Source organism: Mariniphaga sp., assembly GCF_041687215.1.
Lineage (GTDB): Bacteria > Bacteroidota > Bacteroidia > Bacteroidales > Prolixibacteraceae > Mariniphaga.
This window is the reverse complement of sequence record NZ_JAWLCI010000001.1, coordinates 55,835-113,505: the sequence shown is the minus strand read 5'-3', so window position 1 is coordinate 113,505 and position 57,671 is coordinate 55,835. Positions and strand designations below refer to the sequence as shown.

Genomic DNA, 57,671 nt, shown 5'->3' with positions numbered 1-57,671 from the left:
AGGAACAGGAGGGGCTTCCCTGTAAATTTCTTTCCCGTAATAAAGTAAAACACCAAAGGAAATAACCATTACGGCAATAAATCCTAACCACAATTTTTTTGTCTTCATAAAGTTTGATTTTTATTTTTTGATGCTGCAAATATAAAATCTTTTTACTGATAGACAAAAAGGTCTTTTAATCATTGTAACTTTTTTGTACTTTTGTTTTTTATAAAAAAAGACCGTGTTTAAAAAAGAGACTGAATATGCATTAAGAGGTTTGGTTTACATACAGATGCAAAACCAAATTGGTAAAAGGCCCGGAATTCTTGAAATTGCTTCGGAAATTGATACTCCGCCCTCATTTACCGCCAAAATTTTACAACGTTTGGTACGTATTGGGTTTATTGAATCGGCCAAAGGGAAAAACGGTGGGTATTATTTTGATTCAGACAAAAAAGAACTTTCGTTGAAAAGTATAATTGTAGCCATTGAAGGAGAAAAAATTTTTACCGGCTGCGGATTCGGCCTGAAGCATTGCGATGAAAAAAATCCATGTCCGTTGCATGATGCCTATGCACCAATTAGGGATGCACTAAATCAGTTACTTTCAACTGAGACTATTCAAAACCTGGCTAAAAAAGACAATCCGGAACGAGTTTTGAGCAGATTGAACGGCGATTAGTTTTTTAATCAGAAATTACAATTTCTTCCTGTTTTTCTTTTTTGTCTGAAACAAAAGCAACCATCACAAGCAGCAACACCAATACAATGGCCACATAAACTCCTGTCGGAATGGGTGCAGGCTCGCCTTGTGCATACGAATGCAAACCGGAAAGGTAGTAGTTCACCCCAAAATATGTCATCAGAACCGAACCGAAACCTACCAGCGAAGCGGCACTAACGGCATAATTGCCTTTGAATCCGGGAATTTTGTGCATGTGCACAATAAACGTGTAAACCAAAATGGTAACCATAGCCCAGGTTTCTTTTGGGTCCCAGCCCCAGTAGCGGCCCCAGCTTTCGTTGGCCCAAACACCGCCAATAAACGAACCGGCTGCCAGCATCAAAAGGCCAAGAATTAATGAAATGTGTATGATGACAACCAACTCTTTTATTGTGTGGTTTACCCGGATTTTGTTTTTGTTGTTTCTGAAAATTATCAAAATAAGATTTAGGAATCCCAGCATGGCGCCAATGCCCAGAAATCCGTAACTGGCCATAATGATGGCCACATGCACGATGAGCCAGTACGATTTCAATACCGGCACCAGATTGGTAATTTCGGGGCTCATCCAGCTAAAACCGGCTACCAAAAGCGTTATTCCGGCAAGTAGCGTTGTTAACGACAACGTAATTTCCGACCGGCCTACGAATATTAATCCTGTGAGTAAAGTTGCCCAGCTCACAAATATCATCGACTCGTAACCGTTGCTCCAGGGCGCGTGGCCCGAAATATACCAACGGATTATAAGTCCTGCTGTTTGTGCCGCAAACAATATTAAAATGAGAAAAAAGGCAATTTGTTTTAATGTAACCAGTTTCATTTTTGGGTTGAAAATGGTGTAAAGTTGCAGCAAGAGCAAAACCAGCCCAACTGTCAGCAATATTTTTGATAGTTTTCCAAAAATATCCCATTTGTGGTATAAAATTTCAAGTTTGATTTTCGTTTTTGGTGGAATAATTTGTTCTCCTTCTTTTTGCTGATAGCTTTTAATCTGGTTCAGAATCTGGGTTGCTGTTCCCCAGTCTGATGTAGCTACAGCATTCAAATAATTTTGAGTGGCTTGTTGTGCAAAAGTTTCACCTTCGGCGCCCAGTGTGCTTGCATCGGTTGCCGTAATCCATTTTTGGTTTTCGTGGCCGGGAACGGGAAAAACGGTAAGGAAATTTCCGGAAAAAACATTAAAAAGAATGTTCACCCGTTCGTCCACGTTAATTATTTCTTTGTCAAGTTTGTTGCGCTCGCTGCTTTTTTTGGCGAATGCTTCCGAAACTGCAGCATTAAGCCGGTAGCCGCCCATTTCGCGCGGTTGCACTATGGTGTTGAAGGTTGCATAATCGGTGGAAATTCCCAACATTTTCCGAAGTTCCGGATTAGCCACTTTTATCATGGGTACATTTTTCCATTGTTCAGGTTTGGCCTGCATGGAAAGAAAAACTTCGGAGGCATTCATTCCCTGCCATTTATTCTTTTTGGCCACTTTGCGCAATATTTCCGAAGCAAGCGTTGCAGTTGGTTCCGTTCGGCCTTTGGTGCTTTGCAGGAGCAACTCTTCAAATTCAGCAACATGGTTTTTATTCAGGGACTGGATATTTTGTGGCTGGGCATTCAACATTGAAAAGAAAATTCCGAAAACAAGAACAGCAAACAGTTTTTTTCGTTCCTCGCGCAACCTTGCTGAAGCTTTTATCAGTTTCATAAATCGGCTGTTTCTATTGAAAAGCGTTAAAACAAATCCAATGGCCATAATCAAATAGCCGAAATAGGTGATTGAAGTTCCCCAGGCGTCGCTGTTCACTGAAAGGATTGTACCTTTTTCATCTGTGTCGTAAGACGATTGAAAGAACCGGTAGCCCTGGTATTTTAAAATGTTATTCATAAAAATGCGGAACGGTTTTTCTGTGGCGCCATCTTTTAAAATTACTTCGCTTGCATAAGACGAAGGGCTGTTGGACCCCGGGTAGCGTTCAAGCTGAAAATCTGTTAGATAAATGGAAAAAGGAAGTTCAATTTTTTTGGAACCAAACGAGACTGAAACTTCTGTACCGTCAATTATGGTGGTGAATGGTTCTGCAATTATTCCTTTCATGCCGTAAACCACTAAATTTTTCGACTGATTTCCTATGGTAATTTCTGTTTGCAATGCATCGCGGTTTGAACCACCTTGTTGCGGAGGAGCATAAACCAATTGGGTTTTGCCGTTTTGGAAAAACTGCCTCACTGCAAAATGAATATTTCCGCTTGAGTAAACTGTTTGGGTATTCATCCGGTATCGCTCGCCGGGAGTAATTTCTTCTGCTCTATTTCCGCTCATATCCAGCACAAAAACTGAATCTGTGGAAATGAAATACAAATTTCCCTGGTCTATTTGCAGATTGATGTCTGAGTTTTCATTTTGTGCATTAAAAGCAATGGTGCTTCCTTCAACTGTTTTTCGTTCGCCGTTTTTCAGATTAAAATCAGTCCGCTGCATTCCCTCACCAACGGCCATCAGAGAAACAATTGGTTCTCCGTTTGGATCGGCCACAACAGTTTCGGCTGCCGATGGCATGTATTGCAGATTTTTAACCTGAATCGTTTTTCCGTTCAATTGAACTTCTTCTGAAAACCGGTTGGCAGTGTAAGCCGAGAATTTTACTTCGTGTTCTTGCTCTGCCACCATTTGTCCATCAGTTGCGGCTATTTTAATGAATGTTTCCTCAGAAACAATAAAATTGGATGATTGTCCTTCGCGAATGTGCATGGTGCCTTCGTAACCGTAATAGCGTGTTACACCGGCGCCAATAATCATAAAAACAAAAGAAATATGGAACAGGAACCCGGGCCATCTTTTTTTGGTAAAAAGTTTATTTTGGAAAACACTTCCGATAAGGTTTATAGCAATGATAACCAGTAATATTTCAAACCACCTGGAATTGTAAATTAATATTTTAGCAGTGGGTGTGCCGTAGTCATTTTCAATAAATGTGGCATAACCAATGGCTATGGCGAATATGGTTATCAGAATTCCGGTAAAAAGCATGGAGAACAGAAACGAAACAAACTTTTTCATAATTCAAACATCTAAAAAATTGCCCAAAAATAGCTTAAGATTGGAAAGTTAAAAGAAAAAAGGAGATAAAAAACAGGTGATTAACAATTAGTAAAGCTGATAATGGCATGTTGAGCAAAGCTCGTCGCGCCAAACTTCGTTAATATTTATGGGGTGCTGAAATTCCAGCGGGTTGGCCACATTTGAAATTTCCAGATTCTCAGGCGTGCCCTGGGCAGTAATGTTATGGCATAAATTGCAATCGCGTGAAATAACCTGTCCCCGGGTTGAGGTGTGCCGGTCGTTGTGACACCTGTAGCAGCCATCGGTTTCAAGGTGTCCCAGGTGATTGGGATACTCAGTCCAGTTAACTTTCATATAAGGGAAAATGTTTTTTGAATAGCCTTCCTGAATGCTGGCAATGGCATTTTCGATATCACTTTTATTGGACTCGAGTAATTCGGGATACATAATTTCGTAATATTCATTCACCTGCGTTTTGATGGCAGTGAATGCACTGTCTTTTGTCGGATAATCCATAGTAAATACACCCATGGCAACCGATTTAATATCAGGCAAATCTTTCGAAATATCACCTGAAACAATATATTCATCAATAAAGTTCTGCGGAACCTTATAGTTGTGCGACGGCCGGTTGTGACAATCGAGGCAGTCCATCACCCGAACTTCCAGCGAATCCATTTGAGCCGGGGTGAGTTTGTTTTCTGAATCTTCATAAATGGTTTCCTCACCGGTTTTCAGGTTGGTGTATTTTACCCACGGAATTACCCCGCGTTTTTCGTCGGCAGCCATGTATTCAATTTTTACATCCGGATTGATGTGCCAGTGAATTCCTTCGCTTATTCCCTGCGCGCTATGTTCTGAACTGGTTTTAAGCAGCATGTGAATGTCCCATTCGGTGTTTTCCTCATCGGCCAGATAAGAACGTTTGATGCGTAGTTTCCGGTCATAAAATTTTTCGGGCCAGTGACACTCTTCACATGTTTCCTGGGCTGGCCGCAAACTGTGCACCGGCGTTGGAATGGGGCGTGGGTATTTGTCGAACATTACCGAATAAACCTGGTATAAACCGGAAAGTTTACTTTTTACATACCAGTCGGCTCCGCTGCCCACATGGCATTCCACACACGAAACACGCTCGTGCGACGATTCCTGGTAGGCCACATATTCGGGTTCCATTACCTGGTGGCATACTTTTCCGCAAAATTCTACTGACTCGGTATAATGAAAAGCTTCGTAACTGCCTACTGCCGAAAGAATTAAAAGTATAACAGTTCCGGTTGAAAATATGATGGTGGCATTTCGGGTGGCCGGATTATTAAAATCGAAAACCGGCCAGTCTTTTATTTTAGCCCCCTGTACCTGTTTTTTAATTTTTCGTTTGGTAATTAACATACCAACCGGGATCAAAATTAACCCGATAATTAAAAAAATAGGTAGAATAATATAAATAAACAGTCCTACATAAGAGCTACCTACATCGAAAATAATCGTGATAATAAACAAGAGTGCAATGAGGAACAGGTTGAGAATGGCAATTGCTGCACCTATAATGGAGATCCAGTTTCTTAACGTTTGTGGTAGTTTCATAGGACAAATATTTTTTAAAGCATAAAAAGCTATTGGTTCTGCAAAAAAACCGTTAAACAACAAGGGTGCTTAACGGTTTTTCATGGTCTTTCAGGTATGCCAGCCGGTAACTATACTTTTGTAGTTTTTACCTGGTGGTTTTCCCATTGAAGCAACATATAAATGTATCAGCAAAAACACAAATACAAGGAACCCTATTACACCGTGAATAACTGCCGTAAGCATTACTCCGCTAATCCTGAATACCTGCTCGATAATCATTTCAGGAAAAAATAAGGCAATGCCGGTAACAATAAGAATGGGCAGAAACAGATACATCACAAAAATGTATGAATATTTTTGTAACGGATTAAACTTCCTTTTTTCTGAAATGGGGAAAGGTGATTCCTCGCCTTTAAACATTCCGGAAATGTAATATTGAATTTGCTTTGTTATCCTTTTAGATAACCCTTTGGTTTTTACACGGTAATACTTACCGTTTTTGGTAAGAATGTTTCCAAAAACAAAAAGAAAGTAACTGATTGTTACAATAACTCCGGCAATATTATGAACAGCAATTGCGGCTTCAAAATTCAGTAGAAGGGCACCTCTGTCAGAATAATGTAAACTTATTCCGGAAAAGATGAGTGCAAGAATTCCGAGTGCATTAATTCCATGCCAGATTCTGAGCCATAAAGGATATAAATAAAGTTTTTCTCCGTTTTCCATAAACCTATTTTTTTATAATCCTTAAAATAGTGTGAACAGCAATTCCACCAAGAATAGCAAAGAATACAATGGCAAATATGGTGTTTAAGTAAGGAACACGCGAAGCCCCGATTACATAATACTCATTAGAGAATTCTTCTTCGGTATTTTTTGCGGTAAAAAGGCCTAAAATTGATTTTTGTGAATTTTCCCCGGTTTCTGTTCGCGATCTCAAATTTTGATATTTGTATAAAGAAGCTTGTAACATCGAATTGGCTGAATGACATTCAACGCAATTTTTTGTAGCGTGTTCTTTCCTTAAAACATTATGTGACACCATTAATGAATCCTGCACCTGGGTATGGCATTCAATACAACGCACACGCCTGAAATGCAGTTCCTGGTTGGGAAGCCAGTTGTGGATGTCAACCAGTTGTGGTTTTTCATCTGCTGAAACCAACTGGTATCGGGTCATGTTGTCGTGGCATGAAAGGCACATGTTGTTGCTGTATTCCACAATTTCCCTAATGTCGCTGCTGGTTCGTGCAGTTGCCCTGTAATAATGCTGACTATGGCATTTGGAACATGAGAATTGATCGCCATGTAATTCGTAATGAACACTTTTCTGATATTCTTCTTCAATTTTGTCGAACTGCCAGTCTTCATAGGTGGGGTCTCCACCATGGCAATCGATACATGTCATCATCGGTTCCAGTTTCAATTGGCCATCGTGAGGATAGGTTTCATAATCCATTGAATGGCAATCGATACAACTAAAAGCCTGATGCACACCAATAGCCAACTGAACAGTATCCAGAATGTAAAACGGGTTCATCAGCCGTTTTTCTTCTTGTTCAGTCCAGTCGTTATAAATGGTATGAGCTTGTGAAGCATGGCATTTGAGGCAAGCCTGATTTTGTTCAGGTATGTTTTGCCCGTTGGAATTCAGCACACCCACAAACCCTGTAAAATAAACAAGGAAAATTGTGCAAGCGAAAAATCTCATGGCACAGGATAATTAAAAAAACTGCCCCGGGAGTCAGCACTCTCCGGAGCAGGATTCGATTTTATAACCTATTTTAAAGACCTTATAAAGTTTATAACAGCCCAGCGATCTTCTTCTTCTGGAATTTTTTTCTCGAAGTTGGGCATTTCATCCATACCGATAATTGATTGGTAGTAAATTTCACCATCAGTTTGACTTTGGAATTTCGGATCGTTAAACGGAATCATTTTAGCTGTCATACTAGCAGCTTTTGGTCCATCTCCCAATCCAACGTTTCCGTGGCACGATTTGCAATGTTTTGCATACATCATTTTACCTACCCTATCCAACGATGCATCGCCGGCATATGGGTTTTTCATTTCTTTGTACTTAGCGGGGATATCCCAATTCTCCGGCATACTTGTGCTTTCTGTTGGTGAAACAAAAGCAGCCAAAAGCATTCCTGCAAACAGGACTACCAGGGGATATGTTAAAAATTTAATCTTACCTTTTTTCATGATAAATTATTTTATATAGTTAAACATTAAAAGTTCCAAATTCTGGTAATGGTAAATCCAAATGCCAGGTTATCCAGGTTGAATTTGTTTGAATTCCACATCATAATATCCTGAGGAATAATTCCTTTTGCATTTCCCATATATATTTGGAATGCATGAGTACTTGTTGCAATTTCAATGCCAAAAGAAACATTTGGCTGATGATGAGCCGGAACTTGCAGTTGTTCAGAAATTTGCTGAATATTTAGCGGTGCATCGTAGTTAAAAATGAAGGACGATTGTGGGGAAAAATTTACTCTTCCGTTAAAATGCACTCCAATTTTATCGTGGTCAAAATTGCGTTCAACCAAGTTGTAATGTGTAAAACTTACACCTGTTTGCAGGGAAAGCCAGTAGTTGAATTTGCGCCCTATTATCAGTTGTGAAAAATAGGATAGCCTGTCGGCAAAAGCGATGTCAAATTCTGCCGGACCTTCTCCCGAGTGCCAAACCTTACCAGTTCCAAATGCACTTTCATTTCTTCCGTCAACTGCCACCACACCATAAAGTGCCACTGCAACGGGAATTGTATTTTCACGGGTTTGTTCCAGAATGGTCCATTTGGCATTCAAATCGGTGTACATTCTTTCTTTGCTTAAACCAATACCTGTTTGAAAGTTTTTAAAAGGCACATAGTTTAATGCAAGCCTGATATTTGCTGCCGGAGCATATATCCCGAAAAAATCAGACATCCCATTTTCTATGGTTCCAAATTTATGCTGAATGGCAAATTCCAATGTTCCTTCTATTGGAATCATGGTTGTTTGGTTATCAATTAAATAACCACTTGCAAACGGTGCTCTAACGGGTCTGTCCTTTACCGGTTCTTCCTCGTCCTGAGCAAAGATTGCGGTGAACGGAATAACCGTAAGTAACACGAATAGTATGTAATTCTTCATTTCTGCCATTTTTTCGGTTAGTTATTTTTTGCACCTTGTTCAATCCACGCCAATATAAGGTCGGCCTGAGTTAATGTATATTTTTTATAATGCTCTCCATCTGGATGTGGGTAAGTATATATTCTGCTTTCTTCTGGCGATGTTTTATTAATATACCTGGTGCTGTTGAGCGAACTAAAGGCATTCTCTTCTCTTAAATCGGGAATCTGGCTTCCGTTGTGGCAGGCTGTACAATTGTTTCCACTGGTGAAAATGGGAAGAACTTCTTCAGAAAAGCTGATTTCCTGATCCGGATCACGGTCTGGAATCTCTTCAGGAATTTCCCAATCGTACAGACAGCTTGAAGCCATAAAAGCAGCTACAATAACCAACAGCAATATTTTTAATTTAATTTTCATCTTTGCTAATTTTTGTTATACGCCAGTTGCAATGAATAAAATACAGCCGGTGTGAACTATGCTTCGGGCTGGTATGCATTCAGTGCTTCCAGTGTATTGATAAGCAGCGCATTGATATATCTTGGGTTGTGTACGCCCAAACTACGGTCTTCTACAATTCCTATCCAGTTAAAATACGCACGTGCCAAATCTATTGGATATGTTCCAGGTACCGGATGATAACCATGTTCGTCATCTCCTTCAACCACACCAAATTCCATGAGTTTTTCTTTTATTAGGTCAAGTTTTGCAGCAACGTCTGATTGTCTGCCACCATAATTGAAACTTTCAGTTTCGTGGCACGTGTTGCATGCATTCAAACTTGGATTAAAAGAGTGTCCTCCACCACCGTTACCAAATTCACCCATGTGGCAACCTGTGCAGGAAGCTGTTTCATTCAGGTGGTAAGAACTGTTTGGGTCCGGATATGAAACTGAACCTTCAATTTCAGCAAATCCAACACCAGCCACAAGGTTGGCCTGCGGTCCGTGGTGTGGTCCGTAATGAGTGCTGGCAATACGGAAGGTTTCTGCGCCCGGAGTTGCAACATTTGGTTCCGCTGTACGGGTTTGATGACAATTGGCACACAGGTTACTGTTGCCTAACATATCTAAAACTGTTACCTTGTCGGAAGCTGCAACAACAGGATCATTTAACCTTAGTGCATAGTCGGTTGTTTCAAAAGTTTCATGCAATCCGTGGCAGGTATTGCATTTCCAGGCAGTCGGATTGGTAATATCACCGGCAACCTGGCCCAATTCTGCATACTGAACAAATTGTTCGTGTGAATGACATGGTGAACAAGAAGCGCGACTTCCGGCATAATCCACAGCTATTGCACCTGCGGAGTGTACCGACATGGCAAACTGTCCCTGGATAGACTCGATATTATCACTGTTATGGCAGGCAAGACAGGAAACATTTCCGTCCACACCATCCATACCATCAGATCCGTCAGCTCCGTCAGCTCCCGATGGGCCCATAGGGCCTTCTTTTACACACGATGTGGCAAGAAATGCACACACAACACCAAAACAAATAAGTTTTAAAAATGATACATATTTCATAACATGACCAGTTTAGTAGTTTATACTATAAATCATTAAATACTTTACGGCGTAAAAATAGTATGGAAATTTGTTGGTTCGGCGGTGTAATCAATGATATATCAATCAGTTGCTGTTGATATAAGTTGCGCCCGTTATTGACATATATCAATCAGCCATTTTTGCTGATCTCCTGCAGGCTGCTTTCATCAAGGATTTCAATGGTATTACCTTGTGTTTTAATGAGTCCCGATGATTTGAATTGTTGCAATATCCTGACCAGGCTTTCTTTGGTCATATTGGACATATCAGCCAAATCCTGCCGGGTTAAAGGAACAGAGAAAGGATTAGCCTTGAATACGTCGTTTTTCAGGTAAAGCAGCGTATCTGCAACTCTGCCGGGCATATATTTCTGGGTTAGAACTACCAGCTTATTCAGCAAAGCGTTGTTTTGTTTGGTATGGTGGCGAAGCAATTCAACTGCAAAACGATTATTTTCTGAAAATAATTGAGAAAGTTTGGATGCATTAATCAGGCAGCAGGTAACTGGTGTAACGGCTGAAATGGTAAATTTCTGAACATTTCCGTTGAATAAATCACCGCCGGTAATAAAATCGAGATTGCTTATTAGTTTAACAATCAGGTTTTTACCCTTTAGTCCCTCAACGTACACTTTGGCTAAACCTTGTCTGATACAAACAACGTATGTTGATGAAGTATTTTGTTTTATGATGGTTTCTCCTGGTTTATATTTGATTTGCTGTTTGCCGTCAACAAGATATTCGAGTTCCTGGTGCTCTAAAGTTTTAAGGAGATTGGTATCATCGCTTCTAAAACATGTTTTGCAGCAACAATCCTGTGTCTTTTCACAATCGACACTAAGTTTTTCACATTTTACACATTCAAAATCAGCTTCTTTTAACACCTTTACCTCCTTCAAAAATCAATATCCGAATTAAAACTTCTGGTTTGTAACGAAAGTTCCAAAATTAATAAAAAAATCAGTTATTGAAAAAAATATCTTTTAATACATTTTTGAAAAAGAGTTTTTTATGAAAATATTGAATTTATTGGGAATCCATTGTTTTTTAGTCTTTTATGTTTAAGATAAGATTTGCCATGGTTTCAATCCATGCCGGTTCGGCGTTCAGGCTTTCAACGAGCTGCAATTTTTCGCCTCCTTTTTCCATAAATTCCTCCTTGTACTCATCGCCAATTTCAATAATGGTTTCAAGGCAATCGGTAACAAATGCCGGGGCAAAAACCAGGATGCGTTTTTTTCCTTCATTAAGTTTTTCAAGTAAAACTTCATCTGTAAACGGTTCCATCCATTTGTTATCGAGGCGCGACTGGAACGAAACCGAATAGTTTTCGGGTTGAATACCCAGTTCTTTGGACAAAAGCCGTGATGTGGCATAACAGGTTGCCCGGTAGCAATGGTGTCCATGTTCGGGCATGGCGTTCTGGCAGGAACACTGTTCCACCGTAATTCCCGGGTGGCTCTTTTCGAGATGCCGGTTCGGAAGTCCGTGATAGGAGAAAATGATATGATCGAAACTTTCCGGATTGTATTTTTGGCCTTGCGCTGCAAAGGCTTTAAGAAATTTTGGATGATCGTAAAACTGATCCACCACTTTCAGTTCAAGATCAACATTTTGTTTTTTCAATTCCTGTTCCACTGCCACCACGGTAGTTTCGGTTGTTGACATGGCGTAATGCGGATAGAGAGGAAAAAGAACCAACTTTTTGAAGCCCTGCTCTTTAATCTGGCAAATCACCCTCTTGTATTTAGGTTTCTGGTAACGCATGGCAACAAAAACTTCGAAATCGTCTCCCAGTTCAGCCTGAAGTTTTTGTTTCATCTCGAAGGAATGGTAAATGAGTGGTGAGCCTTTTTCGGTCCAGAGCAACTTGTAAAGTTTCGTTGAATTTCTTACCCTGAACGGGATGATGATGAAATTAACCAGAAATTTTCTTAGCAACCAGGGCAGGTCAATCACGCGTTTATCGTTTAAAAATTCGGTGAGGTAGCGCCAAACCGCGCCGATTTTCGGCTCGTCGGGGCTACCCACGTTCATCAGCAAAACGGCTGTTCTTTCACTCATTATGTTTTAAATTTATGATTTCGTTGGCAATAGTTTTTCCCTGGTTAATGCGGTCGGCAATTCCAATTCCGTCGCGGATATTGCCAGCAAGCAATAGTCCGGGATGTCTTTTCTCAAGCATATTTATGGCTTTCAGTTTTTCTTCCGACTCAAATTCGTATTGCGGAATGGCGTAATTGTACCGGAATATCTTTAGCAAATCGGGCTTGAATGTTTTTAGTTTGAACATTTCGGATAACTCCTGTTCAACAATGTTAAAAATTTTCTCGTCTGAAAAATCTGCAAATTCAGGTTTTCGTATTCCACCCATAAAAACCGAAAGCAATGCTCCGTCTTTCGGGGCTTTATTTTTAAAGAAAGTTGAGAGGAACAAAGCACCCAAAATATTCCGTTGCTCAATAAAAGGTACCAACCCGCCAAAAGCGTTTAACGGTATTCCCTCCCACTTGTTAAAACCAACAGAAACCTGCACTACTTTCGAATATTCCATTTTGGTAATGGCTTTCAGTTTTTCCTTTTCCAGGAACGGAAAGAGCTTTTCCAAAGTGTAAGCTCCTGTGGTGGAAACAACATGTGAAAATTCTTCTTCGGATAAACCGGAAGAAAATTTATTTTCTTTATGAGAAAAGTTTAGTGCTTTGCAATTTAGTCTGATGTTTTCTTCTCCTATATTTTTCACCAGCGCGTCAATCATTTTACTCAGACCGCCTTTAACCGAAAAGATTTCTTTTGTGGCTTTTTTGTCACGTTCGGTTTTGGGCTCTTTTGCTTTTTTTATGGCACCGCCAATAAAACTGCCATAATCCTGCTCAAGCCAGTAAAGTTTAGGGAAGGCATATTTGGTAACCAACAAGGCAGGATCGCCGGAATAAATTCCAAGAATGAACGGGTCGATGGCATAATCCAGAAAGCTTTTTCCCATTCGGCGCAATACCAGTTGGGCCAGCGTTTCGTTTGGATTATTCCCTTTTTTGCGGAAAGGTTCGCCCAATAAACGCAGCTTGTCTGGAAAGGAAAACAGTGGTGTTGAGATTCCCGAAATCAGACCGGACGGAAGCGGAACCCAGCGGTTATTTTTCCAAATCCACCTGGCTTTGGCAGTTTCGTCAGCTACTTCCAGTGTGCATTCGTTTTTTAATTCTTCCAGTAATTCCGGCACTTCGGGTTTCGACAGGATTCCTGAATTTGGACCGCCTTCAAATGTAAATCCGTTTTCGTAGTGGGTTTGAATTACTCCGCCCGGGCGGTCATCCTTTTCAAAAACCACAAACTGAATTCCTGCCTTTTTCAGGTAAAACGCAGTGGTGAGCCCGGTTAACCCGGCACCCACAACAGCCACTTTTATATTTCCTTCATTTTTCATTTTTAAAAAGCTTACAACGCTTTGGAGAATCTTTTTGTTTCTTTTTGCAGATTAGGATCGAATTGTGCAGCAATGTTCCGTATAAAAAACCGGCCGGTTTCTGTAATCTGAAAATTTTCCTCACTGTCAATTTCCAGAAGATTGTCTGCTACAAATCCGCTAAACATTTTTTCATCGAAATTCAGGGTTTTTTTAATTTCTTCTTTCGATATGTTGAATTTTTCAGCAGTTTCTTTAAAAGAGAGGAATTCATTGCACATCATTTCGTTTATTACATGCCTGATTATTTTTTCCTGTATATTTAAATGGTATCCTTTTTCAATTGTAAACTGGCCATTGTTGATTATTTCAACATATTTTTCAGGTTTTTTTTCATTTTGTGCATACACACTTTCGAGCTGGCTAATGCCGGTGGCACCAAAAGCATAAACCTGCCCGGTGGTTTCGCGCGTGCAATATCCCTGGAAATTCCGGTGGAGTTTCCGGTTTTTTAAGGCGATACTCAAATCATCGGTATCTTTGGCATAATGATCAAGTCCAATGGGTGTGTACCCGTTTCCTGTTAAAATTTTAAATCCGGTTTCAAACATGGTCAATTTTTCGTTTGCTTCAGGGAGCCCGCGAACTTCGAGAATTTTCTGTGCTTTTTTAATCCACGGGACATGTGCATACGAAAATGTTACCAGCCGGTCTGGCGAAATTTCCACTGCTTTTTCAATGGTTTCTGCAAATGTTTTTTCATTTTGAAACGGAAGTCCGTATATAAAATCGAAATTTACGCTGGTATTTTCAAAGCTTTTTATCCAACTTACAATTTCCTTTACCGGAACGTTGGGCGCATCACGATTTACATTGTCGAGCACTTCCTGTTTAAAATCCTGAATGCCCAAACTGAACCGGTTGAAACCAGCCAGTACCAGTTGCCCGGTGTAGCTTTCGTCGAGCATGGCCGGATGACATTCTATGGCAATTTCAGGCTTTTCAATGAATTCAAAATTTTCGTGGATAAGATCCATTATTCCGCGAATCATTTCAACAGGCAAAGTGTTTGGCGTTCCACCACCCCAGTGCACCTGCGAAACCTTGCGCGATGGGTCAAGCAACTGTTTCACCATTTTAATTTCTTTTTTTACGGCTTCCACGTAACGACCCATTTTCCCCTTGTCGCGGGTATATTGTGTGTTGCAACCGCAAAAGTGGCACATTTTGGAGCAGAACGGAATGTGAATGTACAACGAAATGTTTTCGGGCCACTCGTGATTAGACTGTTCAATAGCTTTTATGTATTGTTCGGGCCCAAAGTTTTCATGAAAAAAATTAGCCGGTGGGTAACTGGTGTACCGCGGAACCGGGATGTTGTATTTTTGAATAAGATTTTCAGGAATTTTCATATAAATTATAAAAATGATTTTTAAAAATAAACGGAATGAGGATAAAGATAAGCAATCCCAGGCCAACTTCAATGGCAAAAAGTCCGCGATAAGTTATTGCATCGGCCACCTTTCCGCTCATTACCGCAATAATCAGGCTACTCAGGTGTGTTATTACAATTTGAATGGTAAAGTCGGTTCCTTCTCTTCCTTTTCGCACAATTTTCATGGCCAGCGTATAAACAAAAACCGACGACATGGCATAAGCGGTCCACAATAATCCTACACCTATATATATAAGGTATAACGGATGCGAGGAAAATGTCAGCCCCAAAAAGAATATTGCTGCTATTATATTAATGGCAGGAAAAACCCAAACGGCTTTATTCAATCCAACTTTCCTTATAAATATTCCGGCAGGCACTGTCATTAAAGCTCCGCAGGCTGTGCCGAAAATGCCGGAAATAAACCCGATTTGTTTTACATCGTAGCCCAAATCCACCAGGTAGGGTTTTACCATAGTTAATATACCAATGAGGCCGGAGTAAAAAAGAAACAGCAATAACAAATGTCCGCCAATTTTCTTCTGCCTGAAAAAATAAATAAACTCCAGTGGCGAAATGTTTTTTCGTGATTTATCCAGTTGCTTTTGTTCGTGTGCGGGATAAAGCGATACCGGAACAAGTACGATTAAAACGAAAGCTGCGAGCGAAAAGAGCAGGTATTGCCATCCCCAGTAGTGGTAAATTACCAGCAAAACGCCACTTCCCATAAGAGTTCCGATAAAATTCCCGGCTGACTGCATACTGTTTCCCAGGCTGCGTTCCTGCTTTTTCAAAATCAGAATGGCAAAGGCATCGGTGGCAATGTCGTGTGTTGCTGAGGCAGTAAATGCAATGACCATTAATAGTATAATGGTAGAAAAACTGGTTTCGAGATTTAAAAAACCAATGGAAAAAATAACTATGGCGTAGAAAATTTCCGACGCAAGAATCCAGCGACGGTATTGTTTGGTACTGCTGCAATTTCTGTCCACCATGGGTGCCCACAAAAACTTTAAAATCCAGGGCAGTTTTATCAATTGCAAATACCCGATGGATTCCAGCGAGTAGTTTTCCATTCGCATGATGACAGGTACTACCGTGGAGAAGAAACTCATGGGAATGGACTGTGCCAGGTAGAGGCTCAGCAGGGTGAAATATTTGTTTGCTTCCTGTTTGTTCATTTTTTTCTGTTAAAATACAACTTTGAGGTTTACACCCAGGGTAGCGGGTTTTCCAATTTGGGCATACGAATTTCCCAACGCCTGAAAATAGAATGAATTGTATTCAGAGTTCAAAATATTTTTCCCCCAAAATGAAAAGGTAATGTTGTTTTTTTCGAAACTTACACGATGATTCAGCAACCCGTAAAAATTCTGAAAGGCTTCGTTCGATTCGTGCCAGTAATGTTTTCCGAATCCGTTGTAAGACAGGTTGAACCGAATCTGATCGAGCCAGCTTGCCCTGACATCTACTTTGTAATTACCTCCTGCATTAAATGAGTATTGTGGCACGTAGGGCAGATAATTGCCGCTGTAATTTTCATCTTCGTCCTTAACGTAATCTACAAACCTGGCTTCGTTAAATCCGAAAGTGAGCCAGGTTTCGAGGTTTTGAGCCGGCAGAGCTTTCAATTCCAGCTCCACACCTTTGCTTTCCGATTTTCCGGCATTGGTGAGCATGGAGCCTGTTCCGCTGGGCACAGTCTGGTAAATTTGCTGGTTGGTCCAGTCGATGTAGAAAAAAGCCAGGTTGGCATAAATTCGCTGCTGAAGCCACTTGGCTTTAACTCCGGCCTCATAATTCCAGGAGTGCTCTGGATCAAACGAGCGGTCTTCTTCGCGTTCGAAAGTGGAATTAAACCCTCCGGAATTGTATCCTTTTGCAATGGTTGCATACGGAACCAGGTATTCGTTAACGCTGTATTTTACAGCTACTTTTGGCAGAATTTCAAAATAATCCAAATCACTGATAAATTCATCGGCACGAGTAGAATTACCGTTTCTAACGCGGTCATCCGTATAATCCAGTGTTGCTTTTTCATAATCGGCACGAATTCCGGCCGAAAATGTAAATCCGCCAAAATCAAGGGTGGATTGGTGAAAAAATGCAATGCCCGAATTGGAATTGTTGTAAGTTTTGGTGTAGTAATATTCCGAAAATGGCAGTTTGAACTGAACCAGTCCGTCTTCTCCGTATTCTACGGTAACTGCCTTGTCGAGCAGTTGTTTAAATCCGAAAACCCCAAACAGCCAGTTGTACGCGCCTCCCTTTTTCGATTCGAGATTGATTTCCTGAGCCAGCATTTGTAATTGCTGATCCTGCACCACAAAAAACAACGACTGCGGTGTAAAATCCTGGTCAATTTCCTGAAAATCGTCCAGCGATTGGAAACTGCTGACTGCCCTTAATGAAAATCCCGGTGCTGAATAATTCAGATTTAGCCCGGCCGATAAAAGTTTTCGGTTGTAAACGCTCTCCTTGTCATAAGAAATATCGCCTGCCTGCATCAATTCATCATTGAACAAGGCATAAGGATATCCGCCCTGCCGACTGTCTTCGTATTGAATATTGCCCTGTACGTTAAAATTTTCTGACGGAGAAAACAAAGCTTTCAAACGACCGGAATAACTGTTGATTTTATCCACTTCGGTTTGCGAGAACACATTTTCATAAAACCCATCGTTGTGCCGCTGATTCAGGCTTCCCTGAACGGCCAGCGATTTTCCTATTGGCTGGTTGTGCGTAACATTCGAACGGATTTGGTTAAAGTTGCCATAATCCATTGAAATGGTTGTACGTTGTTCATTATGAGGTTTGTTTGTAATAACATTAATTAATCCGCCCATGGCATTTCTTCCGTAAAGTGTACCCTGCGGACCGCGCAAGACTTCAATTCGTTCTACATCGTAAAAATCGAAGTTGAATGCAGCTTTTTCGAAATATGGAATTTCATCAACGTACAACCCGACTGACGGCGTGTTAATCCGGTTTCCCACCCCGCGGATATAAACCGGCGAAGTAAGTTTTGATCCGTAATCGGGCATAAAAAAGTTGGGAATGATGGTTGAAATATCCGTCAGATTTTCCACCCGGTTGTTTTCAATTAGCCGCTCGGAAATCATAGATGCTGCCGCAGGAATTTCAAAAATGTTCCGGTTGTATTTTGGCGACTGAATAATTATTTCGTCGAGCTTGTAATTCCTGATGGTGTCCTTTTCAGCTTCCTGAGCAAAGGCTGTAAACTGAAATGCGGCTAAAAAAAGGATTAAAAGTGCTGATTTTTTCATGGTATTTTTATGAAAAGAAAAAATGTAAGCTACCCGGGAAAACAGTTTCGGGCAATTTCACATGTTGAAAAATGAATCAATGTAAAAAATCAGGCTGCCGGAGGGGGACGCGAAAAATTAGAAAAATCAAAACTTGCAGGTTGAAATTGTTGGTTCGGAGGAATTCGAAATTTCGTTTTTCGATCCACATAAAAAATTCGTTCGTTTTTTGGAACGCTGTTCACATGAAAATCATTAAAATCGAAACTTTCGCTATTGTTACTAAACTGGTTTTCAGTTTTAATTGTGAGCTCGTTTTGCGTGAATTTTTTTTCTATCGGAAATTTTTCTTCAGCAATTTTCTGGTAACCGAACAGAAAAAAAAAGGCATAGAAAAACACAAAAGCAATATAGGGGATATGCGTAGAAAATATTCCGATGGTAAACATGCTGCCTTTGTTTTTCTGATTTTGAAGCTGCAAAAATAGGATAAACCTTTGTCTTAAAAAACAATAGAGGTCTTTTTTTCGTTGATTTATCTCAATAAATACATTTGACCCCGAATGAATAAGTTTTATCGTATTTTTGGCAAAAATTGAAAAACTATGCTACCAAAAATTGAAAAAATATCAGTTCAAAAGCAAAATATCTCCACAGCGGTTTTGTTTCAAAGTTTTAAATCGCTTTCGAAATTCCCGGAAACTGATGTTCGTTATTTAGAGGAAAAACTTTCAAAAGAAACCGATTGGATCATTTACAAACAACCACAGGTTTATTTTTTTCATAAAACTAAAGATGATAAAAATCCCGGAATTCAACTTGAAGCAGCACGGAAGGCAGGTTCGAAATTTTACGATGTTATGAAAAATGAGAAAGTTACAACGCTGCAAATAACCGGGATATCTGGTGGTAATTTAACCCTTGCGTTTTTGGAAGGGTTGCTGCTTTCGGCCTATTCCTTTTCAAAATACAAGAAGGAAAAAGATGAGTTTGTTCCTTCAGAAATTTTTGTGCTCGATGATGCGGTGAGTGAACAACAAATTGTTGAATTGCAAACTTTGACTGAAGCCGTTTTTTACACACGAAATTTGGTAAACGAACCGCTATCTTTCCTTACAGCCACTCAGTTTTCATTGGAAATGGAAAAGATGGGTGCCGAAGCCGGGTTTACCGTTGAAGTTTTCAATAAGAAAAAAATTGAGGCGCTGCGTATGGGTGGTCTGCTTGCCGTAAACAAAGGAAGTATTGACCCGCCAACGTTTAATATTCTGGAGTGGAAACCAGACATTGCTGTAAACAAGAAACCGATAGTGTTGATTGGGAAAGGCGTGGTTTTCGATACCGGCGGACTGAGCCTGAAACCCACGGCAAAATCGATGGATTACATGAAATGCGACATGGCCGGCGGTGCTGTAGTGGCTGCTACCATTTATGCCATCGCAAAAAACAAACTTCCGCTGCACGTGGTTGGTCTGGTGCCGGCAACCGACAACCGTCCCGATGGCAATGCATACGTTCCGGGTGATGTAATTACTATGTTCGACGGCACTACCGTTGAAATTAAAAATACCGACGCCGAAGGCCGCTTGTTGCTGGCCGATGCGTTGAGTTATGCGAAAAAATTCAAACCTGAATTGGTGATTGATGTGGCTACACTTACCGGTTCGGCTGAAATTATAACAGGATCACAAGCGTTGGTAGCCATGGGAAACAGCGCAGAAAACCTTCAGAAACTGAAACAGGTTGGCGACGAATTTTACGAGCGGATGGTTGAGGTGCCACTTTGGGATGAGTTTGCCAAACCGCTGAAATCGAACATTGCCGATTTGAATAATCTGGGTGCCCGCGAGGCGCAAACTTCCATTGCGGGGAAATTTCTCGAACATTTTACGGATTATCAGTGGATGCACCTCGACATTGCCGGTGTTGCCTTTCTGCAAGAGAAAGATTCTTACCGCCCGGCAGGTGGCACTGGTTTTGGTACACGGCTGCTTTATCACTTTTTGAAAAAATTCAATTAAAAACGTAACTTTGCCTTCCGTTTTTAAAAGACTAAATATTAATTCGATAGAAAATATAGAATGACAGATACAATAAAAGTAGGAATATCACACGGCGACATAAACGGAATCAGTTACGAGGTTATCATGAAAACCCTGCTCGATCCGCGAATTATGGAAATGTGTACCCCAATTGTTTATGGTTCACCAAAAGTTGCAGCATACCACCGTAAAGCTTTAAATATAAATAATTTAAGTTTGAACCATGTTCGTTCGGCTAAAGAGGCTGGTCCGGGCCGTGCCCATGTGTTGAACTGCATCGACGATAATATTAGGGTTGAACTTGGTAAATCTACACCCGATGCCGGCGAGGCTTCGTTTATGGCACTGGATAAAGCGGTAACTGATTTACATGAGGGTTTAATTGATGTGCTGGTTACAGCGCCCATTAACAAAGACAATATTCAAAGCGAAAAATTCAATTTCCCGGGTCACACCGAGTTTCTGGCTCAACGGTTTAATTCGCCCAATTTTGTGATGCTGATGGTGAGTGAAACCATGAAAATAGGTTTGGTTACCACGCATTTGCCATTGTCAAAAGTAGCCGAACACATTACCAAAGAAGTAATTTTGTCCAAATTGCGTATCATTTCACAATCGCTTCAGCAAGACTTTGCCATTACCCGTCCGCGCATTGCAGTTTTTGGTTTGAATCCACATGCCGGCGATAACGGTTTATTGGGGCAAGAAGAGAATGAGATTATTCAACCTGCTATTATTCAGGCAAAAAAAGAGGGAATAATTGCGTTGGGACCCTATCCTGCCGATGGGTTTTTTGGTTCAGAAAACTATCGGAAATTCGATGCCATTCTGGCCATGTACCACGATCAGGGACTGATTCCGTTTAAGCTTGCTTCGTTTGATCGTGGCGTTAATTACACAGCCGGCCTTCCAGTTGTGCGCACATCGCCCGCGCATGGAACAGCTTATGAGCTGGCTGGAGAAGACAAGGCATCACCCGACTCGTTTCGGCAGGCACTTTACCTCGCCCTCGATATTTATAAAAACCGGAAAATTTATGAGGAAATATCCAAAAACCCACTGAAAAAATATGATATTAACTCGAACCAGGAAGATGAAAGTGTTGATATAGAAGCAGAAGAAGATAATAACTACTAAACTTTTTTATTCATGTATGAATTTATCCGGGGAGCAGTTGCCGATCTGAATCCGGCAAGTGTTGTGGTGGATGCAGGCGGAATCGGTTATTTCATAAATATTTCGCTGAATACTTACAGTAAGGTTAGCGGTAAACAGGAAACGAATCTGCTGATTCATCAGGTAGTGCGCGAAGATGCCCATGTTTTATATGGTTTTGCTGAAAGGCGGGAACGCGATCTGTTTCGTAACCTCATTTCTGTGAGCGGGGTGGGGGCCAGTACAGCCATTATGATGCTTTCATCGCTGAACCCGGATGAAATAGCTGCTGCTGTAACCACCGGCAATGTTGATGTGCTGAAAGCGGTTAAAGGAATTGGTGCCAAAACAGCCCAGCGAATTATTATCGACCTGAAAGACAAGCTGGGCAAAATGCCTGAAAGCGGTCAAATTTTAATTTCACCAGACAATACTCTGCGAAATGAAGCGTTATCAGCATTAGTCATGCTGGGGTTCGCCAAAAAGGATGCAGACAAGGCAGTGTCCAAAATAATACAAGAAGATCCTGAAGCGACCGTGGAGCGTGTGATAAAAACAGCATTAAAAAGGTTATAAAACAGGAATGAGATTGGCCCGCTTTTTACTTAAATTAAACTTATTTTGCCTGCTTGCATCCCTGCTTGCGCTCGCCGCGAACGATATTGCGGCTAATCCGGTTGTGGAATTAAACACTTTTAGCCAACCTCAGGATACAATAGTATTGGACACCACCGGGCCACTTCCGTATCCATTTAAAGATCAGCCAGCTTTTGGAATTCCTTCTCAGGATTCCACAAAATTATTTTTGAATAAACCCAGCAACATAAACTTCGAAATTGAATACGACCCTGAAACGGGCCAGTATATTTTTTACGAAAAAATTGGAAGCCTTAATTACCGGTTGCCGCAAGCCATGTCGCTCGATGATTATATCGACTACGACTTCGAAAAATCGGTTCGGGATTACTGGCGGCAGCGCAGCCGTATTCATGAGATGGATCAACGGGGATCGCTCATTCCGCAACTCACCATTGGAGGCGAGGCATTCAACCGGGTTTTTGGCGGAAACGTGGTAAATATTCAGCCACAGGGTTATGTTGAAGTAAGTTTTGGTTACCAGGTAAATACAACCGAAAACCCGGCAATTCCTGAACGATTGCGCAGAGTTCCAACGTTTGATTTCGATCAAAAAATTCAAATGAACGTGATGGGCCAGATTGGCACAAAAATGAATATGCGGGTGAATTACAACACCGAAGCCACGTTCGATTACGAAAACAAAATGAACCTGGAATACACTGGCGATGAGGATGAAATTATTAAACGGATTGAAGCCGGAAACGTTTCGCTTCCGTTAAACGGTTCCCTAATAACGGGTGCATCCAATCTTTTTGGGGTAAAAGCTGAAATGCAATTTGGTAAATTAACGCTTACCACCCTGTTTTCGCAGCACAAAGGCGAAACCCAAACCGTTGAAACCGAAGGAGGTGCACAAATTACCAACTACGAAATTTCGGCTGCCGATTACGATGCCAACCGGCACTTTTTTCTGTCGCAATATTTCAGGGATAATTACGATAAATGGTTGCAAAATACCGCCGTACCATTAACTCCAATAAGTATCAATAAAATTGAAATCTGGGTAACCAACAAATCCAACAATTTTGAGGAGTCGCGAAACATCATTGCATTTCAAGACCTTGGTGAGCACAATCCGCATATCTACAATAATTTAACTCAGTTTCAGGAAACTACAGGCAACCCTTATCCTGAAAATATTTTTCCGCACAACGATGCCAACGGACTGTATTACGAGATGGTTAACACATACAGTGACATTAGAAGTACACAAAACATTACCTCAGTTATGGCGCAGTTTGGCTCCGATTTTATGGGCGGACAGGATTATGAGAAAATTGAACAGGCACGAAAACTTTCTCCTTCGGAATACACGGTGAACGAGCGACTTGGATATGTTTCACTGAATACATCTCTTAATTCAGATGAAATTCTGGCCGTTGCTTTCAGTTACACCTCTAATGGGAAAGTTTTTCAGGTAGGTGAATTTTCAACCGATGGAGTCAGCGCTCCTCAAACGCTCATTTTGAAACTTATAAAGGGAACCAATCTGTCACCCAGCCTGCCAACCTGGGATTTGATGATGAAAAACATTTACAACCTCGATGCCTACCAGCTTACCCGTGAAGATTTTATCCTGAATATTGTTTATCAGAACGATTCAACCGGAACATACATCAATTACCTTCCGGAAGGAAGATTGAACGGGCACATTTTGCTTGAGGTGATGAATCTCGACAAGCTGAACAAACAGCTCGACCCTTATAAAGATGGTGTTTTCGATTACATTGAAGGAATTACTGTAAACTCGAACCGTGGAAGAATTATTTTCCCGGTTGTGGAACCTTTTGGAAGCCACCTGGCCGATTCCATTCAGGATCAAACGCTTATTGAAAAATATACATTCCAGTCGTTATACGATTCCACACAGGTTTATGCCGAGCAGGATGCCGAGCGCAATAAGTTCAGACTGGTTGGGAGTTATAAAGGCGCTTCGGGTTCCGATATTGCCATTGGTTCGCTTAACCTGGCACAAGGTTCGGTTAAAGTAACTGCCGGCGGTCGCGAGTTGATGGAGAATGTGGATTACACCGTGGATTACACACTGGGGCGGGTTAGAATTATTAATCAGGCTTTGCTGGAAGCCGGAACGCCAATTCAGGTTTCTACTGAAAGTGAAGACATGTTTACTATGCAACGGAAAACTTTGTTGGGAACACATGCAAACTATGCTTTTTCCGATAATTTTAACATTGGTGCTACCGCTCTGTTTATGCAGGAGCGGCCACTTACCCAAAAGGTTGATTACGGTGAAGATCCTATTTCCAACCTTATGGTTGGTATGGATGCACGCTATTCTACCCAGAGTATGTTTTTGACCAAAGCAGTGGATGCTCTGCCGTTTTACAGTACCAACACACCGTCAACCATCGATGTGGAAGCTGAAATCGCCAAACTTATTCCCGGTCACTCCAGGGTAATTGAAAAAAGCGGAAATGCTTACATTGACGATTTTGAAGGAACAAAAACCACCATCGACCTGAAAGCCAGACAGACATGGAGCCTTGCAAGTACTCCGCAGTTGCAAAACGATTTGTTTCCGGAAGGCAACCTGACCAACCAGATTGAATATGGTTATAACCGTGCAAAACTGGCATTTTATATTATCGATCCGCTCTTTTTGCGCAACAACAGCCTCACGCCCAATCATATCGAAAACGATCCGGACCAGCAATCCAACCATTTTGTACGGGAGGTTTTCGAAAAAGAAATTTTTCCGGCCAAAGAGTCGCCAGTCGGGCAGCCTACCAACATCCCGGTTTTCGATTTGGCTTATTATCCCGAAGAACGTGGTCCGTATAACTTCGATACTTATCCTTCAAATTATTCAGCCGGTGTAAACCCTGATGGTTCACTGGCAGCGCCGGAAACCCGCTGGGGAGGTATTATGCGTGAAATTCAAACCAGCGACTTTGAAACTTCCAATATCGAATTTATTGAATTCTGGATGATGGACCCGTTTGTTTATGATACATTGGGAATGCATGATGGTGGAGATCTTTATTTTAACCTGGGTGAAATTTCTGAAGATATTTTAAAAGACGGAAGAAAATCGTTTGAACAGGGTTTACCCACCTCTGAACTGGTTGCCAATACTGATACTACTTCCTGGGGGCGTGTTTCAACCCTTCAGTCGTTGGTAAATGCTTTTGTAAATGATCCGGAATCGCGTCGTTTTCAGGATATTGGTTTGGATGGTTTGGCTGACGAAGATGAGCAATTATTTTTTGAAGAATACCTGAACCAATTGCGCGATTTGGTGTACGACGATGTTTTTGAAAAATATTTAAACGACCCTTCTTCAGATAACTTCCATTATTACCGGGGGTCCGATTACGATGCAGATGAAGTTGGAATTCTGGAAAGGTATAAAAACTTTAACGGACCCGATGGCAACTCTCCTACAACCGAAATGTCACCCGAGTCGTATCCGACGGCAGCCTCTTCCATTCCCGATATGGAAGACATTAACAACGACAACACGTTAAACGAAAATGAACGGTATTACCAGTACAAAGTAAATATCCGCAAGCAGGATATGCAGTTGGGCAGCAATTACATTACCGATGTAAAAGAGAGCCGAGTGCAGTTAAAAAACGGGCAAATTGGTGAAGTAAAATGGTACCAGTTTAAAATTCCGGTGCGCGATCCCGACCAGGTTTTTGGAAATATTCGCGATTTTAAATCCATCCGGTTTTTACGTATGTATTTACGCGGATTTGAAGATCCGGTTATTTTACGTTTTGCCACCCTTGATTTGGTTCGTGCCGACTGGCGACGCTATTCGCGTCACATCGGCGATCCGGAGGTTATCTCTCCCAATGCAAACTTCGATGTTTCAGCAGTTAACATTGAAGAAAACGGTAGCCGCGAGCCGGTGAATTATATTCTTCCGCCGGGAATCGACCGCGTAATAGATCCTCAAAATCCTCAAATGAGGCAATTGAATGAACAGTCGATGGTGCTGAAAGTAACCGAACTGGAACAGGGAGATGCCCGCGCGGCTTACAAACCTATGTATATGGATTTCAGAAGATACAAACGGTTGAAACTGGAAGTTCATGCTGAAGAAATGCCCGATTATCCGCTGAATGATGACGAATTGCACTTTTTCGTCAGACTGGGTTCCGATTACAATTTTAACTATTACGAATACGAAATTCCGCTGAAACTAACACCGGCAGGCCGCTATAACGGCGAAATTGAAGCTGACCGTTACATCGTTTGGCCCGATGAAAACAGACTGGACATTCCGCTTGAAATTTTCACCAACCTTAAACTCGACCGGAATGCAGATATTCGTATGGCTGGTTCTACCATTGGTATTCAGGATATTTATGAAGGAGTTCACCGCGGCTGGAATAAGGATAAAAACAGAATTCGGATTAAAGGTAGCCCTAACCTGGGTAATGTACAGGTGGTTATGATGGGTATTCGCCATAAAAAAGGCCAGTTGAATACCGGGCCCAAGGCTGTGGAAGTTTGGGTAAACGAAATGCGGCTTTCCGACTTTGATGAAAGCGGCGGTTGGGCTGCAAATGCCCGGGCCACTGCACGCCTGGCCGATTTGGGAAGTGTTACCGTAGCCGGACGCACCCGTTCTGCCGGATTTGGAAGCATCAGCCAGAATATTAACAGCCGTGCACTGGAGGATTTGAACGAAATTGATGTGGCTACCTCCATCGATTTGGGTCGTTTTTTCCCCGAAAAAGCCGGAGTTCGGCTTCCCATGTATTACGGGTATTCACGCAGTGTGAGAAATCCGCAGTACAATCCGCTCGATCCTGATATAGAATTAGACAAATCTTTGGAACGGGCTGAAACGCAACAAGTCAGGGATTCCATTAAACACATTTCGCAAGACCTGGTGGAACGAAAAAGCTTAAACTTTACCAACGTGAGGGTTGAACCGCAGCGTGAGCAAAACAAAGCACGAATTTATGATCCGGAGAATTTTTCGGTTTCCTATTCCTACAACGAAATTTTCAGACGAAATGTAAATACGGAATACAACCTCGATAAAACTTACCGGGGGATGTTCTCTTATAATTACAGCGCCAGGCCAACGCTAGTTGAGCCTTTTAGCAAGGTGAACTTACTGCAAAAAGGGCCACTGAAACTAATTGGCGATTTTAATTTTTATCCGTTGCCTACACAGATTTCTTATCGAACTGACCTTTCGCGGCGTTACCACGAAATTCAAACCCGAAATATTACCAACCCTCAGTTTGTGCTCCCGGCAACTTACGAAAAAGATTTTCTTTGGAACCGGTTTTTCGATTTGCGTTACGATTTAACCCGTTCCATTAAGTTCGATTTTTCTTCCAGGGCAACTTCGCGCATCGATGAACCGCAAGGGAGAATTAATCGTGATATGGATGAATACCAGATGCTTAGGGATTCCATCCTCACTAATTTATGGAATTTGGGAAGGCCAACTCTGTACAATCATAATGTGAATATTTCTTACACACTGCCAATAAGCCGCATTCAAATGCTGAATTTTATTTCATCAACAGTGAGGTACCAGGGAACTTACGACTGGCAGGCCGGGCCAATTACTGCCGACACCATCAGGTTAGGAAACCGGGTGCAGAACTCGCGGAATATTCAATTAACCGGAAATGTGAATTTGCAAAGTTTGTACAACAAAGTGCCTTATTTTCAGGAATTGAACCAGAAATTCAGAAGAACAGGGGGCAGCCGCTACAGTATGAACAGGCAGTCAAGTGGAGGCCGGACTCAACAGCAGCAACAACAGCAACCAGAACGAAAGGTTGAACAAACTTATAACGGGAGTATAAATTTGAAGCCAAACCAACCCCAAACCATTGTTCACAAATTAAATACACGAAAAGTGCGTGTAACAGCTACAAAAGAAGATGGCGAGGTAGTCAGAGGCAGAACAAATATTGTTGACGCCAACACTGTGGAATTTACCGCTTTGGCCGATAGCGGACAAGTTGCTGTTGCAGTTAGAGGTGTTCCCGGAGATCAAACCCTTTTGAAAGATATTATTGACGTTACCACCCGAATGTTGATTGGAGTGCGTACCATTTCGCTGAATTACAGCATTAATGGGGGTACCGTTTTGCCGGGTTACCTGCCCGAACCACGGCTGTTTGGCGCAGGTGCGTATTATCCTGAGAACGAAATGTTCGGAAGAAATCTGCCAGGCAGTTTTGCGCCGGGATTTCCGTTCCTTGCCGGTTGGCAGGATTATACCTTTGCACGCCGGGCTGCAGAAAATGGTTGGGTAACAACCGATTCAACCTTGAATATGCCTTACCTTTTTACCAAAAACGAAAGGTTCAGCCTGCGAACTACCATTGAGCCGCTCCCCGATTTACGAATCGATGTTACTGCCGATCGTTCATTCTCAAAAAATATAAGCGAATTTTATAATTATAATCCCGCATCAGACGAATTCAGGGCCAACAGTTTTTCCGAAACCGGTAACTTCAGTATGTCAACTTTAACTTGGGGAACTGCCTTTTTTGCCATGGGAAAAGAAGAGGTGCACCAGAGTGAAGCGTTTGAAAACTTTAAGGAATACCGTGAAATTATAGCAAACCGGCTGGCATCCCGGCGCAACCCCAACAACGGGTTTGGATATGATCCAACCGCGCCTCACCCCGAGTATCCGGGGTTTCCCGACGGCTATGGCCCCAACTCGGTTGAAGTAATGGTTCCGGCATTTTTAGCTGCTTTTCAGAATAAAGATCCACACACTGTTTCGCTTGGCCTTTTCCCGTCAATACGGTTTATTCGCCCCAACTGGAGAATTCAGTATGAAGGAATGGTTTCAAAAATTCCCGGCCTGAACCGTATTATGCAGTCGCTTAATTTTACACATGCCTACCGTTCGAGCTACAATGTGGGATCGTTTATTACCAACCTGAACTACGAAGAGCAAGCCGACGGATTCAGCTATGTACGCGATATTGCCAATAACTTCATTACACCTTACGATTTTAATTCGGTGAGTATTACCGAAACGTTCAGTCCGCTGATTAACATGGATATCATGTGGCATAACGATCTCACTACCCGGGGAGAAATAAAACGGTCAAGAAACCTCACCCTTTCATTTGCCAACAATCAGTTATCTGAAATTCTCAGCGACGAATATACTGTTGGGATGGGTTATCGTTTTACGCAAATGGACCTTATCATTAAAACAAAAAATTCGCAACAGGCCTATTCAAACGACCTGAATCTGCGGGCTGATATTTCTTACAGGAAAAACAAAACCGTTTTGCGTAAGATTGTGGAAAACGACGACCAGATTACTGCCGGCCAAAGTGCATTCACCATTAAAACCACTGCCGATTATATGCTCAGCGACCGGTTCCAGTTGCGGATATTTTTCGATAAAGTGTTGAATAATCCGTTTACCCAGCTTTCATTTCCCACTTCAAATACCAATCTTGGTGTAAGTTTCCGGTTTACTTTGGCACAGTAAAAAGGAAATCTTAATTTTGGGTTCATTTTTTACGAACCGTTATGGATTTAAGTTTACTGGATTTAAATACTCCACTTCAGATTATTAACCAGGGAATGAAGGAAAGCCTGATTGGAAACCTTGGTATTGAAGTTACGTTAACAGGTGATGGAGTGGTTGAAGGGTTTTTGCTTCTTTCGGAAAAAAACAGTCGTCCCGACGGCATTTTGCATGGTGGAGCCAACCTGGCCATGGCCGAAACGCTGGCCGGATTGGGCAGTATGTTGCTGGTTAATTTAAAAGAATTTGATGTGTTGGGAACGCAGGTTTCAGGAAACCACACTGGAGTTTTGATGCAAGGGAAAGCGCTGGCCGAAGCAAAAATTATTCACCAGGGAAACAAGACCCACATTTGGAATGTTGATGTAAAAAACGAAGAAGGCCGGCTGATTTCAACCGTTCGCGTTACAAACATGATTGTAAAAAGGAATGACTGATACAAAAGAATTTACCCTGTTTATAGACAAACTCATAGCAAAAAATTACCCGTTTGCCTTGTGGTCCATGCCTGGTAGCAACACCCCTGAAATTCTTGTGGCCGACAAGGAAAAAATTGTTTACCCCGCTCATTTCAACAAACTTAACGGACAGGAAGGTTTTGTTTTTGCACCTTATCAGATAAATAAAATTGCCCCGTTGGTCATTCTAAAACCAGGTACATATAAAAAAGGTATAAACGAGATTTTAAAAATAGATTGTAAAAATATCCCGGAGAAGCAAGTTACAGAAGTTCAATCTGCTGCACCTTTTATCATTTCCCACAATGAATATTTAAAGGATATTGATAATACCATAAGCGAAATAAAAAACACAAAACTGGCCAAAGTAATCATATCCAGGTTAATTCCTTTTACCCGAAAATTCGAGTCGATTGGAGAAGTTTACCTGCAATTGTTTCAGCAAACTCCAAATGCTTTTGTTTACCTGGTAAATCTTCCGGCAAACGGAAGTGATTTGGTAAAAGCCGGTTTGTGGATGGGCGCCACACCCGAAGTTTTATTGCGTTCAGAAGGCAAAACTCTGGAAACAGTGTCGTTGGCAGGAACGCAGTCGCGGCGCGATGACAGCGATTACAGTTGGCACACCAAGGAAATAGAAGAGCAGGCTTTTGTGTCGCGCTATCTGCTGGACGTGTTTTACAAATTTAACATCCATCCTTACACCACGCAAGGTCCCGAAACACTGGAAAGCGGAAAAGTGGCGCACCTGGCCACCAGTTTCCGTTTTGCGGCAAAAAAGATGGAAGCCAACCTCGGTGATTTTCTTGCCGAATTGCATCCAACTCCGGCTGTTTGCGGTTATCCCAAATCGAAAGCTGCGAAATTCATTCCCAAAATTGAAAAACACGACCGCCGTTACTACTCAGGTTATCTCGGCCCTTGGCGCCTGAACGGTGATCTGGGATTATTCGTAAATTTGCGTTGTATGGAAATTTTGCCGCAACAGTATATTTTGTATTCCGGTGGCGGAATTACAGCCCGTTCGGTGCCGGAGGACGAATGGGAGGAAACCAATAAAAAAGCCACCACGCTGTTGTCGGCCATTGAAACAGTACAAAACCGATGATTTCAAACAAAAAACATATTCAGCAACTGGCGGCCATTTTGCTGGCCAAAGGAATAAGCGACATTGTTATTTCGCCCGGGTCACGGAGTGGTCCGCTGGTGCACACATTCGCAGGCAGTGGAAAATTCAATTGCCGCAGCATAGTGGACGAGCGTAGTGCCGGCTATTTTGCCCTCGGACTGGCACAAGCCAAACAAAAACCAGTGGCGCTGGTTTGCAGCTCGGGTACGGCCACACTGAATTTAGCACCTGCTGTGGCCGAGGCTTTTTACCAAAACATTCCGCTGGTGGTGCTCACCGCCGACCGTCCCGGCTACTGGATTGATCAGGGCGAAAACCAGACCATTCGCCAAAACAACATTTACCGCGATTTTAGCAAAAAGGAAATCACTCTGCCTATGGGCGAGTCGGAAAAGGAACTTTGGTTTGCCGGCCGAATCATAAATGAAACTTTGAATGCGGCAGTTTTAAAAACTACCGGCCCGGTTCACATTAACATTCCAATGGAAGAACCTTTGCACGACCTGCTGGATAAAGAGTTGCCACCGGCAAAAATTATCGAATTCACAGAAGTACAATCGTTGTTACCGGAAAAGGAACTGCAAAAACTGGCAGTTGTTTTTAATCAAGCTGAAAAAGTATTGATTTTGGCGGGCCAGCAAAATACCAATCCGCAACTGGAAAAAATGCTGGCTGAGTTTTCTGAAAAAACCGGCGCTGTGATTTTAAAAGAACACCTGGCCAACCTGAACTCTTCGCAGTTTATGGGGAGTGTGGACATTCTGATGACTTCCCTGCTTTCGGAAAACCCGGAAGATTTCGGGCCTGATTTGCTCATTACATTCGGTGGTTCCTTTGTTTCCAAACCACTCAAACAATTTCTGCGGAAAAACAAACCGGAAAATCACTGGCATCTGAGTTTGTCGGGTCAGCATTACGACACATACCAGTCGCTCACAAGGGTTATAAATATGGATGGTGCCGGTTTTTTTGCTCAGCTTTCGGAACTGGTAAATTCAAAAGAAAACGCCTGGTTCAATCGTTGGAAAGCAAAAGAGCAGCAAGTGAACCAGGTTCGCGAAGAATTTATTTCGCAGGTTGATTTCAGTGACTTGAAGGTTTTTGATATCATTCAAAAGAAAATTCCCCAAAATTCGGTGGTTCATCTGGGAAACAGTTCACCGGTGCGTTATGCACTTATTTGCGATGCAGCCAAAAACGTGGAATACGTTGGAAACCGCGGCACCAGCGGCATCGATGGCTCACTTTCAACCGCAGTGGGTTTTGCTTCCGAATCGGAAAAATTAAACACCATTATTTTGGGCGACCTGTCGTTCTTCTATGATTCCAATGCGCTCTGGAATAAATACATCGGAAGTAATCTGCGCATCATTGTCATCCACAACGGTGGCGGTAATATTTTCAGCATGATAAAAGGCCCAAGTGAATCGCCGGCATTCAATGAATTTTTCTTTACTGAAAATAAAACCAGCGCCAAAGGAATAGCCAAAACTTTCGGTCTGAATTATTTAAAAGCTGAAAATGAATCAGAGCTGGAAGTTACGCTGCAGAAGTTTCATGCACAGGGGCAAAAAAAAGCGGTTGTTCTTGAAGTTTTTACTGATGCGGATGTAAACACAAAAATGTTTCGGGAGTTATTTAAGAAGGTAAAGATTTCCAATTGAAAAGATAAGCGGCAGGAATCTGATTATCAATTTTTAATTAAGTTTGTGAAACATTTCAGCCAAAAATATCTTATAAAAAGGAAAATTATGAAGCAACTTACATTAAATATCAAAGAAAGTAAATTTCAAGCCTTTTTGGATTTTATTAAAACGCTGGATTATGTCGAAATCCCGCAAGCAGAAAAAAAAGCTTTGAATGAATTTCATAAAAGTCTTAATCAGGTGAAACTAATGCAGGAAGGCAAAATTGAAAAACAAACGGTTGAAGATTTTTTAGATGAGTTATAATGTTTATCCAACCCCATACTTTAAAAAGCTTTTCAAAAAACTATATAAAAAACATCCCTCTTTGAAAAGTGATTTGAATGATTTGATTCAAACACTAAAAGAAAAACCAGATTTTGGAATCCCCATGGGTTCTAACATTTTTAAAATCCGGTTGGCAGTTACTTCAAAAAGAAAAGGAAAGTCGGGTGGGGCGCGAATAATAACTTATCTGGTTACCGAACATAAAGAAATCTATCTGGTTTATATCTACGATAAAAGTCAACTTGAAAATATTACAAAAGAACAAATATTGGAGCTGCTTAAAAGTGCAGGATTGAGTATATAAATTGATTTAAAGTTTCAATCATGAATACAAAACGCAACTGGGAAACCATAAAAGAATACGAAGACATTCTTTTTGACTATTTCGATGGAATCGGGAAAATTACCATCAATCGCGAACGTTACCGGAATGCATTCCGGCCAACCACGGTGAATGAAATAAGCGATGCTTTGCGTATATGTCGCGAAGACCAGCGCATTAATGTAGTCGTGCTCACCGGTACAGGCGACAAAGCGTTCTGTTCGGGTGGCGACCAAAACGTAAAAGGGCATGGCGGCTACATCGATAAAGACGGCATTCCGCGCCTGAACATTCTCGAAGTACAACGTCAGATTCGCAGTATGCCCAAACCGGTAATTGCCATGGTGAATGGTTACGCCATCGGTGGTGGGCATGTGCTGCACGTGGTTTGCGACATCAGCATCGCCAGCGAAAATGCCATCTTCGGGCAAACCGGCCCCAAAGTGGGCAGTTTCGATGCCGGGCTCGGTTCGTCGTATCTGGCCAGTATTGTGGGACAAAAAAAAGCCCGCGAAATCTGGTTCATGTGCCGCCTGTATTCGGCTGCCGAGGCGCTGGAAATGGGACTGGTAAACAAAGTGGTTCCGCTCGACCAACTGGAAGATGAAGTGGTGGCCTGGGCACAAAAAATGCAGGAACACAGTCCGCTGGCATTGCGCATGTTAAAACTTGGACTGAATGCCGAGCTTGATGGCCAGGTGGGAATCCAGGAGTTTGCCGGAAACGCCACACTTCTCTACTACCTCACCGAAGAGGCGCAGGAAGGAAAACATGCGTTCCTCGAAAAACGCAAACCCGATTTTCAGAAGTATCCTAAGTTTCCGTAAACCGAAAATATTTTTTTCCCGCAGATTTTATACAATTCTGCGAAAATCAGCGCAATCAGAGGGAGATTTTAAAAGGCATGCAGGCAGCTATTCATTTTAAATGTTACCAAAAGGTAAGTTACAATTTGGTTAGCTATTTTTGTAACAAAAATGTAACTTACAATTTTGTTAGTTAAACTTTATGGCAACACTCAAATCCTGGATAAATGCAGCCCGGCCGAGAACGCTTCCCCTGGCGCTTTCGGGCATTTTTACGGGGTGCGGATTGGCGTGGTTTTACGGTGCCATTGACGTAACCGTGAGTCTGCTGGCCATTGTTACCGCCACGCTCATCCAGGTTTTTTCCAACTTTGCAAACGATTATGGCGACAGTCAAAAAGGCACCGACAACCAATTTCGGCTCGGCCCTGTCCGCACGGTGCAGAGTGGCGAAATCAGCCATAGAGAGATGGAAACAGGGATGATTGTAGTTGGCGCGCTCAGTTTCCTAACCGGAATTCTGCTGGTTTATCTCGGGACCTGGCACATTTCAAAAATTGCCTTTTTTACATTCATTGGATTTGGAATTTTGTCTTTGATTGCCGCCTATTTTTACACTGCAGGGAAAAAATCGTACGGTTACATCGGGCTTGGCGATTTGTTCGTTTTTCTGTTTTTTGGGTTACTGCCTGTGCCGGGAGTTTTTTTCCTGAATACCGGATTTCTGCCCGCTGATATTTTTCTGCCTGCCATAACCATCGGACTTTTCAGCACAGGTGTTTTAAACCTGAACAACATGCGTGACATCCAAAACGACCGCAACTCCGGGAAAATTACCATCCCGGTTCGGATTGGCGCACGAAATGCCCGTTTTTACCATTTGTTGATGATTTTGGGCGGATGGATTTTTGCTCTTGTTTTTACATTAAAACACTTTCATTCGTTAAGGCAGTTGTTGTTTTTGGTCGTGCTTCCGGTTTTTATGCTCGATTTGTGGAAAATTTTTCGTATTCAGAATGAAAAAGAACTCGACCCGTTTCTGAAACGGCTGGCACTTTCTACCCTTGCTTTCACTTTGCTTTTTTGTTTCGGATTTATAATTTCAGCCCGGTGAAAGCACATTTCAAAAAATACGAACTCAAGTTTAAACGTCCGTCAAAAACATCGCGTGGAGAAATCCAAATGCGAACGGTTTGGTACTTAGTTTTGGAAGAAAACGGCAAAACCGGTATTGGTGAATGTGCCCCACTGCCCGGTCTCAGCAGCGAAACACGCGAAGAAGCGGAAACACTCCTAAATGAAATTTGCGCCAATCCGTCTTATTTTGTTGAAAATCCGGATGAAACGCAATATTTTTCATCGGTACATTTTGCACTTGAAACCGCTTTGCTGGATTTGCAAAATGGAGGCCGCCAGATTTTATTCCCTTCTGTTTTTACTGAAGGAAAACAGGGAATCCCCATCAACGGGCTTATTTGGATGGGCGAAATTGATTTTATGTTGGAGCAAATTAGCGAAAAACTGGAAGCGGGTTTCCGGTGCATCAAATTGAAAATTGGCAGCCTTGATTTTGACAAGGAACTTCAAATTCTGAAAAGCATCCGTGAAAATTATGATTCAAGTCAAATTACTCTACGGGTGGATGCCAACGGCGCTTTCAGCCCTGATAAAGTCATTGAAAAACTTCTAAAGCTGGAAAAGTTCGACCTTCATTCGATCGAACAACCCATAGCTGCCGGACAGTGGAAAAAGATGGCCGAAATTTGTAAAAACTCCCCGGTTCCTGTAGCACTCGATGAAGAACTGATTGGCATTCATTCCAAAAAAGATAAAGAAAAATTGCTTGATGCCATTCAGCCGCAGTTCCTCGTTTTGAAACCCAGTCTGCATGGCGGTTTTTCGGGTTGCAGTGACTGGATTAAAATGGCTGAAAAACGTTCAATCGGGTGGTGGGTTACTTCGTACCTGGAATCGAATATCGGGCTGAATGTCATTGCCCAGTGGACTTTCCATAAAAATGCAATAGGTTACCAGGGGCTGGGAACAGGAAGTTTGTTTGCCAACAATATCCCTTCTCCGCTCGAAATCCGGGGGGAAAATCTGTGGTTCAATTCGGAAAAGCATTTTGAAATCCCCAAAAATTTCTTTTCGCCATGAATCTTTTTCCGAAATATATCAAATTGTTTGGAGCAAAGGTTTTGGTTGAGGAATTCATTCAAAAACCGAATAAACCAATTCATGAAAAAGAACTGGCCGGTTTTCTGAAAGAGTGGTATGCACCGGAAGATTTTGTGGAAGTTAAAACCTCGGGGAGCACCGGTACGCCCAAAACCATCCGTTTAAAAAAGGAGTTTGTTGCAACAAGTGCGCAGCGAACCATTCATTTTTTTCAATTGAAAAAAGACGACCGGGTGTTGCATTGCCTTCCGCTAAAATATATTGCCGGAAAACTGATGGTAGTCCGTGCAATGCTGGGCGAACTTGACCTTCGTTTAATAGAACCTTCCAGTGATTTTTCCTATCTGCAAACAGAAAAATTTCGGTTTGCGGCAATGGTTCCTAACCAGGTGGCTAAAATTTTGAAAGCAGAAGCCATTCTGGGAAAATGGCTGGGTAATATTGAAAAATTGCTGATTGGCGGCTCAGCCATTACTTATTCGCTGGAAAAACAACTTCAAAACCTGAAAACCGACTGTTATTCCAGCTACGGAATGACGGAAACCGCCACCCACATTGCCCTTCGAAAAATGAATGGTCATGGGGCAGTCGGCTGGTATCGCTGCCTGGAAAACATCAGTGTAAGTTTGTCTGATAATGGTTGCCTTCAAATTTATATACCGGGATTGGAAAGCCAACCGCTTCAAACAACCGATTTAGCGGAACTAAAAGATGACAAAACTTTTCGTATTCTGGGCCGCAGCGACAATGTAATTATTTCGGGCGGAATTAAATTTTCGCCCGAGCAAATTGAAAAGAAGCTTGAGTCGTTTATTTCGACACCCTTTCTAATTTCCTCACTCCGTCATGAACCGCTTGGCGAACAGTTGGTTTTGGTGGTGGAAGGGAAAAAATCTGATTTGGAAATAAAACGCCTGATGAAAATTTGCCGGAGTGAATTGAACAAGTATGAGCAACCCCGGCAAATCCGGTTTCTCCGGCAACTCCCACGCACGGCCAATGGTAAATTCAACAGAAAAGGGGTGGCAGAAGTTGTTTTGTTATAAATATTGAGCAGGTGGACTTTAAGCCACCAACTCAATTTCAAAACGTTTAAGCATTGACTACTACCTGGAATGATGCTCCGATGTCCGGTAGTGTTCCCGGATTAAGTCCCTGCCAAAATCGTCGTCAAAATCCCTCCAAACCGTATGAATATGATTGGCATTGTTTTGTGTATTGTCGAATTCCACCAGAAATGTCTTTCCCTGAATTCGGTAATAGTGAGGTTCTCCCAATTTTGTGGCGCCGGCCCATCCGAAACGTATTTCATCGAACTCTTCTTTCTTCAGGTTTTCCATTCGCTTCAATGCCAGCTCGGACGGCATGGCCGACAGGTATTCGTTTATCAGGTTTATGAGGATGTTTTGCTGTGCAGGGTCCAAATCTTTCATTTCGATGCCGGCCGGCTCCGGCGGGTTCACCTCCGGTGCATTAGTGGTGGTAATGTCGAAAAAAGCGTTTTTGCGAAATATGGCCTTCTGTTTTTGACTGGCCGACATGGAGTTGATCAAATCCAACCCGTAATCTTCTTCCTTGTCGAGGGTACGTTCCCCTTTTCTTTTTCCTATTGGGATAATGGCCGGGTTTGCCCCAAAAAAAATGGGCGCCATTGAAATTTGATTGTTCAGAACGGTAAAATTCAGCGAAATATGATGCCCTTCAAATGACCAGGCCCACAAACTGTCGCGTTCCGGATTTCCGTAAAATGCCGCGAAATATTTTTCCGGATCCCGCACAAAAGAGCTTCCACCCAATTGAACAAGCACCTCCTCCAGTTCAATTATCCGTTTCGTTTTCGAATAGCCGGCTTCACTCAGAAAATTCTGCAATAGCGAAAAAAGCAGTTCCTTTTGCGTTTCATTTAGCTCGTGAATCTGGATTCCCGCCCTCGACCAGGTAGCTCCCGGCAAATAGTGCCATTTCGTTTTGGATGCATCCTCAAACTCATAAAGTGTTTTTTTCCGCTGCGCACTGTTTAATGAATTTAGGAATTTTATTGCTTTGGAGTTTTTCATTTTCTGTTCGGCAGATATGTCCGACTGCATATTTTTATGTTGTTTATTTTTGAGGGTCTGATCCGGGTTATAATTTTTGACGAAGCCTGTCAGAAAAAACAAAAGGATGACCGCCAGAAAGATTGTTGTCTTTTTGCGGAACCTCCATCTTTTATTCCGGTTCTGCCCGAAGCTTTTCATTATTTTGTTTTTTGTTCTCTTGTAAAAGATTAAAACACAAGAGTTGAGGCAAGGTTCACTATACAATACCCCGTTAATTTGTGAAATCTACTTTACACTGATATACAGTCGTGTTGGAAGCATAATTGTCGAAATTTTTATAATAATCCCGCTAACTTAAGTAGATGGTCCAATTCGCTATCTGATATATTTTGTTTTTGGGATTTGTCACAAATTGAGAGTAGAAAAACTGAATTGGCAAAAACTTTTACACAGGAAATTACCCGGCTGCCTCCACTTTTCCCCTTTCCTTTTGAAGTTATAGCCATCCGAATTTTATAACAATTCTTTCCTAAGGGTTCTCCTTGCTTTGGGTTGTACTTTAATGAATCCAGTAATAGTTTGTAATCCCCTTTTAAAGAAGGGTATTTTCTCGATAGCTTTTTAAGCTCTTTTTCAAAGAAGCCGGTAGTATAAACATTAAAGCTCATTGAATAATTGATCTGCAGTTTTTAGCTTAATTTCGCCTTTCAAATGTCTTTCTACCTGACTGAGTGAATTTTGGGTGCCCTCAACAAATTCCAAATCCTTTTTTGTCAGTTTTCGTTCATTGGATATTTTAACAAACCCAAGGCTTTTAATAAGCTCCATAAAAAAGGAGAATTTATTATCCGGTACATTTAAAACCACTTGTTTCATAATCCCTTCATTTTATGGCAAAAATACAAAAAAATAGTATTTACAAAACCGGCTTCAGTTTTTTCACCCAACCTGTCAGCCGGTGTTCAGTATCAATAAAACCCGGGCCGATCATCAGAAGACCGCCGTCAGAAGTACAAATAATCCGCGCAGCCTGATCATGAACAAACCGGAACTTGAATACCTGGTTATTCACCATTTTCCCGTTTTTATCGATGAAAAGCAGCCATGGACCGATGGTGCCGGTAAACGAGGTTTCACATTTGCCTGCAGCCATAATGTTTCCGTCGGGAAGAATGGCAATGGCAGTTCCTTTTTCCGAACCTTCTCGGTTGTAGTTTTGCGTCCAGAGCACTTTCCCCGTGGCATCCAGCTTGGTCAGCAGGTAATCGTAATCCCAGATTTGCTCATCAGCCGGTGCATCCGGATTGTAGCATAAACCGACATAGCCACCCACCAGCAAGGTATTATCGGGAGAACAGCACAAACATTGTGGTGTAAGCATTTTTTCCGATTGTGGAAGAGCTGTTTTCCATAAAGTTTTTCCATCGGTGTCAACCCGGATTACCTGAACAGTTGGTTTTCCCTTAGGTGGCTGGATTTGACTTGAAACAGCCAGCGTTCCGTCGGGAAGGGTTCGAATGGCATAACCTGCTGCCGGGGTATTTTCTTCAAAACTGAACTCTGCTGTTTTTTTGCCTTCTTTGTCCAGTTTCCAAAGCGAAAAAACTGATTGTCCTGCGTGATTATTGAAAGTATTCATCCACCAGATTTGCCCGGATTGGTCCACGGTTATATCGGTACGCAAAAGAGAAGATGGTTGGTCGGTTTCTGCTGTCCACAGTTCAGCAAAAGCCAGATCCACTGCCAGCAGCCGGGCGAAGCTCTCTGTTTCTTCCGGTTTATTGATGTATGCAATCAGAAATCCATTTTCTCCGTTGGCAATAACTTTCATCGGAATATCATTCCCGGGAAACCCAAACACTTTGGTTTTTAATGTGTCGCCCTGGCTGTTGCATTCCAGGAGCCAGATGTCGAAACTCCGGTCTTCCGGTTTTTCAATGGCGCCCAAAAGAATAAAATTTCCACCCGGCATTTCCAGAACATCGGAAAAATAATGGGATGCACGAATTTCGAAATTCTTTTCCCACGTGACTTCAGGGATTTGTGAAAAAATAGTGTGCACTGCAAAAAAGAATGCCGCAATGCATGTGATTAGCTTTTGATAGTCAGTTAATTTTTGCATAGCCGTTTTATTAAATTGATTTAAACGACACATTAGATTACGATAAATTAAAAGGAAGGTTTTAGAAAAAAGTGGTCTGAATTTTTTGTTTGTGAATTTTTTTTTATTCTTTTGACCTTAGTTAAAAGAAAAAATGATTCAAAATATAAATACAATATGGCTTCCGTGGTGGGGTCTTCTTACTTAAGTGAGGAGTTTATAGCCATATTGGTATTTTTTAAAGATATTTCAATTTGGACCTGCTCCTCGAAAAGGGCAGGTTTTTTTGTTTGTGAGAAATGATAGAAATAGTAAAAAATAGAATTCAAAAAATAGCATCGCTTTGCGAGGAATTAAAAGTTGAAAAGCTTTGGATTTTTGGTTCAGCCACAAAATTTACTTTTTCACCTGAAAGTGATATTGATTTTTTGGTTTCATTTGAGAAAATGAAACCTGAAGATTATGCTGAAAACTATTTTTTACTGGCAGAAAATCTGGAAGAAATTTTAGAAAGGAAGGTGGATCTTGTGACTGTTAATTCACTTTCAAATCCCTATTTTATTCAATCGGTTGAAGAAAGTAAAACGCTGATTTATGACAGACAAAGCCAGGAAATACTTATTTGAAATTCTGGAATCGGCAGAGTCAATTGAAAAGTACATTGAAAATATTGATTTCTTTCAATATCAAAAGAACAAAATGGTAAGGAGAGCTGTTGAAAGAGAATTCGAAATCATTGGAGAAGCGACAAATGCTTTATTGAAGAACAATAAAGATATTAAAATTACCAGTGCTGAAAGAATAATCGGGATGAGAAACAGGGTAATCCATGGATATGATAAGATTGATGATGAGATAATTGGGGAACAATTAAAAGGCATCTTCCTGTTTTGAAAAAAGAAGTAAAAGAATTATTGAAATGAAAGTTTATAAAAATACAAACTGGTGGTGGCACAGCAACTTTTTACAAATCCGTGAAGAGAAGTAACGCTATTGCCCGAAAAGCAAAAAACGGCTCATCGAATCACGGTGAGCCGTTTTTTTTTGGGAGCCCTCCCTAACCCTCCCAAAGGGAGGGAAAAAGAGAGAAGCCTCTCCCAACCTCCCCAAAGGGGAGGAGTAATTGAGGGAAAAAAAGAAAAAGAAAAAAGAAATTGAATTATAAACTTTAAATATTGCCGTTACCCAATTCCCCCCTTGGGGGTTAGGGGGCTTCTTATAATTATGGAAAAATTAAAATTTAAACCTGTAGTTCGTAAAATTCTGGCCGACACAGTGACGCCGGTGAGCATTTACCTGCGGTTGCGAACGCTTTACCCAAAGGCAATTCTTTTGGAAAGCTCGGATTATCACGGACATGAAAATGCATACTCGTTTGTGTGTTTCAATCCTGTGGCCTGTTTTACAGTGAACAATAGCGAAGTAACCCGCGAGTTTCCGGGAAAAGAGAAAGAAAAGTTCATGCTTTCGGAAAAACGAAAACTTCACGATGAACTGGATGATTTTTTCAAAACGTTCAATGTGGAATCAGAAGAAATAAAAATTCCGGCAAACGGACTGTTTGGGTACATCAATTTCGATGCGGTGCAGCATTTCGAGAACATTCATTTTACGGCTGAAAAGAAAGATGGATATCAGATTCCGGAAGTGAAGTACTGTTTCTACAAGTACATTGTGGCTATCGACCACCACAAAAACCAGATTCACATGGTGGAAAACCTGCTCGATGGCGAAAACTCACAAATGGATTACATTCATCACCTGCTCATTAATCTCAATTTTTCGACGGCCAAGTTTCAACCCTTAAACAGCGAAGCTTCGAATATTACCGATGAGGAATACATGCAGATGGTAACCAAAGGGAAACAGCACTGTTACCGGGGCGATGTGTTTCAGATTGTGCTGAGCCGGCAGTTTTCGCAGCAGTACGAAGGCGATGATTTTAATGTTTACCGCGCACTGCGTTCCATTAATCCATCGCCTTATTTGTTTTATTTCGATTACGGTTCGTACCGGATTTTTGGCTCCAGTCCGGAGGCCGAACTGCGGGTGAAAAACAACAAAGCTTATATCCATCCCATTGCCGGCACTTTTAAACGCACCGGCAACGACGAGCAGGATCGCGAACTGGCCGAACAACTAAGCAAAGACCCTAAAGAAAATGCGGAACACGTGATGTTGGTTGACTTGGCCCGCAACGACCTCAGCCGGAATGCAAACCATGTGGTTGTGGAAACTTACCGCGAAGTGCAGTTCTATTCGCATGTGATTCACCTCGTTTCTCAGGTTTCAGGCGAAATTACTGACGACACCAACCTGATAAAGGTTTTGGGGGAAACGTTTCCGGCAGGTACACTTTCCGGAGCGCCCAAGTACAAGGCCATGGAACTGATTGACAAATACGAAAATCAAAACCGGGGTTATTATGGTGGCTGCATTGGTTATCTTGGGTTCGACCGCACCGTGAACCATGCCATCATGATTCGGTCGTTTATGAGCAAAAACAATCGCCTGTTTTACCAGGCCGGGGCCGGAATTGTAGCCGATTCGAAAGAAGAAAGCGAACTGCAGGAGGTGAACAACAAGCTGGCAGCGTTGAAAAAAGCGATTGAAATGGCGAAGGAGATAAATTAGGAGCCCCATCCTAACCTTCCCCCAAGGGGAAGGAATAAGAAAATGAATCAGTAAAAAAGAGAAAAATGATATCAAAAGAAAACAGTAAAAAAAAGAACGCAGCCCAATCTCCTTCCTTTGGAGGGATTAAAGGAGGCTCTATTTTAGTTATTGATAATTACGATTCGTTCACATACAATCTGGTGCATGCCATTAAAAAAATTTCAGGATTGCCGGTGGATGTGTTCCGCAACGATGAAATTGCGCTGGAAGATATTGAAAAGTACGACAAAATTGTGCTTTCACCCGGACCGGGACTGCCAGACGAATCCGGATTGTTATTGGAAATTATTAAGGAATACGCACCGAAAAAAAGCATTCTGGGTGTTTGTTTGGGGCACCAGGCCATTGGCGAAGCTTTTGGAGGGAAACTGCGCAACATGAACCGCGTAATTCACGGAATGGCAACACCGGTTAAACTTACCGTCAACCGATCTGTTCTTTTTAACGGATTGCCCGATTCATTTGACGTAGGACGTTACCATTCTTGGATTGTGGAAAAGGAAAATCTTCCTGAATGCTTCGAAATCACAAGCTTCGACAACGAAGGAATGATTATGTCGATGAAGCATAAAACGTTTGATGTGGAAGGCGTTCAGTTTCACCCTGAATCGGTTTTAACCCCACTGGGAGAAAAAATGATTGAAAATTGGTTAGGAACCCCCTCCAACTCCCACAAAATGGGAGAATAAAAATAGCCCCGGAATTTATCCCGGGGGCGGAATTTTGGCAATTAAATCGAGGTGCGTCCAATTCCGTTCATTGAAAAACAGACATTGTACGCACCGCAAAATAAAAGTTGAATAGCATGAAAAATACACTGGAATATTTATTTGAAGGAAATAATCTGACACGAGAGCAGGCGAAAAAAAGTCTGCTGGAAGTGGGAAAAGGAATGCACAGCGAGGCGGAGTTCGCTTCGTTTCTTACTGTTTTTAAGATGAGACCAATCACTTCCGATGAACTGGCCGGATTCCGTGATGCCATGGCTGAACTTTGCCTCGTGACTGATCTTTCCGGTTACGATGCCATCGATGTGGTGGGTACCGGTGGCGACGGAAAAAATACGTTTAACATCTCAACGCTGGCCTGTTTTATTATTGCCGGTGCCGGAGTGAATGTAGCCAAACATGGCAACTACGCCGTTTCGTCCACCAGCGGCTCGTCCAACCTGCTCGAACTCATGGGTTACAAATTCAGCAACGACCTGGATAAGCTGAAAAACGACCTGGAAAAAAGCAACTTCTGTTTTATGCACGCACCGCTTTTTCACCCGGCCATGAAATACATTGCACCAGTGCGCCGGGCTTTGAAAGTGCAGACTTTTTTCAATATTTTGGGTCCAATGGTGAATCCCTCTTCACCAAAATACCAGGTACTGGGCGTAAATAATACTGAAAATTTCAATCACTACAGAAATGTGTACGAAACGCTGGATATAAATTTTACGGTTATCAACAGCAACGACGGGTACGACGAGGTTTCGCTCACCGATTCTACCCGTTTTGCACAGAATGAAAAAGAAGGGTATTTTTCACCTGCCGATTTTGGGTTTGAAAAAATTCAACCTGAATCCATTTATGGCGGCGATTCCATTAAAGAAGCTGCTCAGATTTTTATGCATATTCTGGAAGGAAAAGGTTCAAAAGAACAAAACAACGTGGTGGTAGCCAACGCAGCTGTGGGCCTGAACCTGGTTTATCCGGAAAAAAGTTTACCGGAATGTGTGGATATGGCGGGTGAATCGCTAAAAAGTGGCAGGGCATTACAAAAACTGAAAGCGGTTGTAGATTAAAAAATAGCACCGTCCTTTAGGGCGGTGAAAATTAAAAATGAATGAGGTGGAAAGGAATTTCTGAAAAATGGTAAAATTTAGAATACCATTTTTCAGAAATTCCAACCGGGAAAATATGTAATACAACACCGACCTAAAGGACGGTGCAAAAACAAGAAAACATGAATATTCTCGAAAAAATAATTGAAACCAAAAAGGTGGAAGTAGCCCGGCAGAAAAAGGCGATTCCGGCGGCACAACTCAAAAAATTTCCCGGTTACCAGCGGAAATGCAATTCGCTGAAAACAGCTTTGCTGAAAAACAGTTCTTCCGGAATCATTGCTGAGTTTAAGCAAAAGTCGCCATCGAAAGGGGAAATCAATTTTGGGGTGAAGGTGGAAGAAGTGACCAAAGGATACTCAGAAGCCGGAGCGGCAGGTTTGTCCGTTTTAACCGATTACGATTATTTTGGCGGAACTCTGGCCAACCTGGCCAAAGCGCGCGAAACGAATCCGGCAATTCCAATTCTTCGTAAAGATTTTATTATTGACACCTACCAGTTGGTGGAAGCAAAAGCATTTGGAGCCGATGTGATTCTCCTTATTGCAGCCTGCCTGGAAAAAGAACAGGCCGCAACATTGGCCAAAAAAGCAAAAAGTCTGGGCATGGAAGTGCTAATGGAAGTTCATAATGCCAATGAACTGAATTTGTTGAACGATTTTGTGGAACTTGTGGGTGTAAACAACCGCAACCTGAAAACTTTTGAAGTGGATGTGGAAACTTCGGTAAAACTGGCAAAGCTTATTCCCGATCGGTTTGTGAAAATTTCGGAAAGCGGACTGGCTGGCGCGGAAGCGATTCATTATTTAAGGAAGCACGGTTTTAAAGGGTTTCTGATTGGCGAAACCTTTATGAAAACCGACAACCCGGGAGAAGCGTGTAAAAAGTTAATTGAAAGTTTATAATTAGCACCGTCCTTTAGGGCGGTGTAAGAGAAAAAGATTGCACAAGTTTTGGCATGTGTTTTTGTGGCTTAGCAAACAAAAATCATGACAAAACAAATCTAGAAAAGAAGTAAAATGATTGATAATCTGAAAATAAAAGTATGCGGAATGAAATTCACCGCCAACCGGGAAGCGGTGGAAAAACTTCCTGTGGATTTTCTGGGATTCATTTTTTACCCTAAATCGAAACGATTTGTGGGAGAAAACACCGAACCGGGACTTTTCCAATCAGCTAAACTTAAAGTGGCCGTTTTTGTGGATGAAAACGCTTTTGAAATTCTTGGGCTGGCCAAAAACCTTGGATTTGAATATGTTCAGTTACATGGAAAAGAAAATCCAAAAACCTGCCGGTTGTTAAAAAAACAGGGATTGAAAGTGATAAAAGCTTTCAACCTGAATGAAGATTTTGATTTTGCTTCGATTAACGCTTACGAAAAAAGTGTGGATTATTTTCTGTTCGATACAAAAACAGACTTGCCGGGAGGCTCCGGGAAAAAATTTAACTGGAAAATTTTGGAAAAATACCAGGTAAATGTTCCCTTCTTTTTAAGCGGGGGAATTGTACCGGAGGATGCCGAGGCCATCAGAAAACTTCAACATCCACAGCTTTTCGGAATTGACCTGAACAGCGGTTTTGAAGATGAACCGGGAGTAAAAAATGTGGAAAAGTTAAAACAATTTATTGCAGAAATCAACTAATGAACAACCGTCATTCCCGCGTAGGCGGGAATCTGCAAAATTTTAGCAGATTCCCATCTTCATGGGAATGACAAGAAACACGAATAAAATTACAGAAATGAAGTTTAACGTTAACGAAAAAGGATATTACGGAGAGTTTGGCGGGGCCTGGATTCCCGAAATGATGTTTGCCAACATCGATGAGCTCCGACGCCGTTACCTGGAGATTATCGAATCACCGGAATTCAAAAAAGAATTCGACCAGTTAATGAAAGATTACGTAGGCCGGCCGTCGCCGTTGTACTTTGCCGGCCGATTATCGGAACATTACGGCACAAAAATTTACCTGAAGCGCGAAGATTTGAACCACACCGGGTCGCACAAACTGAACAATACGGTGGGGCAGATTTTACTGGCCGAAAAGCTGGGCAAAACCCGTATTATTGCAGAAACCGGCGCCGGACAGCACGGCGTGGCCACCGCCACTGTTTGTGCGCTAAAAGGGTTAAAATGCGTGGTTTACATGGGTGCGCTCGATGTGCAGCGGCAGGCACCCAATGTAAAAAAGATGAAAATGCTGGGCGCCGAAGTGATTCCCGTGCACAGTGGCAACAAAACCTTGAAAGACGCCACCAATGAAGCCATGCGCGACTGGATCAACAATCCGGAAGACACGCACTACATCATCGGTTCTGTGGTTGGGCCGCACCCTTTCCCCGATATGGTGGCCCGTTTTCAGTCGGTCATCAGCAAAGAGATGAAAAATCAACTGTTGGAACAAACCGGAAGTGAATTTCCTACCAGAATAATTGCTTGTGTGGGTGGCGGAAGTAATGCCGCCGGTGCTTTTTACCATTATCTGGATGATGAACAGGTTGAACTGATTGGCGTGGAAGCTGCCGGGAAAGGAGTGGAAACACCAGAAACTGCTGCTACTTTGCTGGTGGGCTCGCCGGGTGTGTTGCATGCCAGCCGCACCATGCTTATGCAAAATCGAGACGGGCAAATCACAGAACCGTATTCTATTTCTGCCGGACTGGATTATCCGGGAATCGGGCCGTTGCACGCGCATCTGTTTAAAACCGGAAGGGCAAAATACATTGCTGCTACTGATGAAGAAGTTTTGCAGGCTGCACTTCTACTCACCCAGAAAGAAGGAATCATTCCGGCGCTGGAATCGGCACATGCACTGGCAGCTCTCGAAAAAATTGAAATGAAACCGGACGATGTGAACGTGATTAACCTCTCGGGTAGCGGCAATAAGGACATGGAAACGTATTTGGAGTATTTTGGGTATTAGTGGGCCCTCCCTAACCCTCCCAAAGGGAGGGAATAAGAGAAGAAAACGAGAAAAAGGAAAATATAAATGTATAACAAATAGTAAAATTGTCTTCTCCAACTCCCCCTTTGGGGGATTTAGGGGGCTTATTCTTAACATGATGAAAAACAGAATCAACCAGCTTTTCGAAACGAAAAAAGAGAATATTCTTTCGGTCTATTTTACAGCCGGATTTCCAAAATTGAACGACACCGTTGAAATTATTCAGGAATTGGAAAAAAACGGGGTGGACCTCATCGAAATCGGCATTCCTTTTTCTGACCCAACCGCTGACGGGCCCACCATTCAGCACAGCAGTGAAATTGCCCTGAAAAACGGGATGTCGCTTCATTTGCTTTTCGACCAACTGAAAAACATCCGGCAATCGGTAAAAATTCCACTGATTTTAATGGGGTACTTCAATCCGGTAATGCAGTTTGGCGTGCAAGAATTCTGCAAAAAATGCAGTGAAACTGGAATTGACGGAGCCATTTTGCCCGACCTGCCTTTGGAGGAATTTGAAGCGCAGTACAAGGAACATTTCACAAAAAACAATTTGCACAACATTTTGCTGATTACGCCTCAAACACCCGAAGCACGTATCCAGCAAATAGATGAATCTTCCGGTGGATTTATTTACATGGTTTCTTCGGCATCAACTACCGGCGCCGGCAAAAAAGTGGAAGATTTTCACCAGGATTATTTCGAACGGATTCAACAGATGAATTTAATTAACCCCAGGTTAATAGGCTTCGGAATTTCGGATAGTTCTACCTTTGTTAATGCCTGCAAATACGCCAGCGGCGCCATTATTGGGAGTGCTTTTGTAAAAGCGTTGCAAGAGTGTAAAGAAATTAAAAAGTGTATTGAAAACTTTGTACGGAATATTCGAATTTCTGATTAATTTTTTGAAAAAAATCAAAAAATAATCGTTAATGTTTTTAAACAGTTTTATGTAACTTTTTAGTAACGGGCAATGATACAATCAAATAGAAAAAGACGATTTGGTATGGCATAGTTAATGAATGTTAAACCATATTTTACAACATACCATTAATTGTTTTTAGGTGTTATATTAATGTCGGATTTATAAAACTAAAATATTTGGACCATGCTCGATTACGCAAAAGTTATTTTACCCAAAGTGAGTTTTAGCAAACACTTGTTCCGAAAAGAACTGGCAAAGTGTATTCAATGGGTAGAACCTTCAGAGGTTCAGGAATTGCACGACTGGTGCTATCAAAATTTTAAAAATAAGTATCCCGATGTTCTGGAAGAAGTTTTTTCAGGCGTCGCGGCGTAAAAAAACCAAGGGGTGTATTGAAAAATGCACCCCATTTTTCTGTCAATAATTCTGTTTTATCAGTAACCCGTTTAATTCTATCCACAAACAACCATATCCTGCGTAGTTTATCACTATTGTTGCATTTCCTGCATTTTACTTTTTTAATACGCCCATTCATTGAATTTTTTCATCACTTATTTTCAGAAACCCTAAGTTTGGTCTCAAAGCCAGAAAACAATAAAATGAAAAGCATTTAATCATTGTTGAAATTTTGAAAAAATTCGGGGAAAAACAATAACAGTTTTAAAAACTAACACAGCAATTTTCATAGAAATAGTTAAACAGCATTAAAAATTGCAGCGTGTTGAATTACCGAAGGGTAAATTACTAAAGCTCCTGTTTCCCCGGCAGGGGCTTTTTTTTTGATTTGAGGATTTATTCCAAAAAAAAATATCACAAAAATTAACTTTTATGAAGAAACTACTTTTATTCAGTTTGGTTTTGTGTTTTGCAGTATTTTACGCAAATGCACAAACAAAGCAAATTAACGGAAAGGTGACATCCCGGGACGACGGGGCACCTATTCCAGGTGTTTCGGTAGTTGTAAGTGGCACTTCCATTGGTACAATTACTGATACTGACGGTAATTTCACACTCAGGGTTCCTGAAAATGAAACAATCCTGTTCTCTTTTGTTGGATTGAAAACAGTTGAGGTTCCTGTTACTTCAGCCACCAATTACGATGTGGTAATGGAACAGGAAATTATTGGCATGGACGAAGTGATGGTGGTGGCTTATGGTGTGGCCAAAAAAGAGTCATTTACCGGTTCTGCCGGAGTGATTGACAATGAGATGCTGCAAAAAAGGTCTGTGGCCAACATTTCAAAAGCGCTGGAAGGTCAGGTTGCGGGTGTTCAAACCACTTCGGGTACAGGGCAGCCCGGTGAAGGTGCAGATATTATTATCCGCGGATTTGGGTCCATCAATTCCGATAATAGCCCGCTCTATGTTGTTGACGGGGTTCCTTTTGACGGGAATCTGAACTCCATTAACCCGGGCGACATCGAGTCGATGACTATTCTGAAAGATGCTTCAGCCGGAGCATTGTATGGTTCGCGAGGAGCAAACGGCGTGGTTGTAATTACAACCAAAAAAGGAAAAGCTGAACAACTTTCGGTTGAGCTCAAAGCGTCCTACGGTGTAACCAACAGGGCAATTAAACCCTACAAAACATTAAACACTGCCGATTTTATTGAAGCCTCCTTTCAGGGATATAAAAATGAATTGATTTACAGAGATGGCGTACATCCCGATTTGGCCGGACAAATGGCCGTTGAAGCGATGAAAGGCAGCAATGGAATTTTCGGAGCCAATGAAATGTATAATCCCTACAACATGTCTGTTTCTGAACTGATTGACCCGGTTACGGGAAGGGTAAATTCTTCTGCCAAACTTTTGTACCAGTCTGACTGGCTGGAAGAAATTACCAATGAAAATGCGCCTCGACAGGAGTACCAATTGTATTTTAACGGGGGTTCTGAAAATTCAAAAATTTTTGCTTCGCTGGCTTACCTGAATGAAGAAGGATTGCTGGAGACAACAGATTTTGAACGAATTTCAGGAAGAATCGGAGCTGAATTGACACCCAAAGAGTGGCTGAATTACGGAGGGAATGTAAATTTCTCGAAAACTGAAAGTTCATATCTGGAATGGGGCGGAACTTCTGCAACTTCCAACGTTTGGTATTCGGCACAGTTTTTAGCGCCCATTTATCCGGTTTATATGCAGGATGAACAGGGAAATCCGGTTCTTTCAGAAACCGGAGAAAAACAGTTCGACTATGGTTTAACCAGGCCTTCCGGCGCCAATCCGAACTACAACCCAGTAGCTACTTTATATGAAGATGATTTTTATACCACAACCGATAATTTGTCGGGAAGGTTTCACCTTGATATTTTGGGCAAAGGGCTGAACACAGCCATTGACGGGTTATCACTTTCAGCAAATATAGGATTTGATTATGCCAACAGCCGCCGGATTCAATACAATAATCCTGAGTTTGGCGATGGAGCAACGGTTAGTGGTATTTTAAATATACTGAACAACCGAAACCTCTCATTTACCGTGAATGAACTACTGAGGTATGAAAAAAGTTTCGGAAAACATAGTATCAATTTACTTGCCGGGCACGAATTTTACAAGCTGGTAATTAATGAGCTTGAAGCTGAAAAAACAGGCTTCCCCTATTCCGGAATAAAAGAACTTGCCCCGGGTTCCACCACTTCGCTGCTCACTTCTTTTGAAGACAATTACTCCATTGAATCGGTTTTGAGCAACCTTACCTACGACTTTGCCGACCGGTATTATTTGTCAGCAAGTTTTCGTACCGACGGTTCTTCCCGTTTCCATAAAGATTACAGGTGGGGTAAGTTCTGGTCATTGGGTGGATCGTGGAGAATTAGTGAAGAACGTTTTCTTGAAGGCGCTGATTTTATTGACAACCTGAAACTGAAAGCCAGTTACGGGAAACAGGGGAACGACCGTATTGGAACATATTACGGCTGGCAGTCGCTTTATAATTTAGACTGGGCTAATGCCAACTTAAACGGCGCACTGCTATCGTCACTCGAAAATACCTCCATTAAGTGGGAAGAAAATAATAACCTGAATATTGGTTTTGATGCAGTTCTTTGGAGCGGACTGGAATTTTCGTTTGAATATTACCAGCGCAGAACCGTGGATATGCTCATGGAAAAACCGATGGCCACTTCGCTTGGTTTCGATAGCTATTGGGCCAATGTGGGCGAAATGCTGAATTCAGGCTTTGAGTTGAATACCAATCTGAATATTATCAGGGCAAATAACTTTGTTTGGAATGCAAACCTGAATCTCACCACCTTGAAAAATGAAATTGTTGAGTTGGACGGGGAAACCGATCAGATTGTTGACGGAAACCGGATTCAGCGCAAAGGAGAAGAAATTAATTCATTCTACCTGAGTCGTTCGGCAGGTGTGGACATTGCCACCGGGGCTCAGCTTTACTGGGTGTTCGATCGCGACGAAAACGGTGATCCCGGAGAACCTTATATTTCTGACGATTACCAGAAAGCAACCCAAAGCAAGGTTATTGCCGGCAGTCGCATTCCCGATTTTTACGGAGCTTTCGGAAGCAACTTTATCGTTTACAAAAACTTCGATTTGTCTTTTATGACCACTTTTTCAGTAGGCGGCAAAATATACGATAACGTTTACCGGGGATTACTAAACCCAACATATATTGGTACAAACTATACGGTTAACATAGAAAGAGCCTGGCGGAAACCTGGAGATGTTACCGATATTCCAAGAATTCAAAACGGAACAGCCTTTGCACGACCCGCAACCGATAATTTGTTGATTGATGCGTCCTATTTTGCCATCAAGAATTTAACGTTTGGATATACCCTGCCGGTAAATATGCTCAGAACGATTGGCATTGAACGATTAAGGGCTTATGTATCGTTCGACAATCTGGCTCTGTTTTCGCATTTGGAAGGTATGAATCCGCAACATGATTTTACCGGATCCACCAATTTTACCTATACTCCGGTAGGCACGAGCCTGCTGGGAATCGAATTAAAATTTTAAAACTATTTTATCATGAAAATATATAAGTTTCTATTTGTATTTCTGCTTTCGGCAGTGTTTGTTTCCTGTTTGGATGAACTGGATACAAATCCTACTGACAGCACATCAGGCGATGTTTTATTCGCGGATGTGAATAAAGCCAAAGTTGCCCTGAACGGGATTTACAGAGCCATGTATGTAGCAGAGGAATGGTCTGAAGGCTGGGCGCCAGAGGAATTTGCCATTACTGCCTTTACTTTAACCTACGACCTCATGGGAGAAGACATGGTGCAACACGAAGGTGGTCAAGGCTGGTTCTGGTTCGATTACCGGTACAATGTCAAATCTGACTATACCCATAAAGATGGTCGTCCTTACTCGGTCTGGTATTTTTATTACACCATTATTTCCAATGTAAATGCCATAATTGCTGCTGAAGAAGGCATGGAAGGATCTCCTTCCGAAATTAGCAGTTTAATAGGACAGGCTTATGCTTTGCGTGCTTATGCATACTTCGGCCTCATTCGCTTTTACCAGCAAACCTATATTGGTAATGAAAATGCTCCGGGTGTTCCCATATACACAGAACCTACAACAAATATTTCGGAAGGAAAACCACGGGGAACTGTAGCCGAAGTGTATACACAAATTGACGCTGACATGGAAGAGGCGCTACGATTGCTGGATCCTGATTTGGCGGCACCAAGAAATCATCCCTCACATATCGATTATTATGTGGCAAACGGGATAAAGGCAAATATTGCGCTTGAAAAAAACGAGTGGGCGACAGCAGAAGCTGCCGCCAAAACGGCCATGAGCGGAGGAACAACCATGCTTACTATGGATCATTTAAATAAAGGTTTTGCCTTTAATGATGCTACTGCACAATCAGTACTTTGGGGGTTGAAAATTGTGGCAGACCAGTCAACCAACTACGATTCTTTCTTTTCACACATGGACGCCAGCACTGAATTTTATGCACAAACTTCGCGAAAATGTATCAGCACCTGGCTTTATAACCAGATGCCCGATACCGATGTGCGCAAAAACAACTGGTGGTATGGCCCAATTGAAAATGAGTCGGAGTTGGGAACCGAAGTCAGTTACAACCAGTTCAAATTTCGCTTTTCCGATGCGAACAATGCACTGGGCGATTATATTCTGATGCGCCATGAGGAAATGATGCTCATTGCAGCAGAAGCCATGTGCATGCAGGGAAAATATGGCGAGGCAAGAACAATGCTTGAGGATCTGATGGCTGAACGCAATCCTGATTATAACATTTCGTCGCGTACCAATTCCAACACTTTAACGACCACCGATGCCAACGGACCTACAACTCCTGCCGGAGGACCGGTAACCCTGCTCGATGAAATTATTTTACAACGCAGAATTGAGCTTTGGGGCGAAGTGGGTCGCATTATGGATATCAAACGGCTGAAAACCGGCTTTACGCGCGACTTTGAAGGCAGTAACCATCCCGACAAGCTGGTTACCCGAAATACCCTTGACCCGGAATATCCGGATTTTGTGATGGCTATTCCGCAATCGGAATTCGACGGAAATAAAAACATGGACGAAACGGCCGACCAAAATCCGTTCGCCAGTAATTAATCTTAAAATCAAACATCATGAAACATACTTATTTAATACTTATACTTTTAGCAATGGCCCTTTTTTCCTGCGACCAGGAAAATATGGGGACTTTATATGAACCGGATGCGCCTTATGTGGCATTTAGTTCACCTGTAGTTTCCGGGAATGTTTTGTCTGCCGAAAATGATTATGCAGTCCGGGTGCAGGTTGTACGTTCAGAATTATCCGGTTCTGCCACTGCTACCGTTTCCCTGGAAATGAACGAAAACATCGAAGGTGTTTTTGATTTGGAAAGCAATACGGTCACTTTTGAAGATGGAAAAGGTTCCGCCTATTTGAAAATTGTTCCGCTGGTTGAACCCGGGCAAATTGACCCGACCAAAAATTACGTATTCAACCTCACGCTAACCGGCGATAATGCGTCGGAATTTTATAACAAAACTTCTTACAGGGCATCGTTCAGATACACGCCAATTGGCACAGGAACTTTCACTTCAGTATTTTTTGACGATGAATGGCCTGTGGATTTGGAAAAGCTGGAAGTGGGGAACCTGACTCTTTACAAAGCAAAAGCCCTTTACGAAACCGGTTATGATATTACCATAGTTGTGGAAGGTGAAAATGTGACGGTGAATGACCAGGCAGCCTGGTACTACGACGATGAATATGGAGAAGTATTTATTACGGGAACCGGCACGATAAATGGAAAAACAATTACCATGTCATTAACCCATTTCATCCCCGATGTTTATGCCTGGGATCCTGAAACGGAAGTTTTAACATTACCATAAATTATTTATTCCCTCTTTTTAAAAATGGCCTTTTGGGGCCATTTTTTGTTTCTGCTGCCTGGCAAGCATCACATATTCGTGTGGTTTTTTGATTTTAAATGAAATTTGAAATGCAGGATTTCGTAATTTTAGAAGAAAATAGATTCATGATCAGAACTTGTTTCTTTTTCTTCTTTTTAATAGTTTACCTTACCGGGTATGGGCAAATGTCCTACATCTTTAACCGTTTTTCACGAAACGAAGGATTAAACACAAACAATGTTAATTGTGTGTGGCAGGATAAGAAAGGTTTTTTGTGGGTAGGTACAGAAAACGGCATTCAACGTTTCGATGGAAGGAAATTTGTCAGTTTCGGTTCATTTACCTTAAACCAGACTATGCCACCGTTTGGTGTAGATCAAATCCTGGATGCCGGGAACGGGAAAATGTGGCTCCGCCAGGGAAACCTCATTGGATTATTCGATCCGGTAACGTTTAGTTATTCTGATGTTCCCATCAAAAATCAAAATCACCTCCCTGCCCAATCAGATTTAAATTTGTATTCCGACAGTAAAGGAAACACTTTTCTATGCACACATAAAACCAGTTTACTGTACTTCAATAAAGCTGAAAACCAATTTACTAGCGAGAATCTTCCAATAAAAGTTCCCGAAGGCTGGACAGTAAACAATTTGTTTGAAGATACCATTACCGGAGATTACTGGATTTGCAGTGACCAGGGCCTGGCGGTTTATCAAAGCAAAACACAAACCCTACTTTCTTCTGAAAACAACCCTCAACTTCTGCCTCTTTTTGAGCGTAATGATTTAAAATACATCTACCGCTTTTTTGTTGCCAAAGACCGAACCTGTTGGATAATCCGGTGGGACTATAGTCCTGAAATCGAACCGGTTTTAATTCACTACAATCCTTTTGAAAATAAGATATCGGATGATATTGCCGGAGTTCAACCGGCAGGTACAGAATATCAGGGCCCCTTCTGGATCGATGAAACCCGAAACGGACAAATATGGTATGGCGGTGTTAACACGCTGGTTTGTTACGATTTCAAACTGAAAGCTTTTATACAAAACAAAAAGGTAAAACCTGAAGATTACGATATCAAATTCAGGGAGACGAAACATATGTTTGAAGACCGGGAAGGCAACATCTGGCTATCAACAAATAATGGACTTTATGTGGTTACCTCTGAAAATAAAATGGCATTTAATGTGGTTTTAAGTGACCTGAACCAGGGCAAGGATATTGTTATCAATTCGATACTGGAAACCAAAGAGATGGAGAATTGGATTGGCACATGGGAAAATGGAATTATTGTATTTGACCCGCTTTTTGTAAAAACTGATTATGACCTTTACAGCACAATTCGAGGCGAAAACCTACCCAATTATAAGAAAGTCTGGGATTTGTATCAGCATTCAGAAACCGGCTTAATCTGGTCGGGATGCCAGAACGGAATGATGGCTATTTTCAACCCAAAAACCAAAAAGCCCGTTAATTTGCTTGAACCGCCGGTTTTTGAACATGCTCCCATACGGCAGATTATGGAGGACAGGGAAGGAAATTTATTTTTTGGTACCCAAAAGGGGCGGTTGGCCAAATGGAAAAACGGTTCTGAAATTACCAACAATAACTTTGAAATTGTCCGCGACTTTAATGCCACCATTTATCTCCTTTACAAAGACAAAGAAGAACGGATTTGGGTGGGAACCCGCGACATGGGCCTTTTTGTAATGGATCCGACCGGAAAAAATGTGCTTTTACAGTTTAATGAACAGCCCGGTTCCTATACTTTTATGGGCAATAGTGTTTTTGATGTAGTTCAGTACAACGACAGCATTTTTTTTGTAAGCACAGGTTTTATAAATATTCTGAACCTGCAATCGGGGAAAATACAAACCCTTACACAATACAACGGATTGCCCGGGGGTGGTATTACGCGGCTGTTGCTTGATGATGAGGGTGTGTTATGGTTTACCCACAACAATGGACTTGGAAGCTATAATTATCAGAAAAACATGTTTATATCGTACAACGAAAGAAATGGTATTATTATGGCCGATAAATCGACAAATGCAAAATTTAAAATGCGAAACGGAGAGTTTTGGTTTGGGGGAGAAAACGAGTTATTCGGATTCTGGCCCAACGGTTTAAAACTTAAAATCGCTCCTCCTGATGTGACGCTAACTGATTTTAAACTATTCAACACCTTCATCCCGCTTGACTCGCTGCTTGCACTCGAAAAAATTACCTTACAACCGGAGCAGAATTCGCTTACATTCTATTTTTCGTCGCTTAGTTTCACCCAGCAAGACAAATTAATCTATTTCTATAAAATGGATGGGGTTGATAATGAATGGACCAGGGCAGAAAGCGATCTCGCGGCTAACTATACCACACTGTCTCCCGGAGATTATACTTTTAATGTAAAATGTATCAATATGCAGGGTTTTGAGTCAGAGAACAACACAACCGTTCAACTGACTATATTGCCCC

General features: G+C 41.8%; 47 protein-coding genes (2 of these 47 running past the window's edge). 28 read left to right on the top strand and 19 right to left on the bottom strand.

Annotated features, from left to right (window positions below):
• Window positions 1-108, bottom strand: partial view of a nitric-oxide reductase large subunit gene (locus ACESMA_RS00540; protein ID WP_372946786.1) — the 5' portion only. Its footprint begins 2,148 nt before the window's first position; the window shows 108 of its 2,256 coding nt (coding positions 1-108); its start codon is at window positions 106-108; its stop codon lies beyond the left edge, outside the window.
• 115 nt (window positions 109-223) lie between these two features.
• On the opposite strand from ACESMA_RS00540, the gene ACESMA_RS00535 reads away from it, so the two are divergent.
• Complete coding sequence (locus tag ACESMA_RS00535) at window positions 224-664, top strand: RrF2 family transcriptional regulator (RefSeq protein WP_372946785.1); 441 nt, start codon at window positions 224-226, stop codon at window positions 662-664.
• A gap of 4 nt (window positions 665-668) precedes the next feature.
• Here ACESMA_RS00535 and ccsA read toward each other — a convergent pair whose 3' ends face one another.
• The 14 genes from ccsA to ACESMA_RS00465 all read right to left on the bottom strand — a co-directional run bounded on the left by ccsA (window position 669) and on the right by ACESMA_RS00465 (window position 18,125).
• On the bottom strand, window positions 669-3,755 hold the full coding sequence (ccsA, locus tag ACESMA_RS00530; protein WP_372946784.1) for a cytochrome c biogenesis protein CcsA: 3,087 nt from the start codon (window positions 3,753-3,755) through the stop codon (window positions 669-671).
• Between the two features lie 87 nt (window positions 3,756-3,842).
• Window positions 3,843-5,345, bottom strand: coding sequence for a cytochrome c3 family protein (locus ACESMA_RS00525; RefSeq protein ID WP_372946783.1), 1,503 nt, complete (start codon window positions 5,343-5,345; stop codon window positions 3,843-3,845).
• 90 nt (window positions 5,346-5,435) lie between these two features.
• The gene (locus tag ACESMA_RS00520; protein ID WP_372946782.1) at window positions 5,436-6,053 is read right to left on the bottom strand and encodes a cytochrome b/b6 domain-containing protein; all 618 of its coding nucleotides are present in this window, start codon (window positions 6,051-6,053) and stop codon (window positions 5,436-5,438) included.
• A gap of 4 nt (window positions 6,054-6,057) precedes the next feature.
• A complete protein-coding gene (locus ACESMA_RS00515; protein WP_372946781.1) occupies window positions 6,058-7,038 on the bottom strand; it encodes a cytochrome c3 family protein in 981 nt (326 codons plus the stop codon).
• A gap of 68 nt (window positions 7,039-7,106) precedes the next feature.
• The gene (locus ACESMA_RS00510) at window positions 7,107-7,535 is read right to left on the bottom strand and encodes a c-type cytochrome (RefSeq protein ID WP_372946780.1); all 429 of its coding nucleotides are present in this window, start codon (window positions 7,533-7,535) and stop codon (window positions 7,107-7,109) included.
• Between the two features lie 26 nt (window positions 7,536-7,561).
• Window positions 7,562-8,473 carry a DUF5777 family beta-barrel protein gene (locus ACESMA_RS00505; RefSeq protein ID WP_372946779.1) on the bottom strand — a complete coding sequence of 304 codons (912 nt, stop codon included), beginning with the start codon at window positions 8,471-8,473 and terminating at the stop codon, window positions 7,562-7,564.
• Window positions 8,474-8,490: 17 nt separating this feature from the next.
• A complete protein-coding gene (locus tag ACESMA_RS00500; protein WP_372946778.1) occupies window positions 8,491-8,871 on the bottom strand; it encodes a hypothetical protein in 381 nt (126 codons plus the stop codon).
• Between the two features lie 56 nt (window positions 8,872-8,927).
• Window positions 8,928-9,977 carry a multiheme c-type cytochrome gene (locus ACESMA_RS00495; RefSeq protein ID WP_372946777.1) on the bottom strand — a complete coding sequence of 350 codons (1,050 nt, stop codon included), beginning with the start codon at window positions 9,975-9,977 and terminating at the stop codon, window positions 8,928-8,930.
• Window positions 9,978-10,128: 151 nt separating this feature from the next.
• Window positions 10,129-10,896, bottom strand: coding sequence for a Crp/Fnr family transcriptional regulator (locus ACESMA_RS00490; protein WP_372946776.1), 768 nt, complete (start codon window positions 10,894-10,896; stop codon window positions 10,129-10,131).
• 148 nt (window positions 10,897-11,044) lie between these two features.
• Entirely contained in the window at window positions 11,045-12,061 is a 1,017-nt protein-coding gene (hemH, locus tag ACESMA_RS00485) for a ferrochelatase (RefSeq protein ID WP_372946775.1), read from the bottom strand.
• On the bottom strand, window positions 12,054-13,424 hold the full coding sequence (gene hemG / locus ACESMA_RS00480; RefSeq protein WP_372946774.1) for a protoporphyrinogen oxidase: 1,371 nt from the start codon (window positions 13,422-13,424) through the stop codon (window positions 12,054-12,056). Before hemG ends, hemH begins: the two co-directional genes overlap by 8 nt.
• 11 nt (window positions 13,425-13,435) lie before the next feature.
• On the bottom strand, window positions 13,436-14,815 hold the full coding sequence (hemN, locus tag ACESMA_RS00475; RefSeq protein ID WP_372946773.1) for an oxygen-independent coproporphyrinogen III oxidase: 1,380 nt from the start codon (window positions 14,813-14,815) through the stop codon (window positions 13,436-13,438).
• Window positions 14,802-16,019 carry an MFS transporter gene (locus tag ACESMA_RS00470; protein ID WP_372946772.1) on the bottom strand — a complete coding sequence of 406 codons (1,218 nt, stop codon included), beginning with the start codon at window positions 16,017-16,019 and terminating at the stop codon, window positions 14,802-14,804. The genes hemN and ACESMA_RS00470 overlap by 14 nt, the downstream gene beginning before the upstream one ends.
• Before the next feature lie 9 nt (window positions 16,020-16,028).
• The gene (locus tag ACESMA_RS00465) at window positions 16,029-18,125 is read right to left on the bottom strand and encodes a TonB-dependent receptor (RefSeq protein ID WP_372946771.1); all 2,097 of its coding nucleotides are present in this window, start codon (window positions 18,123-18,125) and stop codon (window positions 16,029-16,031) included.
• A gap of 584 nt (window positions 18,126-18,709) precedes the next feature.
• On the opposite strand from ACESMA_RS00465, the gene ACESMA_RS00460 reads away from it, so the two are divergent.
• The 13 genes from ACESMA_RS00460 to ACESMA_RS00400 all read left to right on the top strand — a co-directional run bounded on the left by ACESMA_RS00460 (window position 18,710) and on the right by ACESMA_RS00400 (window position 37,356).
• On the top strand, window positions 18,710-20,125 hold the full coding sequence (locus ACESMA_RS00460; RefSeq protein ID WP_372946770.1) for a leucyl aminopeptidase family protein: 1,416 nt from the start codon (window positions 18,710-18,712) through the stop codon (window positions 20,123-20,125).
• Window positions 20,126-20,185: 60 nt separating this feature from the next.
• Window positions 20,186-21,283, top strand: a complete 1,098-nt coding sequence (gene pdxA / locus ACESMA_RS00455; protein ID WP_372946769.1) for a 4-hydroxythreonine-4-phosphate dehydrogenase PdxA — start codon at window positions 20,186-20,188, stop codon at window positions 21,281-21,283.
• 12 nt (window positions 21,284-21,295) lie between these two features.
• Window positions 21,296-21,877 (top strand): Holliday junction branch migration protein RuvA, encoded by a 582-nt coding sequence (ruvA, locus tag ACESMA_RS00450; protein ID WP_372946768.1) that lies wholly within the window; start codon window positions 21,296-21,298, stop codon window positions 21,875-21,877.
• A 7-nt stretch (window positions 21,878-21,884) separates the two neighbouring features.
• Window positions 21,885-29,405 carry a cell surface protein SprA gene (sprA, locus tag ACESMA_RS00445; protein WP_372946767.1) on the top strand — a complete coding sequence of 2,507 codons (7,521 nt, stop codon included), beginning with the start codon at window positions 21,885-21,887 and terminating at the stop codon, window positions 29,403-29,405.
• Window positions 29,406-29,446: 41 nt separating this feature from the next.
• Window positions 29,447-29,881 (top strand): PaaI family thioesterase, encoded by a 435-nt coding sequence (locus ACESMA_RS00440; protein WP_372946766.1) that lies wholly within the window; start codon window positions 29,447-29,449, stop codon window positions 29,879-29,881.
• Window positions 29,874-31,010 (top strand): chorismate-binding protein, encoded by a 1,137-nt coding sequence (locus ACESMA_RS00435; protein WP_372946765.1) that lies wholly within the window; start codon window positions 29,874-29,876, stop codon window positions 31,008-31,010. The genes ACESMA_RS00440 and ACESMA_RS00435 overlap by 8 nt, the downstream gene beginning before the upstream one ends.
• Entirely contained in the window at window positions 31,007-32,695 is a 1,689-nt protein-coding gene (gene menD, locus ACESMA_RS00430; RefSeq protein WP_372946764.1) for a 2-succinyl-5-enolpyruvyl-6-hydroxy-3-cyclohexene-1-carboxylic-acid synthase, read from the top strand. Before ACESMA_RS00435 ends, menD begins: the two co-directional genes overlap by 4 nt.
• 87 nt (window positions 32,696-32,782) lie before the next feature.
• Window positions 32,783-32,983, top strand: a complete 201-nt coding sequence (locus tag ACESMA_RS00425; RefSeq protein ID WP_372946763.1) for a hypothetical protein — start codon at window positions 32,783-32,785, stop codon at window positions 32,981-32,983.
• On the top strand, window positions 32,973-33,308 hold the full coding sequence (locus ACESMA_RS00420; protein WP_372946762.1) for a type II toxin-antitoxin system RelE/ParE family toxin: 336 nt from the start codon (window positions 32,973-32,975) through the stop codon (window positions 33,306-33,308). Before ACESMA_RS00425 ends, ACESMA_RS00420 begins: the two co-directional genes overlap by 11 nt.
• Window positions 33,309-33,328: 20 nt before the next feature.
• Complete coding sequence (menB, locus tag ACESMA_RS00415; RefSeq protein ID WP_372946761.1) at window positions 33,329-34,153, top strand: 1,4-dihydroxy-2-naphthoyl-CoA synthase; 825 nt, start codon at window positions 33,329-33,331, stop codon at window positions 34,151-34,153.
• A gap of 181 nt (window positions 34,154-34,334) precedes the next feature.
• Window positions 34,335-35,246 (top strand): 1,4-dihydroxy-2-naphthoate octaprenyltransferase, encoded by a 912-nt coding sequence (menA, locus tag ACESMA_RS00410; protein ID WP_372946760.1) that lies wholly within the window; start codon window positions 34,335-34,337, stop codon window positions 35,244-35,246.
• Complete coding sequence (locus ACESMA_RS00405; RefSeq protein ID WP_372946759.1) at window positions 35,243-36,289, top strand: o-succinylbenzoate synthase; 1,047 nt, start codon at window positions 35,243-35,245, stop codon at window positions 36,287-36,289. The genes menA and ACESMA_RS00405 overlap by 4 nt, the downstream gene beginning before the upstream one ends.
• On the top strand, window positions 36,286-37,356 hold the full coding sequence (locus ACESMA_RS00400) for an AMP-binding protein (RefSeq protein ID WP_372946758.1): 1,071 nt from the start codon (window positions 36,286-36,288) through the stop codon (window positions 37,354-37,356). Before ACESMA_RS00405 ends, ACESMA_RS00400 begins: the two co-directional genes overlap by 4 nt.
• A 60-nt stretch (window positions 37,357-37,416) precedes the next feature.
• Here the strand turns inward: ACESMA_RS00400 and ACESMA_RS00395 are convergent, their stop codons facing one another.
• The 4 genes from ACESMA_RS00395 to ACESMA_RS00380 form a co-directional block, all read right to left on the bottom strand.
• Window positions 37,417-38,397, bottom strand: coding sequence for a DUF3500 domain-containing protein (locus tag ACESMA_RS00395; RefSeq protein ID WP_372946757.1), 981 nt, complete (start codon window positions 38,395-38,397; stop codon window positions 37,417-37,419).
• Window positions 38,398-38,684: 287 nt separating this feature from the next.
• On the bottom strand, window positions 38,685-39,017 hold the full coding sequence (locus tag ACESMA_RS00390; protein ID WP_372946756.1) for a type II toxin-antitoxin system RelE/ParE family toxin: 333 nt from the start codon (window positions 39,015-39,017) through the stop codon (window positions 38,685-38,687).
• On the bottom strand, window positions 39,007-39,225 hold the full coding sequence (locus ACESMA_RS00385) for a hypothetical protein (protein WP_372946755.1): 219 nt from the start codon (window positions 39,223-39,225) through the stop codon (window positions 39,007-39,009). Before ACESMA_RS00385 ends, ACESMA_RS00390 begins: the two co-directional genes overlap by 11 nt.
• 40 nt (window positions 39,226-39,265) lie before the next feature.
• Entirely contained in the window at window positions 39,266-40,471 is a 1,206-nt protein-coding gene (locus ACESMA_RS00380; protein WP_372946754.1) for a hypothetical protein, read from the bottom strand.
• 278 nt (window positions 40,472-40,749) lie between these two features.
• Here ACESMA_RS00380 and ACESMA_RS00375 point away from each other — a divergent pair, with 278 nt between their 5' ends.
• From ACESMA_RS00375 to ACESMA_RS00310, 14 genes are all read left to right on the top strand, one after another.
• A complete protein-coding gene (locus ACESMA_RS00375) occupies window positions 40,750-41,076 on the top strand; it encodes a nucleotidyltransferase family protein (RefSeq protein ID WP_372946753.1) in 327 nt (108 codons plus the stop codon).
• Entirely contained in the window at window positions 41,045-41,344 is a 300-nt protein-coding gene (locus tag ACESMA_RS00370; RefSeq protein ID WP_372946752.1) for a DUF86 domain-containing protein, read from the top strand. Before ACESMA_RS00375 ends, ACESMA_RS00370 begins: the two co-directional genes overlap by 32 nt.
• A gap of 330 nt (window positions 41,345-41,674) precedes the next feature.
• Window positions 41,675-43,084 carry an anthranilate synthase component I family protein gene (locus tag ACESMA_RS00365; protein ID WP_372946751.1) on the top strand — a complete coding sequence of 470 codons (1,410 nt, stop codon included), beginning with the start codon at window positions 41,675-41,677 and terminating at the stop codon, window positions 43,082-43,084.
• 65 nt (window positions 43,085-43,149) lie between these two features.
• On the top strand, window positions 43,150-43,815 hold the full coding sequence (locus ACESMA_RS00360) for an anthranilate synthase component II (RefSeq protein ID WP_372946750.1): 666 nt from the start codon (window positions 43,150-43,152) through the stop codon (window positions 43,813-43,815).
• Window positions 43,816-43,931: 116 nt separating this feature from the next.
• A complete protein-coding gene (gene trpD / locus ACESMA_RS00355; protein WP_372946749.1) occupies window positions 43,932-44,918 on the top strand; it encodes an anthranilate phosphoribosyltransferase in 987 nt (328 codons plus the stop codon).
• Between the two features lie 161 nt (window positions 44,919-45,079).
• Complete coding sequence (gene trpC, locus ACESMA_RS00350) at window positions 45,080-45,862, top strand: indole-3-glycerol phosphate synthase TrpC (RefSeq protein ID WP_372946748.1); 783 nt, start codon at window positions 45,080-45,082, stop codon at window positions 45,860-45,862.
• A gap of 114 nt (window positions 45,863-45,976) precedes the next feature.
• Complete coding sequence (locus ACESMA_RS00345) at window positions 45,977-46,600, top strand: phosphoribosylanthranilate isomerase (RefSeq protein ID WP_372946747.1); 624 nt, start codon at window positions 45,977-45,979, stop codon at window positions 46,598-46,600.
• A gap of 97 nt (window positions 46,601-46,697) precedes the next feature.
• Window positions 46,698-47,879 carry a tryptophan synthase subunit beta gene (gene trpB / locus ACESMA_RS00340; RefSeq protein WP_372946746.1) on the top strand — a complete coding sequence of 394 codons (1,182 nt, stop codon included), beginning with the start codon at window positions 46,698-46,700 and terminating at the stop codon, window positions 47,877-47,879.
• 136 nt (window positions 47,880-48,015) lie between these two features.
• Window positions 48,016-48,801, top strand: coding sequence for a tryptophan synthase subunit alpha (gene trpA, locus ACESMA_RS00335; protein ID WP_372946745.1), 786 nt, complete (start codon window positions 48,016-48,018; stop codon window positions 48,799-48,801).
• Between the two features lie 207 nt (window positions 48,802-49,008).
• On the top strand, window positions 49,009-49,200 hold the full coding sequence (locus ACESMA_RS00330) for a hypothetical protein (RefSeq protein ID WP_372946744.1): 192 nt from the start codon (window positions 49,009-49,011) through the stop codon (window positions 49,198-49,200).
• A gap of 453 nt (window positions 49,201-49,653) precedes the next feature.
• Entirely contained in the window at window positions 49,654-52,809 is a 3,156-nt protein-coding gene (locus tag ACESMA_RS00325) for a SusC/RagA family TonB-linked outer membrane protein (RefSeq protein ID WP_372946743.1), read from the top strand.
• Between the two features lie 12 nt (window positions 52,810-52,821).
• Entirely contained in the window at window positions 52,822-54,402 is a 1,581-nt protein-coding gene (locus tag ACESMA_RS00320) for a RagB/SusD family nutrient uptake outer membrane protein (protein ID WP_372946742.1), read from the top strand.
• Between the two features lie 17 nt (window positions 54,403-54,419).
• Window positions 54,420-55,175, top strand: coding sequence for a hypothetical protein (locus ACESMA_RS00315; protein WP_372946741.1), 756 nt, complete (start codon window positions 54,420-54,422; stop codon window positions 55,173-55,175).
• A 146-nt stretch (window positions 55,176-55,321) separates the two neighbouring features.
• Window positions 55,322-57,671 carry the 5' portion of a two-component regulator propeller domain-containing protein gene (locus ACESMA_RS00310; protein ID WP_372946740.1) on the top strand. 710 nt of this gene lie beyond the right edge of the window, so only the first 2,350 of its 3,060 coding nucleotides appear in the window; it begins with the start codon at window positions 55,322-55,324; its stop codon lies beyond the right edge, outside the window.

Coding starts and splice junctions, on each gene's coding strand:
- ACESMA_RS00400 (WP_372946758.1), top strand. CDS start 36,286: ATGAATCTTTTTCCGAAATATATCAAATTGTTTGGAGCAAAGGTTTTG.
- hemG (WP_372946774.1), bottom strand. CDS start 13,424: ATGAAAAATGAAGGAAATATAAAAGTGGCTGTTGTGGGTGCCGGGTTA.
- trpC (WP_372946748.1), top strand. CDS start 45,080: ATGAATATTCTCGAAAAAATAATTGAAACCAAAAAGGTGGAAGTAGCC.
- menB (WP_372946761.1), top strand. CDS start 33,329: ATGAATACAAAACGCAACTGGGAAACCATAAAAGAATACGAAGACATT.
- ACESMA_RS00510 (WP_372946780.1), bottom strand. CDS start 7,535: ATGAAAAAAGGTAAGATTAAATTTTTAACATATCCCCTGGTAGTCCTG.
- ACESMA_RS00420 (WP_372946762.1), top strand. CDS start 32,973: ATGAGTTATAATGTTTATCCAACCCCATACTTTAAAAAGCTTTTCAAA.
- ACESMA_RS00395 (WP_372946757.1), bottom strand. CDS start 38,397: ATGCAGTCGGACATATCTGCCGAACAGAAAATGAAAAACTCCAAAGCA.
- ACESMA_RS00435 (WP_372946765.1), top strand. CDS start 29,874: ATGACTGATACAAAAGAATTTACCCTGTTTATAGACAAACTCATAGCA.
- ACESMA_RS00495 (WP_372946777.1), bottom strand. CDS start 9,977: ATGAAATATGTATCATTTTTAAAACTTATTTGTTTTGGTGTTGTGTGT.
- trpB (WP_372946746.1), top strand. CDS start 46,698: ATGAAGTTTAACGTTAACGAAAAAGGATATTACGGAGAGTTTGGCGGG.
- pdxA (WP_372946769.1), top strand. CDS start 20,186: ATGACAGATACAATAAAAGTAGGAATATCACACGGCGACATAAACGGA.
- ACESMA_RS00360 (WP_372946750.1), top strand. CDS start 43,150: ATGATATCAAAAGAAAACAGTAAAAAAAAGAACGCAGCCCAATCTCCT.
- ACESMA_RS00500 (WP_372946778.1), bottom strand. CDS start 8,871: ATGAAAATTAAATTAAAAATATTGCTGTTGGTTATTGTAGCTGCTTTT.
- ACESMA_RS00320 (WP_372946742.1), top strand. CDS start 52,822: ATGAAAATATATAAGTTTCTATTTGTATTTCTGCTTTCGGCAGTGTTT.
- ACESMA_RS00470 (WP_372946772.1), bottom strand. CDS start 16,019: ATGAACAAACAGGAAGCAAACAAATATTTCACCCTGCTGAGCCTCTAC.
- ACESMA_RS00525 (WP_372946783.1), bottom strand. CDS start 5,345: ATGAAACTACCACAAACGTTAAGAAACTGGATCTCCATTATAGGTGCA.
- ACESMA_RS00330 (WP_372946744.1), top strand. CDS start 49,009: ATGCTCGATTACGCAAAAGTTATTTTACCCAAAGTGAGTTTTAGCAAA.
- ACESMA_RS00345 (WP_372946747.1), top strand. CDS start 45,977: ATGATTGATAATCTGAAAATAAAAGTATGCGGAATGAAATTCACCGCC.
- ACESMA_RS00365 (WP_372946751.1), top strand. CDS start 41,675: ATGGAAAAATTAAAATTTAAACCTGTAGTTCGTAAAATTCTGGCCGAC.
- ACESMA_RS00390 (WP_372946756.1), bottom strand. CDS start 39,017: ATGAGCTTTAATGTTTATACTACCGGCTTCTTTGAAAAAGAGCTTAAA.
- trpA (WP_372946745.1), top strand. CDS start 48,016: ATGATGAAAAACAGAATCAACCAGCTTTTCGAAACGAAAAAAGAGAAT.
- hemN (WP_372946773.1), bottom strand. CDS start 14,815: ATGAAAATTCCTGAAAATCTTATTCAAAAATACAACATCCCGGTTCCG.
- menA (WP_372946760.1), top strand. CDS start 34,335: ATGGCAACACTCAAATCCTGGATAAATGCAGCCCGGCCGAGAACGCTT.
- ACESMA_RS00440 (WP_372946766.1), top strand. CDS start 29,447: ATGGATTTAAGTTTACTGGATTTAAATACTCCACTTCAGATTATTAAC.
- ACESMA_RS00370 (WP_372946752.1), top strand. CDS start 41,045: ATGACAGACAAAGCCAGGAAATACTTATTTGAAATTCTGGAATCGGCA.
- ACESMA_RS00385 (WP_372946755.1), bottom strand. CDS start 39,225: ATGAAACAAGTGGTTTTAAATGTACCGGATAATAAATTCTCCTTTTTT.
- ACESMA_RS00375 (WP_372946753.1), top strand. CDS start 40,750: ATGATAGAAATAGTAAAAAATAGAATTCAAAAAATAGCATCGCTTTGC.
- ACESMA_RS00465 (WP_372946771.1), bottom strand. CDS start 18,125: ATGAAAAAATCAGCACTTTTAATCCTTTTTTTAGCCGCATTTCAGTTT.
- ruvA (WP_372946768.1), top strand. CDS start 21,296: ATGTATGAATTTATCCGGGGAGCAGTTGCCGATCTGAATCCGGCAAGT.
- ccsA (WP_372946784.1), bottom strand. CDS start 3,755: ATGAAAAAGTTTGTTTCGTTTCTGTTCTCCATGCTTTTTACCGGAATT.
- ACESMA_RS00515 (WP_372946781.1), bottom strand. CDS start 7,038: ATGAGATTTTTCGCTTGCACAATTTTCCTTGTTTATTTTACAGGGTTT.
- ACESMA_RS00505 (WP_372946779.1), bottom strand. CDS start 8,473: ATGAAGAATTACATACTATTCGTGTTACTTACGGTTATTCCGTTCACC.
- menD (WP_372946764.1), top strand. CDS start 31,007: ATGATTTCAAACAAAAAACATATTCAGCAACTGGCGGCCATTTTGCTG.
- ACESMA_RS00380 (WP_372946754.1), bottom strand. CDS start 40,471: ATGCAAAAATTAACTGACTATCAAAAGCTAATCACATGCATTGCGGCA.
- ACESMA_RS00520 (WP_372946782.1), bottom strand. CDS start 6,053: ATGGAAAACGGAGAAAAACTTTATTTATATCCTTTATGGCTCAGAATC.
- ACESMA_RS00425 (WP_372946763.1), top strand. CDS start 32,783: ATGAAGCAACTTACATTAAATATCAAAGAAAGTAAATTTCAAGCCTTT.
- ACESMA_RS00315 (WP_372946741.1), top strand. CDS start 54,420: ATGAAACATACTTATTTAATACTTATACTTTTAGCAATGGCCCTTTTT.
- ACESMA_RS00325 (WP_372946743.1), top strand. CDS start 49,654: ATGAAGAAACTACTTTTATTCAGTTTGGTTTTGTGTTTTGCAGTATTT.
- hemH (WP_372946775.1), bottom strand. CDS start 12,061: ATGAGTGAAAGAACAGCCGTTTTGCTGATGAACGTGGGTAGCCCCGAC.
- ACESMA_RS00460 (WP_372946770.1), top strand. CDS start 18,710: ATGCTACCAAAAATTGAAAAAATATCAGTTCAAAAGCAAAATATCTCC.
- sprA (WP_372946767.1), top strand. CDS start 21,885: ATGAGATTGGCCCGCTTTTTACTTAAATTAAACTTATTTTGCCTGCTT.
- trpD (WP_372946749.1), top strand. CDS start 43,932: ATGAAAAATACACTGGAATATTTATTTGAAGGAAATAATCTGACACGA.